We start from the raw sequence: 55,523 nt of genomic DNA, 5'->3' as shown, positions 1-55,523 counted from the left end.
ACACGGTCGTCCTCGAGAACCTGGTGACGCTCCTCGTGCCGTTCGTCGCGTTCCTCGGTGCCGAGGCGATCGGGGCCTCCGGCGTCCTCGCGGTCGTGGCCGCCGGCATCGTGGTGAGCCAGGTCGGTCCGAAGCTCGACCGCGCCGAGACCCGTCAGCAGGTCCGCGCGTTCTGGTCCTTCCTGACGTTCCTGCTGAACGGCGCGCTGTTCGTGCTCGTCGGCATCGAGGCGATGGTCGCCGCCCGTGCGCTGGAGCCCGCCGAGCTCCTGCGCGCCACCGGCGTGATCGCCGCGGTGTCGATCGCCCTCGTGCTCGTGCGGTTCGCGTTCCTCAACGCGGCCGGCGGCACGGTGTGGCTCGTCACCCGACGGTCCGGCGGAGCACCGCGTGAGGGCCACCGGGACCGGCTCGTCAGCGGTTTCGCCGGGTTCCGCGGGGCGGTGTCGCTCGCGATGGCCGTCGCCGTGCCCCGGACCCTCGAGTCCGGCGCGGCCTTCCCCGACCGGGACCTCATCGTCTTCGTCACCGCCGGGGTCGTCGTCGTCACGATCGTCGGGCAGGCCCTGGTGCTGCCGGCCGTCCTCCGCCGGGCCGCGCTGCCCGAGGACGAGTCGGTCGGTGAGGAGCGCCGCTACGCCGAGCGCACCGCGATCGAGGAGGCGCTCGACGCACTCCCCCGCCTGGCCCGCTCGACCGGCGCGGACCGTGCGACCGTGGAGCGGGTGCGGAAGGACTACGAGGCGCACCTCGACGTCATCCAGGCCCGCGAGGATGACGACGACGACCACCCGGCGCTGCAACGGCACGACACCGCGGTCGCCCTCGAGCTCGCGCTGGTCCGGCACAAGGCCGCGACGCTCCTGCGGTTGCGGGACGCCGACGAGATCGACGACCTCGTGCTGCGGCAGGTGCGGTCGGGGTACGACGCGGAGGAGGCGCGGTTGAGCGGGGTCACCACGACCTGACGGTGCGGCTCGCGGATGTCCGGACGGGAGGCGCGGTGCGGGCTGGCACCGCGCCTCCCGTCCGTCACGTCCTACGACTCGTCGGCAGCCGCCGGTTCCGAGGCGAGCGCCTTCCGACGCTGCGCGACCTGGACCGCGATCGCCACCGGGACCGCCGCGAGGGCGAGTCCCCGCAGCCACGGACGGTCGAAGACGTGGCCGGACGCGTGGTCGAGGGACACCGGACCGGGGCCGCCGAGGGCGAACATCGCCGCCGAGAAGCCGAGGAACGCCGGGAACTCGAACCCGCCGTCGGCGTTGAAGAAGCCGTTCGGGGTGTGCACGCTCGACGCGACACCCATGGTCGTCGCCGCGCCCGCACCGGCGATCGGGGTGGCCAGGCCGAGCGCGAGGGCGGCACCGGAGCCGGCCTCGCCGATCCCGGCCAGGACGGCGTTGCGGCGGCCGGGCCGGAAGCCCATCTGGTGCATGCCCTGGGCGGTGCCCTCGATGCCGCCGCCGCCGAACGCGCCGAAGAGCTTCTGGGAGCCGTGCGACACGAGGACGGCGCCGAGGGCGATGCGGAGCAGGGTCTTGGCGGTGACGGAAGCGGTCGTGGTGCGTGCGCTCATGCGTTCTCCCGGTGCGTGGTCGGTGGTGCTGTGCGCCAGACGGTACGCCGCGCGCCGTCACGCCGGTGACGGGTTCGCCACCGAGTGGACGACCGTGGACGCGCCGGGGGTGGCCCAGACCGTGCCGTCGGCGGCGAACGCGAGCACGTCGACGTCGGCGTCGCTCGTGAGCCGCCGGAGGTCGTCCTCGTCGCCGGCGACGACCGCGGTCGCGAGGACGTCCGCCGTGACGATGTCGTCGGCGATGACCGTCGCCTGGACGAACGTCGGGGTCGCCCGGCGCCAGATGTGCTCGCCGCGCTCGGCGGTGCCGGAGGTCGCGACGGCACGACGAGGTGCCTCGAGCCGGACGACGCCGACGACGGTGTCCCGGTGGGCCGGATCGACGACGCCGACGCTCCAGGGGTCGTCGGCGCGGTGGTGGCCGCGGACGAGCACGTCGCCGCCGGCGCTGACCATCCAGTCGCCGCTGCTGCTCGCGGCGTCGAGGACGGCTCCGGCGTCGCGGATCGCGAGCGCCTTCACGACGCCGGAGAGGTCGATCACGCCGTCCGGGCGGTGCGGGGTGAACGCGCCCCCGGTGCGCTCCCGCCAGTCGAGCGCGAGCGCGTAGACGTCACGCACCTCGGACGGGGTGTCCGCGAGCCGGACCGAACCGTCGGCGACGCGGCTGAGGACCGACGACGGGTCGTACAGGCTGTAGCGGTGGTCGTAGCCGGCGAAGACGGCACGCACTTCGGACGCGGCCCCCGGGGTCGCGCCCCGGAGGCTCACGACGGTGCCCATCGTCTCGAAGGTGGTGACGCCGCTCACAGCCCGGCCTTGTCGATCGCGGACTGGAGCGACGTGGTGTAGCCCTCACTGGTGAAGGTCGCGCCGCTGACGGACTGGATCTGCGCGGACTGCGCCTGCAGCGCCTCCTGGCGGAGGATCGGGGCCGCCTGCTGACTGATCTGCACCGACCGCCCGTCGCTGTTCGTGAGCTGCAGCGCGGTGACGTCGGTGATCGTCCCGTTCGCGACCGTGATCTGGACCTGCACCGGACCGTACTGCGTCTGCGTCGTGTCGCCGGCGAAGGTGCCGGAGGCGGACGAACCACCGGTGGTGCCGCCGCTGGTGCTGCCGCTCGTCCCGGTGCTGGTGCCGGTCGTGCCGGAACCCGACGTCGTGCTCTGCTGTGCCGGTGCGGTGACCGCGGGCTGGCCGCCGAGCTGCCACCCGACGACCAGGACCGCGATGGACGAGACGACCCCGCCGGCGATGACGCGTGCTCTCACGACTCGAACCGTTCCTGGTGGATCTGGTGCTCGGGGACGCCCGCGAGCCGTGCTTCGCGGACGACGAGGTCGGACCAGGCACGCGGCCCGCAGACGTACAGGTCCGACTGGAGCAGGTTCGGGAACACCGACCGGAGGGAGACCCCGCGCCGGACGTCCTCCTCGGTCATCCAGCTCTCGCGGGAGCGGGACCGGTGACCGACCATCGTGTACAGCCGGCTGCCCGTCGCCTCGGCGAGGTCCGCGGTCTCGTGCCACAGGTACTGCTGGTCGGCGTCGGTCCCGCGCAGCAGCACGGTGGCCTCACCCGGACGGAGGTCGGTGTCCTCCAGCAGCGACCGCACGGGGGTGATGCCGATGCCGGAGGCGACGAGCGCGAGGTACGGCGCGGTCCGAGCCCGGCTGGTGAACAGGCCGTAGGGGCCCTCGAGGGAGACGAACGCACCCGGTGTGATCCGGCCGAGTCGCGCGGAGCCGGCGCCGAGGTCGCGCACCGTGATCCGGGCACGATCGCGGCCGGGGACGGCGGAGAACGACACCGGGTGGGCGTGCCACCAGGTGCGGGCGGTCCAGAAGCGCCACACCCCGTACTGCCCGCCCTCGGTCCCGAGGCGGTCGAGGTCTCGTCCGGCGAGGTGGATCGACACGACGCCCGGTGCGATGGGCTCGACGCCGACGACACGGATGCGGTGGCGGAGCGTCACGACGAGGGGCAGCGCGAACCGGTACAGGGCGATCAGGCCGAGGGCCAGGACGTAGAGCGCGATCCAGTAGACCCGCTGCCACGTGCCCTGCGCGAGGACGCTGCCGACGCTGAGCATGTGCGGCAGCGCGACGAGTACCGCGGCGTAGCTGAGGAGGTGGATGACGTGCCAGGCCTCGTACGGCAGGCGACGGCGGACCGCGACGAGCGAGGACACCACGACGGCGACGAACAGCCCGAGTCCGAGGTAGGCCAGCGGCATGTCCGGCGTGGAGAAGAGCGCGATCGTCTCGGCGATCGGCCCGGTGCCCGCCGAGGCGCCGTACCCCAGGGTCAGGAGCGCTCCGTGCGCGAGCAGCAGGTACAGCACGGGCTTCCCGAGCGACCGGTGCACCGCGATGGCGTTGTCCTGGCCGAAGGTCCGGTCGATGAGCGGCACGCGCGCGGCGAGCACGAGCATGACGAGCACGAGGTCGGTCGCGACGAGTCCCGCGACGATCCCGGCGTCGGTGAGCCAGCCGCCGATGCCGACGACCGTGTGCGATCCGGGCGACACGAGCCAGAGCATGACGGCCACCGCTGCCGAGACCCAGGCGAGGATCCCGAGCAGGTCGGTGACGGCGTTGCGGCGGCGTCCGGCTCGGCGGCGGCGACGGGCCGCGACCTCGAGGGGTTCGTCGTCTCCGATGGGTCTCGGAACGGGACGAGCAGTGGGGCGAGCGGTGTCGATCATCGGCTCGTTCCTCTCCAGCATGTGATCGGGTGGCTCACAGCATCGGCATCGGAGCTATGGAGGAACCCGGAACGGGACGTGTCCTTCCTCGGAAGCACCTCGCTCGAACACCCGAGGGTGCCGGGGTACCCGCTCAGGGCATCCCACCCGCCCGCCCGGCGCGCGACCATCGGACCGTGACCACCTCGACGCCCCGTGTCGCGCTCCTCCTGGCCTCCCTCGGGTTCTTCCTCATCACGCTCGACATCCTGATCGTGAACGTCGCCCTGACGACGATCGGCCGGGAGCTCGGCGGCAGCACCTCGGGTCTGCAGTGGGTCATCGACTCGTACACGCTGCTCTTCGCGTCCCTGCTGCTGTTCGCCGGCAACCTGTCCGACCGCATCGGTGCGAAGCGTGCCATCGGGTGGGGCATCGCCGGGTTCCTGCTCGCCTCCGTCGCCTGCGCGATCGCTCCGACGCTCGGCACCCTGATCGGAGCGCGCGCCGTCCAGGGCGCTGCGGCAGCGGTCATGCTGCCGGCGTCGATGGCACTCGTCCGCGAGGCGTTCCCGGACGCCCGCGAACGCGCCCACGCCCTCGGCATCTGGGCGGTCGGCGGCGCCGTGGCCGGAGCGGTCGGGCCGGTCCTCGGCGGCGCGCTGACCACGGTCGACTGGCGGCTCGTGTTCGCGATCAACCTGCCGGTGTGCGTCGTCATGCTCGGCATGCTGCTGCGGGTGGCGCCCTCGCCCCGTCGCCCGAGCCGGTTCGACCCCGTGGGCCAGGTGCTGGCGCTGCTCACCCTCGCCGGACTGGTCTTCGGCCTCATCGAGGGCGGCGCGCAGGGCTTCGGCACCGGGGACGTCGTCGCCGCACTCGTGGTCGCCGCTGCATCGCTCGTCGGGTTCCTCGTCGTCCAGGCCCGGGGTCGCTCTCCGATGATGCCGCTCGACCTGTTCCGGTCGAGCGGGATGCGGATCGCGCTCGGAGTCGGGTTCGCGTTCATGGTCGGCAACTTCGGCAGCGTCTTCGTGCTGAGCCTGTACCTGCAGCAGCACCTCGGGCTGTCGCCGCTGCTCGCCGGACTCGTGTTCCTGCCGTCCGCGGCGTGCAGCATCGTCGGCAACGTCGTCAGCGGCACCCTCGCCAACCGCTTCGGCGCCCGCGTCCCGGTCGTCGCCGGACTCACCACGATGATCCTGGGTCTCGCGGTGGTGATCGTGTTCGCACCGCTCGACTCGTGGGTCGCCGTCGCCGTCTGCGCGGTCCTGACCGGCGCGGGCGGATCGGTCGCGATGCCGCCGGCGACGTCCGTCGTCCTCGCCAGCGTCCCCGCGGAACGCTCGGGGACCGCGAGCGCCGTGTTCAACACCTTCCGCCAGGTCGGCGGCGCGGTGGCCATCGCCGTGTTCGGCGCCCTCCTCGCCGACCGGGCGCACTTCGTGACCGGCACCCAGGTCAGCTTCGTCGTCGCGGGAGCCGTCATCCTCGTCGCCGCGGTCGCGGCCACCCGCATCCGCACCACGTGACGGTCGGTCCGGTCGGGCGGGACGCGACCGGTGACGGACGGGAGGCGCGGTGCCGGCTGGCACCGCGCCTCCCGTCCGCTGGGTGGTCGCGTCGCGACCCGGTGTCAGCGGGCCGTCGTCACGCGCGTCCGTCTGCCGCAGCGGGGTCGGCGGCGTTCGCCGCGTCCCGGCGCTCGGTGGCGTCGAGGGATCCGAGCAGGCGGAGCGCGTCCGCCGTCGGCGAGCCCGCCTCGGCCGTGTAGAGCAGGAAGCTCAGCGCCGGGTCGCTCATCAGGCGGGAGCCCTCGAACAGCAGGTCGAGCGCGCCGACGACCGGGTGCACGAAGTGCTTCTCGCCGGTGCCGTGCCGGCGGACGTCGTGCGCGCCCCACCTCGTGCGGAACTCGGGGCTGCGCGTGGAGAGCTCGCCGACGAGGTCCTGCAGCTCCCGGTCGTGCGGGTCGTGCCCCGCGGCTGCCCGGAGGATCGCCACACTCTGGTCGGCGGCGAGGTCCCAGTCCGGGTAGAACGCGTCCGACCACTCGCGGTCGAGGAACGCTGCGCGGGCGAGGTTCGGGCGCTCGGCCTTCCGGAAGAGGTCGGCGTAGAGGGCCCGTCCGAGCGCGTTCGCGCCGAGCACGTCGAGACGGTCGTTGCGGATGAACGCCGGTCCCCCGGTGAAGGCGTCGAGCGCGTACTGCAGGCCGGGCCGCAGCGTCTTCGGGGTCGTGGACCGGCGGCGGGCGGCCCGCACCGGCGAGGCGTTCGCGGCACGGGCGAGGTCGAACAGGTGGTCGCGTTCGGCGTCGTCGAGGAGCAGCGCACCGGCGATCGCGTGCAGGACGCCCTCGGACACCCCGGAGAGACTGCCGCGCTCGAGTCGGGAGTAGTACTCGACGCTCACGTCGGCGAGCATCGCCACCTCGCCACGGCGGAGGCCCGCGACCCGCCGGTTCGCTCCTGCGGGCAGGCCGACCTGCTCGGGGCGGACGCGGGCGCGCCGGCTGACGAGGAAGTCCTTGACGTCGTCGCGGTTCGTGCTCATGGACGGGGACTGATCCGGACGGTCGCCGAGGTCGGTCCGTCCTGCAGCATCGGGGGCAGGTACGGGCTGCCGGCGTACTTCGCCTCATAGGCGGCGTCGATGCGGCTGTTCAGGTCGGGGCCGACGGCCTCGAAGGCGGCCTCGTGCTCGGTCCCGGCGGCGCGGATCCGGCCGGCACCCTGCTCGAGGGCGGCGCGGTACCACCGGGAGCGCCGACCGTTGTAGGCGCGGGCGTACAGCTCGCCGTCGACGACCACGGACCAGATCCACGTCGGCGTGCCGTACGTCGTGCCGTCCCCCCGGAACGGGCTGACGTGGAGGTCGTCGCTCGCGGCGATCGCGGCGATGGTGTCCTCGTCCCAGTTCGTCATCGGGTCACCGGCCCGCGAGGTCGTCGTCGGAGACGTGCTCGAGCCAGGTGGTCGTGGTCGACGGGTCGTCGGCGCTCTCGAGCATCGCGAGGTGTTCCATGAACGTGCCCTCGGCGGAGGCGTGGAAGTGCTCCTCGCCCGGTGAGACGTACACGGTGTCACCGGGACGCGCGGTCACGACCTTCCCGTCGCGGGTCCCGAAGCGCGCCACGCCCTGGGTGACGCGGAGGAACTGGCCGCGGGCGTGGGAGTGCCAGGCGGTGCGGGCACCGGGGGCGAACTTCACGAGCGCGAGCGTCGCGCGCTGGTCGCCGTCCTGCGGGGTGACGATCGGGTCGACCCACACGTCGCCGGCGAACTGCTCCGGCGGGTTCTTGGCGGTGGGCTGCTTCGGCAGGATCTCCTGCGGCATGGGTTCGTCCTCTCTCGGCGGGTGGTCGTGTGCCCGCTGCGTCCGACGCTACGACCGATGGCGGTCGGGAGGGATGTCCTGACAGGGTGACCCTGCCGGTCTAGCGTTGCGGGCATGGGCAGTGACGCACCACGGACGACCGATCGCGGCGACTCGACGCAGCACCTGTTCCTCCGCCGCAACCGCGCCCGACTGCAGTCCCTCGTCGACCGGGTCGTGCCCGCCGACGAGTACCCGTCGGCGTCCGAGGCCGGCGCGCTCGAGTTCCTGGCGTCGGTCCTCGACGAGCGTCCGGACTGGCTCGACCGGATCCGTGCGGTCGTGGACGGCCACGACCAGGACGACGACCCCGACTGGGCGTGGTTCGCGGGGATCGTCGCCGCCGGCTACTACGCCGACGCGGGCAACGGCGGCAACGCCGGCGAACGCTCGTGGGAGATGGTCGGCTGGCAGCCCGGGCCGCCGGCGGGGTGGAGCGTCCCGGTGCCGGTGGCCACCGCGCAGCCGGTGGTGATGCGCCCGTCCGAGTTGGCCGAGCGGTACGACGCGATCGTCATCGGTTCGGGTGCCGGTGGGGGTGTCGCGGCGTGCGGGCTCGCCGAGTCCGGGCGCCGGGTCCTCGTGGTCGAGGCCGGGTCCTGGCCGGGCACCGCCGACCTCGCGCAGGACCACATCCGCAATCCCCGGTCGACGTGGGGGCTCGCACCGCGGTCCGGTCCCGTCGACCTCGGCAACCCGCGCGTGATCGCCTCGCAGGAGGGAGACCGGGTCGCCCGGCCGTCCGACTGGGACTGGCACAACAACGCCTTCACGGCTGGCGGTGGCACGAGGGTCTACGGCGCGCAGGCATGGCGGTTCGCCCCGAGGGACTTCACGATGGCCACCGACCACGGTGTGCCGGACGGCAGTGCCCTGGCGGACTGGCCGATCGGCTACGCGGACCTCGAGCCCTGGTACGAGCGGGCGGAGTGGGAGCTCGGCGTGAGCGGCGACGGCGACGGTCCGTGGGCCGGTCCCCGCACCCGGGCGCTGCCGATGCCGGCTGTGGCGGCGGGGCCAGCGCGGGAGCGGTTGGCGCGGGCCGCGACCGAGCTCGGCTGGTCGACGGTGCACGTTCCGCTGCTCGTCAACTCGGTCCCCTTCCTCGGGCGGGGAGCGTGCGAGCAGTGCGGGATGTGCGTCGGGTTCGCCTGCCCCGTCGACGCGAAGAACGGCAGCCAGAACACGATGCTCCCCCGGGCCGTCGCCACCGGCAACGCGTCCGTCCTCCTCGAGACCCGGGCCGCGCGGATCCGGACGGACCGGTCCGGCCGCGTCGTCGGGGTGACGCTCGTCGGGACGGTCGACGGCATCGACTGGCGTTCGGACGTCGACGCGGCGGAGGTCGTCGTCGCGGCGGGGGCGGTGGAGTCCGCTCGGCTCCTCCTCAACAGCCGCAGCGAGCAGGAGCCGAACGGGCTCGGCAACGGCCGGGACCAGGTCGGACGGCACCTGCAGGGGCACCGGTACGGCGGCGCGATGGGCATCTTCGACGACGTCGTCGAGGGCGGCCTCGGGCCCGGGCCGTCCATCGCCACGACCGACTTCCGGCACGGCGTCCCCGGGCAGATCGGCGGCGGGATCATCGCGGACGAGTTCGTCGCGACGCCGTCGAACACCTACGCGTACCTCACCGGGTTCGGGCTCCTCCCCCGTGCGGGCATCGACAGCAAGCACGGGATGCGCGACCTCGCCCGCCGGAGCATGCGGCTGATGGGGCCGATCCAGGAGGTCACGTCCGCCGACTCCCGCGTCCGCGTCGACCCCGCCGTCACCGACCGGTGGGGCGTCCCGGTCGCACGGTTCAGCGGTGGCCCGCACCCGGAGGACACCCGTGCCCGGGACCACACCAGTGCGCGGAGCGGGGACTGGCTCCGGGCCGCGGGTGCGACGCGGGTCGCCGAGATGCACGGGGAGCTGACCGGGACGAGTGGTGGCCAGCACCAGGCCGGGACCCTCCGCATGGGCGACGACCCGCGCACGTCGGTCGTCGATCCGTTCGGTCGGGTGTGGGGACACGACAACCTGCGCGTCGCCGACGGGTCGGTGCACGTCACGAACGGCGGGGTGAACCCGGTGCTGACGATCTTCGCGACGGCGATGCGGACGATCGACGACATGGTCCGGTGACGTCGGGCGCCGCGGACGCTACCCGCGGCGACGGGTGCGGGGGCCCGTCGGGTCCGGCGGGTCCGTCGGGTCCGTCGGGTCGGTCGGCTCCGTCGGCTCCGTCGGCTGACCGAGGACGGTCCGACCGGCGAGGACGGCCAGCGCGACCTCGGTGACCGGGAGCCGGTTCCGCCGCGCGTGGTCGCGCAGCAGCGAGAACGCGGTCGCGGGGTCCACGCCGTTCCGGTTGGCGAGCCACCCCTTCGCCTGTTCGATGACCGTCCGGCTCTCGAGTGCCGCCTGCAGCTGCGCCTGTGTCGTCACGGCGTCGTCGATGGTCCGCTGCTGCACGACCGAGATCGCGGCGATGTCCGCCAGCGCACGCGCGGCGACGACGTCGTCCTCGTTGAACGCGCCCGTGGACTCGCCGAACAGGTTGAGCGACCCGATGACCGTCGCCCGGAGCCGCAGCGGGATCGAGTGGACGGCGCGGTACCCGGCGTCCGCAGCGGCCCGGGAGAAGTGCGGCCATCGAGACTCGGCGGCCACGACGTCGGGGATCGAGACCACGGTCCCCGTCCGGGCGGCCTTGAGGCAGGGCCCGTCGCCGACCTCGAGCTGCAGGAGTTCGAGCAGTCCGCTGTGGTGCCCCACCGAGGCGGCGATGTGCAACCGGTCGTCCGACCCGAACAGCATCAGCCCGGCGGCCTGCACGTCGAACAACGCCGCCGACTCGTCCACGAGGAGCTGCAGGCGGCCCGCGAGGTCCCGTGGACCGGTGGCACCGCCGACCAGTTCGATGATCGTGTCGAGCAGTCGTCGTTCGCGGTCGTCACCCAAGGGGTCACTCCAGATTCGGTGATCAGAAGTGGCCGGTCGTGCGCTGCTCCAGCGGTCGGGGACCGCGTGTTCCCACCGTACGGCCCGCAGATGCGAGCGGCCCGGGCGTCCGACGTGCCTGACCGGCGCACGACGGAAGGCACCGCGAACCGCGGTTCCCCGTGGTTCGCGGTGCCTTCCGTGGTGCACAAGCACCCCGCACCGCGGGGCGCCGCCGCGCGCGGCCGCGGCCCCGCGCTACCGCTTCAGGTTCGTCAGCTCCTGCAGTACCTCGTCCGAGGTCGTGATGATGCGCGCGTTCGCCTGGAACCCGCGCTGCGCCACGATGAGGTTCGTGAACTCCTGCGACAGGTCGACGTTCGACATCTCGAGCGTGCCCGACGCAAGCTGCCCGACACCGGGCGACCCCGGCGCGCCGACCGTGGCGTTGCCGGAGTTGGCCGTGGCGCGGTAGCCCGACGCACCGGTCTTCTCGAGGCCGGCCGGGTTCGCGAACGTCGCGAGGGCGATCCGACCGATGGCGAGCGACGCACCGTTCGAGAACGTCCCGACGACCGTGCCGTCCTTCGAGATCGAGTAGCCCTGGAGCGACCCGGCCTCGTGGCCGTTCTGCGACGAGATCGACGCGGTGTTGAGCGAGGCGAAGCCCGTGAGCTGCCGCATGTCGACGGCGATGCCCCCGACGGCGAGCGTGCCACCGGCCGTGAGCTTGCCGTCGGTCCCGAACGTGAGCGACGTCGTCGCCTGGGTGCCCTGGCCGTCGGTCGCGGTGACGTCCCAGCCGGCGGCGGTGCGCTCGTAGGCGATCGACATGGTGTGCTTCGCACCGGACGCGTCGTAGACGGTGGCGTCGCGGGTGATGACCGCGCCCACGGCGGTCTCGGACGGCAGGTTGCCGGTCACACCAGCGGTGGAGGTGCGGACGGCGGGCGCGGCGGCGTCGAGCGGCAGGACGATGTCCGACAGGGCGCCGTTCTCGTTCACGACGCCGTTCGTGGCCGGGTAGCCCTGCACGATCTTCCCGTCGGCGCTGACGAGGCGGCCGTCGGCGTCGAAGTCGAACGCACCGGCGCGGCTGTACACGGTGTCGTTGCCGAGGCGCGTGACGAAGAAGCCGTCGCCCGAGATCATCAGGTCGGTGGCCTTGCCGGTGGCCTGGGCGGAGCCCTGGGCGAAGTTCGTGGAGACGCCGGCGACCTGCACGCCGAGGCCGATCTGGGCGGGGTTCGTGCCACCGATGCCGGTCTGCGGTCCGCCGGCACCCTGGGTCATCTGCGACAGGGTGTCCTGGAAGACCGTCGACGACGACTTGAATCCGACGGTGTTGACGTTGGCGATGTTGTTGCCCGTGACGTCCAGCATCTGCTGGTGCGAACGGAGGCCGGAGATCCCGGAGTAGAGCGAGCGGAGCATGGTGCGTCCTTTCGTGGAGGTACCGAAGAAGAAGAAGAGGAGGGAGTCAGGAGGTCGTCTTGATGCCGGAGATCACGTCGAGGTTGACCTCCTTCCCGTTCACCGTCACGGTCGGCACGCTCTGGGCGTACGACACCGCGGTCGCCGTCCCCGTGATCGGTGTGCCGGACGTGGCGTCGGTGTAGCTGACCTGCTTCCCGACGAGGTTCGCGGCGGCGATCCGCATCTGCAGCGAGAAGTTCTCGTTCGCCGTCGTGGTCTGGTTGGTGATCTGCTCCATCATCGCGAGCTGCGTCTGCTGGCTGATCATCTGGTTCGTGTCCATCGGCGAAGACGGGTCCTGGTTCTGCAGCTGCGTGACGAGGAGCTTCATGAACACCTCGGAGTCCATCGTCTGCGACCGCGAGCTGGTCTGGTTCGCGGCGAGGGCCGCGGCCTGGGCGGCCTGGTCCACGGTGCCGGTGATGCCGTCGATCGGCATGGTCGTTCCCTTCGGTTCTGCCTGTGCTGGCGGTCGTCGCTCAGGCGAGGACGTCGAGTCCGACGGTGCGGACGGTGGGCGTGTGGGCGGTGCCGGGTGCGCGCGGGGTGCGCCGCGCCTCCTGGCCGGTGTCGACGCGTGGACCCGTCTGGGCGGGCCGTTCGTCGTGCCCGGAGCGGGTGTCCGGGTGGTTCTGCGAGGACAGGTCGAGCGTGGTCGACAGTCCGGAGCCGGCGGCGTCGCGGCGGAGGTCCGGCATGACCTGCCGGACCGCGTCGCGCCCCGCGTCGGAGGCGGCGAAGAGCTCGACGTGCATCCCGTGCGCGGTGACGTGCACGCGGACGGTGACCGGGCCGAGCGTGTCCGGCGTCACCTGGACGGTGACGACGTGCTCCCCCGGGCCTGCTTGTGCGAGCGTGAACACCGGGCGGGCCAGCTGCTGGGCGAGGGGGGCCGGGGCGTTCGCGGTGGCTGCGCCGGACGTCGGTGTGGCCGGCGCGGCGGGCGCGGTCGGCGAGGTGGTCGGGACCGCGACGGCGCTCTCTCCACCGCGGGGCGTGGTGACGGCCTGGAGGCGCGGATCGCCCTGGTCGGGCGCGCCGCTGTCCGCCTCGTGGCCGGTCTGGGCACTGCTGCCCGGCGCTCCCGTCGCCGTGGCAGTCGCCGGGGCGGTGGCCGTGGCGACGACGGGCTGTCCGGCGTCGGCGGGGTCGGCGCCGGTGCCGGTGCCGGTCGTGGCGGCCCGGGCGCCCTGAGCGTTCTGGCTGCCCTGGGCGCTCTGGGCGACCGGCGTGCTCGCTGGTGCCGGAGCCGTCGGTGCGGCCGCTGCCCCCGGGACGGCGGACGGCTGCGTCGCTGCCGTCCGGTCGGCCTGGAGCGAGTGTCCCGCCGGGAGGGCCGGGCCGGGCGCACCGAGCGGGGCGGCCGGGGTCGTCGCCGCGGCAGCTGTCGTCCCGGCCGGGGCTCCGGCGGCGGTCTCCGCTGCGGTGCGGCCGAGCGACCCGACCGCGGGGGTCGCGGCAGCGGTCGCCGCGGTCGGGTGTGCGCTGCTCGCGGCGTCGGCGTGCATCGTCGGGTCTGCGGGGTCGGGCGTCGGGGTCGCCCCGCTGCTCGGCACGGGTGCGTCGAGCGACGCCACGGGCGAGCTGGCTGCTGCGGGAGTCGCGAGCGGCTGGGCGGCGGCGGTCGGCGTGGCGGGGACCGGCTGGACCAGGGCAGCGACGATCGACGCCGTGTCGACGGTCGGCGCCGTCCCCGTGGCGGCGGGACCGGCGGCGGTGCCGTCGCTGGAGGTGCCGTCGGCGGAGGTGTCATCGGCGGAGGTGTCGTCGGCGGCACGGGTCCCACCGTCCGTCGTGCCGTCCGTCGTCGTCGCTTCCGTCGCCGAGCGGCGGTCCCGTCCTGCTGCCGAGGACGTGGGCTGCGCACCGCGGTCCGCTCCGGGCGCCGGGGTGCGGCGGTCGTCGGACGGCCCCGTCGGCGTGCGTCGGTCCCGGGCGTCGGCAGCCGAGGCAGCGGACGCGGAGGATCCGGTGGCCCCGGCCGAACCCGCGTTCCCCGCGGCGGCCATCGCGGCGCCGAACGAGTCCGCGGACGCCGGCGCACCCGACGAGGACGCGGCCCGCGCCGGTGCCGGGGTGGCGGCGGACGTGGTGATGGTCAGGCTCATGCTGCGCTCCCCGCGTTCATGAGGGACAGCAGCGCCGCCGTCTGCAGGTCCGTCGCACCCGAGGCCGCGGTCGTCGCCGTCGTGGCGGACGCCTGCGCGGGCACGATGCGTCGGATCGTGGCGATGTCCGAGTCCTTGTACCAGTTGTCGACGATCCGGACGTCCTTGCCCGGGCGCGGCGCGTGCAGGACCTTGCCGTCGCCGACGTAGATGACGACGTGTCCCTCGCCCTTCGGGATGATGAGGTCGCCGGGCTGCGCGTCCTTGAGGGACCCCACCTCGACGCCCATCTTCGCCTGGTCCGGCACGACCCGGGGCATGGTCACCCCGAGGTCCTTGAAGACCGTCTGCACCAGCCCCGAGCAGTCCATGCCGCTCGTGGTGGTGCCGCCGAAGACGTACGGCACGCCGAGGTACTTCTTCGCGTCCGCGACGACGTCGGCACCCGTGGCGCCGCTGCCCGTCGCGAGGGTCCCGGCCCCGGCGTCGACGGACGTGGCGGCGGCCGCGGGCGTCACGGCCGAGGTCGTGCCGGTACCGGTCGCGCCGGTCCCGCTCCCGGTCGCGGTCGCCAGGGCGTCGGCGAACGCGGTCGACGTGGCGGCACCCGACGCGGCCGAGGTGGCCGCCGTCGCGGTGGTCCCGCTGCGCAGGGCATCGATCTGGGTCCGGATCTCGGAGATCCGGGAGAGCACGGCGTCCACGCTCATCGGGCACCACCTTCCGCGCGGCTGCGTGCCGCGATCTCGTCGAGGGCGTTCTGTTCGGTGCGGAGGTCCTCGGCGGCCTGCTGCTCGTCGTGCTGGACCTCGAGCTTCTCGAGCCCGAGGGCGGACCGGCGGGCGGCGTTGTAGTCGTCCTGTGCCCGGTCGGCGTCGGCGCGGCGGGTCCGGGCGACGGCGTCGAGCTCCTCGAGCATCCCGCGGGTGGCGGCACGCGCCGCGGCGACCGCGCTGAGGGTCGCGGCGTCCTGGATCGGCTGCGACCCCTCGGTGTCGGCGAGGTTCCGACGCGCCGCGATCCGGGCGTCGGCGGCGTCGCGCACACGCTCGTTGGCGGTCGCGAGGGCGGCTGCGGCACGGTCCTGTTCGGCGTGCCGGAGCCGGAGGAGCCCGGCGAGCGGGAACCGGCGGGCCATCAGGCACCACCCCCGGTGCCGAGCGTGCTGACGAGTGCGTCGAGGGAGCGCCACGACGCAGCCGCGGTCGCACGCTCGTCCATGCCCTGCCGCAGGAAGCCGTCGATCGCGTCCTGGTGGTCGACGGCGGCGTCCACCAAGGGGTTCGTCCCGCGCTGGTACGCCCCGACGTCGAGCAGGTCCTGCGCCGCCTTGCCCGCGGCCATGACCTTCCGCAGGGCCGTCGCCGCACCGCGCTGCCCGGGCGTGGTGACCTTCGAGGCCACGCGCGACACCGAGCCGAGCGCGTCGACCGACGGGAAGTGCCCGGTGATCGCCAGCTTCCGGTCGAGCACGACGTGTCCGTCGAGGATGCTCCGGGCGGCGTCGGCGATCGGTTCGTTGTGGTCGTCGCCGTCGACGAGGACCGTGTACAGCCCCGTGACGCTGCCGACCCGGTCGGTCCCGGCGCGTTCGAGCAGTCCGGCGAGGACGGAGAACGTCGACGGCGGGTAGCCCCGGGTGGCCGGCGGCTCCCCCACGGACAGCCCGATCTCGCGCTGCGCCATCGCGACGCGGGTGAGCGAGTCCATCATCAGCACGACGTCCTGGCCGGCGTCGCGGAAGGACTCGGCGATGCGGGTGGCGACGAACGCGGCACGCAGGCGCATGAGCGCCGGCTCGTCCGAGGTCGACACGACGACGATCGAGCGGGCGAGGCCCTCCGGACCGAGGTCGTCCTCGAGGAACTCGCGCACCTCGCGGCCGCGCTCACCGACGAGGGCGATGACGTTGACGGCGGCGTCGCTCCCCCGGGCGATCATCGACAGCAGCGAGGACTTGCCGACGCCGGAGCCCGCGAACAGGCCCATGCGCTGCCCGCGTCCGACCGTGGTGAGGGTGTCGAGCACGCGGACGCCGAGCTGCATCGGGGTGTCGATGCGCGTCCGGGCCATGGCGTTCGGCGTCTCGTGGTCGAGCGGCACCCACGCGACCGGCTCGCCACCGGCGCCGACGAGCGGACCGCGGTCGTCGATCGGGCGTCCGAGTCCGTCGAGCACGCGTCCGAACAGTCCCGCGCCGGTGGGCACGAGCACCGGTCGCCCGGTGGGCCGTGCGGGCGTGCCGGCGGTGACACCGGTCAGGCGCCCGAGCGGCATGCAGCGGACGCCGGTGACGTCGGTCGCGACGACCTCGACGAGGGTCTGCGGCGCACGCTCGGCACCGACGGCGACGACCTCGCCGACGTGCGCGTCGAGTCCGGCGATCGTGAGGCCGAGTCCGACCGCGCTCGTCACGACACCGACCCGCTGCGGAGCGGCCTGTCGGAGCGCTTCGTCGAGCCCACGGGGGCGGAGGAGCGTCGTGGTCACGGGGTCACCCCCAGCGCCGTGCGGGCACGGTCCAGGGCGGTGGCGATCCGCGCGTCGAGCAGCCCGTCGGGCAGGTCGACGACGGCGTCCCCGTCGCGCAGCGACGGGTCGGCGACGACCGGGACCGGCAGGTCGAGGTCAGCGACGCGCGCGGCGTCCGCGACGCTCAGCCGGACGGCCACGGCGACGGTGCGGTCGATGGACGCGAGCGCCCGCTCGACGGTCGCCTGCGCACCGGGGACGACCCGCGCCTCCCGTCCGTCATCGGCGGTGTCCGCGGTTCGGGAGGCGCGGATCGCGTACCCGACGACGGCTTCCGCCAGGTCGACGGCCGCGACCGCGACCGACTGCTCGGCCTGGTCGAGGACCGGTGCGACGTGCGACAGCATCGCGTTCGTCGCGGCGTCGAGGACCGCGATGCGGCGCGCGGTGTCGGCCTGCATCGAGGCGGTGCGGGCCGCGTGCTCGGACTCGAGCCGGGCGCGCAGCGCGTCGGTCTCGGCCTGCGCCTGCCGGAGCCCCGCGGCGTACCCGGCGGCGTGCCCGCGCACGTCGGCGCTGGCGGCGCGCGCGTTCCCGGACGCGTCCCCGATGACGGGGAACGCGACGCGCTGGACCACGGACTCAGTCAACGAGCTCGTCCTCCTCGGCGCGGTGGACCGTGATGACGCCCTGCGCCTCGAGTTCGCGGACGGAGCGGACGACCTCGGCGCGGGCCTCCTCGACCTGCGAGACCCGGACCGGGCCCATGGCCTGCAGCTCGTCGTCGAGGAGCTCGCGGTTGCGCTCGGAGACGTTCGCCCGGATCGTCTCGACGACCGGCGCGGCGGCACCCTTCATGGCGGTCGCGAGGAGCTTCGAGTCGATCCCGCGCAGGACCTGCTGGATGTCGCGGGACTCGAGCTTGACGATGTCCTCGAACGTGAGCATCCGGGAGCGGATGTCCTCGGCGAGTTCGGGGTCGCGCGCCTCGAGCCCGTCGAGCACGGCCTTCTCGGTGGCGACGTCCGAGCGGTTGATGATGTCGACGAGCGGGGCGATGCCGCCGACGACCTCGACGCTCTCGCGCGGCGACACGACGGCACCGGCGCGCTGGCGGAGGACGCCGGCGACGATCCCGACGGCTTCCGGGGTCGCGCTCCCCATGGTCGCGAACGCCTGGGCGACGTCGGTGCGGGCGCGCTCGTCCACCCCGGCCAGCACGGCGCTGGCCTGCGCCGGCTTCAGGTGTGCGAGCACGAGGGCGATGGTCTGCGGGAGTTCGCCCTCGAGGAGCGTGACGACCTGGCCGGGCTCGGCGTCGTCGAGGAAGTCGAACGACTGCCCGGCGAGGTTCGAGGCGAGCCGGTCCATGACGCCGGCGGCGCGTTCGGCACCGAAGGACGCCTCGAGCAGGCCGAGCGCGGTCTCCTTGCCGCCGCGCTTCTGCGTGCGGCCGCTCAGCGTCATCCGGTGGAACTCGGTCAGGGTCTTGTCGACGACGGTGTCCTCGACGCGGCGCATCCGGACGATCTCGGCGGAGATCTCCTCGGCCTCGATCTCGGTGAACTGCTTCATCACCTCGGCGGCGCGCTCGGTCTCCATCTGCATGAGGATGAGCGCGACCTTCTGCGCACCGGTCAGCGCACGGTCTCCAGCGCCGGTCCCGCCGGCGCTCGGCACCAGGGCGCTCACACCGGTGCCCGGTCGTCGAGGAGTCCGCGGAGGAGCTCGGCCGTGCGCTTCGGGTCCCGCTCGGCGAGGGCGGAGATGTCCTGGCGACGACGCTCCGCGGTGATCTCCTCGGTGGTGAGGACCTCGGTGGGGGCGTCGTCGTGCGGGACGGTGGGCAGCGCGACGGTCGGGGCGTCACCGGCCTGCAGGGTGCTCCGGTCCGCGGCGCCGTCGACGGCGAGCGGGAGCTGGAAGGTCTCGCCGGAGAACGCGTCGAGCTCCCCGAGGTCGACCGCCTCGCGCTCCTGCTTCCGGCTGCGGCGGGCGAGGAAGACGATGATCGCGATGAGGGCGAGCAGCGCGCCGACGACGATCCCGGCGGTGCGGATCGACGACCACAGCGCCTCCTGCTGGTCCGCCTTCTGCTGGGCCTCGAGCGCCTTCGTCGCCTTGTCGGCGGCGCTGGTGTCGAAGTCCATCATCGCCACGCGGACCTGGTCGCCGCGGGTCTGGTCGACACCGGCGGCCGCGGCCACGAGGTCGTTGATGCTCTGCAGGTTCGCGTTCTGCACCGCGGCCGCCTTGGAGTTCAGCGCGACCGAGATCGTCTGACGGGAGAGCCCACCGGCCGGCAGCTGCGTGGTCTCGGTGGTGTGGTCGACGGCGTTGTTCTTCGTCGCGGACTCGTTCTTGTACCCGTCGTCGGCGCCGCTCGTCGCGGTGCCGTTCGGCACGGCGATGTTGTCCGGGCCGAGGACGCCGGTCGCCCCGGCACCGCCGGCACCGGACCCCGCGCCGTACTGCTCGGTGGTGGACGACTCGTTGAGCGCGACCGGGCCGGTCGTCGGCGTCGTGTAGGACTCCGACGTGCGGGTGCCCGAGTTCTGGTTCATCGTGGCGGACACCACGACGCTGGCGTTCCCGGTGCCGAGGGTCGTGTCGAGCAGGTCCTGGATCTTCTTGCTCGTCGAGGCGTCGTAGTCGGCCGCCTGGTCCGCCCCGCTGCCGGTCGCGCCGGTGCCGACGGCGGAGAGCGTCTGGCCCTTCGCGTCGACGACGGAGACGTCGGTCGGCTGCATGCCCTCGACGGCGGCGCTCGTCAGGTGCACGATCGCCTGGACCTGGTCGGTGCTCAGCTCGCTGCCGTTCTTCGTGGCGATGAACACCGACGCGGTCGGGTCCTTCTCCTCGGAGACGAACACGGTCTTCTCGGGGATCGCGAGCTGCACGGTGGCGGTCTGGACGCCGTCCATCGCGCCGATGGTCTTCGCGAGCTCGCCCTCCATCGCGCGCTTGTACGTGACGTCCTGCTGGAACTCGGAGCTCGTCACGCCCATCTTGTCGAGCAGCGAGTAGCCGCCCTCGTTCGATGCAGGGAGCCCGTTCGACGCGGCCTTGAGCCGCTCCGAGTACACCGACCCCTGCGGGACGAGGATCGTGGCACCGCCGTCGGTGAGCTGGTACGGCACACCGTCGGTGGTGAGCTGGTCGGTGACGCTCGCCGCGTCGGCCGCCGCCAGTCCGGTGAACAGCGGGGCGTAGGACGCCTTGCCGAGCCAGCTCGCGAGCGCGATGCCGCCAAGCACGAGCGCGGCGATGACGAGGATCGCGATGGTCCGCTGGGCAGCGCTGAAGCCCTTGACGTAGGCGGCGAGACGACCGAAGAGGTCCTTGACGGCGACGGGCATCAGGCCTGCATCCTCATGATCTCGTTGAAGGCGTCGACGCCCTTGTTGCGGACGGCGGAGACGAGCTCGAGCGTGACCTGGGCGCGGGTGGCGGCGATGGTCGCGTCGTGGATGTCGTCGAGGTTGCCGGTGACGGCCTTGAGCGCGAGGGTCTTCGAGTCGCTCTGCAGCTGCTGGAGCCCGTCGACCGCGTTCCCGAGCGATGCGGCGAACCCGCTGCCGTCGGACGTCGCGCCGGCGGCCGCGACTCCGCTCGTCGCGCTCGTGCCGACGTCGCTGGACGTGCCGCTCAGGCTCGTCATCGCGTTCGTCATCGCGTTGGTGGTCACACCGTTCACGGCGTCGATGGGCATCAGTTCTTCCCGATCTGCAGGGCCGCCTCGTAGGCGGTCTTCGCGCGGTCGACCACGGCGGCGTTCGCCTGGTAGCCCCGCTGGGCCATGATGAGGTCCGCCATCTGCGTGCCGAGGTCGATGTCCGGCATGCGGACGTAGCCCTCCGCGTTCGCGAGCGGGTTGTCCGGGTCGTACGTGACCCGGCCGGCGGCGCTGCCGAACGCGGCGCCCTTGACGTAGGCGCCGGAGACGCCGTTGCCCTCCTGGACCTCGACGTAGCGGGCCTGGAAGGCGGAGTCGTCCATCGACTTCACCGTGTTGACGTTCGCGATGTTGTCCGACACGGCGTCGAGCCACTTGCGGTGCACCGTCATGCCGGTGCTCGCGATGCCGATCGCGTCGAACGTGGTCACGAGGTGGTCCGCATCGCCGCGCGGACACTGGTGAGCTCGGAGTTCATCGCCTGCGTGGCGAACTGGTACCGGAGCACGGTGTCGATGTTCGAGAGCGTCTCCTCGTCGAGGTTGACGTTGTTGCCGTTCGTGTTCGTCGGCTCGAGGCTCCGCGCGACGGTCGGGGTCGTGCCGCCGTCCCCGTCGACGATCGACTTCGCCAGGGCGTCCTCGAACTGGACCTTCTCGGCGTGGTAGTTCGGCGTGTTGATGTTCGCGATGTTGTTCGCGATGACCTTCTGTCGCATCGACAGGCCGTCGAGCGCACTCTGCAGTGCGACGCTCGTCACGGAATCGAACACTGGTGGACCGTCCCCTCGCTGACGACGTCCCCTGTTGACGTCGCCTGATGGCGGTGGCCGATCCGTGGCCGAACTGGTGAGCGATCCGTGCTCAGGGGGCGCTGTCGGCCGGGCCGTGGGGCGCGTTAGGGGTCGCCCCGAACGGGGGGCGGGGGCGGCTCACGTGTGCACACTTCGACATTCCGCCGGTCGATCGACGCGTGCTTCGTCGCACGATGCACACGCATCCGGTGCGTGTGCATGCTCCGACGTTCCGCCGGTCGATCGACGCGTGCTTCGTCGCACGATGCACACGCATCCGGTGCGTGTGCATGCTCCGACGTTCCGCCAGTCGATCGACGCGTGCTTCGTCGCACGATGCACACGCATCCGCGCGGCCGCCGCCCGCGCCGCGGCCCCCGCGCCCGCGCCGCGCCCCGCGTCAGGCGGACGCGTCGAGGTACACCGAACCGCGCGGCTCCCGCGTCGCGTCCACCGCCCGGAGCGCCCCGAGGTGGTCGAGCGTCGCCCGACGGTCCCCCTCGAGCGCCGCGATCCGGTCCCGCTGCGCGGCGAGCAGCCGGGAGGCACGCCCCACCAGCTCCCGCGGCACCGGCCCCAGCCCGGTCGGCTCGGACCACCGCACGTCGCCGCCCGCCGTCAGGTCGGCTTCGAGCGCCTCGAGCACGGCCTCCCACGCGGCACGGCGATCCGCGTCAGGCGACACCGAGTGCCCCGCCGGTCGGGTGCTGCACCGTGGTCGCCGCCGGGATCGACGCGGCGGCCTCGTGCCACGACTGCCGCAGCGGCTCGAGGATCCGGATGCAGTCTCGGGTGGCCTGGACGTCCCGGTGCACGTTCGCGGTGATGAGCGACGTCGACGCGTAGTTGTAGATCGCCAGCAGTCCCTCGCCGCCGTCCCACACGTCGATCTTCAGCGTCGAGGACAGCTCGCCGACGATGGCCTGCGCGTGCAGGAGCTGCTCGCGGGCCGCGTCCCAGTCGGCGGTCGTCTGTGCGGCCTCGGCGCGGTGCAGGTCGAGGAGCAGCCGATCGTAGAGCATCGTGACGAGCTGCGCCGGCGTCGCCGAGAGCACGGCTTCGTTCGTGTACTGGGCACGGCGCTGGTCCGTGACGGTGCGGGGCTGCGCGGCCTGTCGGAAGGCGGCGGACTGGAGGTCGAAGGCGTTCATCGGTGTTCCTGTCAGCTCGTCGTCGACGCCAGCTGGCTCGCGAGCCAGCTGGACTGGGACTGGAGCTTGCTGAGGCTGGTCTCGAGGCTCGCGTACATCGTCTGCAACGCTGCGCGACGCGAGGTGAGCCGGTCGGTCCAGCTGTCGATCTGGATGTTGAGGTCCTTCGCGACGGCCTGCTGTCCGGTGATCGCGGTGGTGATGGACCCGTCGTACTTGTCGGAGGCCGAGGTGGCAGCGGCGCCGACGTTCGCCGCGACGCCCGAGAGCATCGCCTGCGTGCCCTCCGGATCGGTCGCGAGGGCCTTCTGGAAGACGTCGGCGTCGAAGGTGAAGTCGCCGTCCTTCGTGATCGAGATCCCGATCGACGACGGGGACTTCCCGCCCACCGGCGCGGACATCGTGCTCGCGAGCCGCTGGACGACGTCACGCGTGGTGCCGTCGCCGGAGAGCACGCCGGCCGTCGTCGTGGTGGTGCCGGTCGTCGGGCTGGTCGTGCTCGTGACGGCGGTGTTCGAGCTGTAGTACGCGGCCACGGCGTTCATCGCATCGACGAGGCCGGACGCGACGGTCTGCGCCTTCGTCGTGTCCTGCGCGATGGTCAGCGTCACCGGGTCGGTGGTGGGCCGCGTCACCGTGACGCTGACCCCGGGGACGAGGTCGGTGAAGGTGTTCGTCGTGCTCGTCACCGTCTGCGCCGCCGCGGTACCGGCCCACAGGGTCACGCTGGCGTCCTTCGCCTGCGTGACGACCGCGGCACCGACCTGGGTGAGGACGTTCGTCGCGGTGCCGGCGGTGACCTCGTCGGCCGTGCCGCGGTACACCTCGAACGCTCCGGCGGCCCCGGTCTTCGCCGAGGTGAGCTGCAGGCGGTAGAGCTTCGTGCCGTCGGCGTCGGTCCCGGCAGCGACCCGCGTCGCCGTGACGCCGGCGCCCGACTTGTTGATCGCGGACACGGTGTCGTCGAGGGACCCGGAGGCCGGTGTGACGGTCGTCTTCGTGCCGTCGGCGCCGACGAGCGTGATCGGCTCGGCCGCGGAGGACCACGTCGCCATCGCCGCGGTGACGCCGACCTGCGCCGACGCGGTGGACCCGACCGTGAAGCTCAGCGACCCGGCGCTGGCGTTTGCCCCGGTGACCGCGGTGACGCCCGGCGACGAACTCGTGGCCGTGAAGAGGTCGAGCGAGGTCACCTTCGCCGCGTCCTTCGCCTTCGTCGCGAGGGTCTGCACGAGCCCGTTGATCGTCTGCAGTGACGAGATGAACGAGTTGGTGCTGGTGAGCTTGTTCTTGAGGAGCGTCTGCGGGACCCCCTCGACGCTCATCAGCGAGTTGATGAGGTCGGTGGTCTTGAGACCGCTGACGAGACCGTCGATCGCGAGACTGCTCGCCGAAGACACGGACGACATCGATGGCTCCTGCCGCTACGAGGGGAAAGGGTGCGGGTGACGCCGCCGCCCGGGGTACCTGAACGATCCCGGACGGCGGCGTCAGCGCTGCTAGCGCAGGAGCGAGAGCACACCCTGCGTGCTCTGGTTGGCCTGCGCGAGCATCGAGGTGCCGGCCTGGCTGAGGATGTTGTCGCGCGTGTACTTGACCATCTCCTCCGCCATGTCGACGTCGGTGATGCGCGAACCGGCAGCGGTGAGGTTCTCCTTGGCCACGTTCGTCACGTTGATGGCGTGGTCGAAGCGGTTCTGGATGGCACCGATGTTCGAACGTGCCGTCGACACGCTCTTGATCTGCGCGTCGATCGTGGTGATCGCGGTCTGCGCACCGGTGGCGGTCGTGAAGTCGAGACCGGTGACGGCGGTCGCCACGGTCGAGACGTTCGCGCCCGACAGGTCGACGTCGATCTGGCTCGCCGCGTCGCCGTTGGCGCCGACCTGGAACTTCAGGACGCCTGCGGTGCCGGCGGAGCCGTCGAGCAGGTTGATGCCGTTGAAGTTGGTCGACTGGGAGATGCGGGTGAGCTCCTTGGACAGCTCGCCGACCTCGGTGGAGATCGCCGTGCGGGAGTCCGCGTTGTTCGAGTCGTTGCCGGCCTGCACGGCGAGGTCGCGCATGCGCTGGAGGATCGAGTGGGTCTCGGTGAGGCCACCTTCAGCGGTCTGCACGACGGAGATGCCGTCCTGTGCGTTGCGGGCGGCGACCGTGAGGCCACCGACCTGGGACTTCAGCCCCTCGGAGATCGACAGACCGGCCGCGTCGTCGGCAGCACGGTTGATGCGGAGGCCCGACGAGAGCTTCTCGAGGGACTTCGACAGGTCGTTCTGCGTCGAGTTCAGGTTCCGGTACGTGTTGAGTGCCGAGAGGTTGGTGTTGATGGACATACCCATGGTGGTTTCCTCCGTGAAATCTGGGTCGTACGTCTGCCCGTCCGTGGGCTGACAGGGGTGACTCTCGACCGGTTGGCCGGAGCCGTTAGGGAATCGGCGGAATTCGTCGTGCGACGAGACCGCCGAGGGCTAGCTCACCGCGACGACGGGGGCGGTCGTGGCCGTCGTGGCGTCCTGCACGGCCCGCGCCACGCCGGCTGCGGCGTTCGCGGCGACCCGTGCCAGGTACGCACTGCGGCGCGCGGCGGTGGTCTTCGAGGCCGGCTCCACGGTGACGCCGTCGTCCCCGTAGTGCGCGGCGAGTCCGTCGCGGAGCAGGCGCATCGCCTCGGAGCGCTGCTGCGACACGGCGGAGTGGGTGATCCCGAGCTCGGCGGCGACCTCGGTCACCGACCGGTCGCCGAAGTACACGTTCTCGACCACGAAGCGCATCCGCTCCGGCAGCGCCTCGACGGCGGCACGGAGGTAGCGGCGCTTCTCCGCTTCGAGCAGGTCCTCACCCGGCAGCGGCAGGTCCGCGGCGAGGGTGTCGTGCACGGTCTCGTCGATCGGCGAGACGGTCCGGGCCGCGTCGCTCATGGCGTCGGCGGCGGTCTGGCGGTCGACGCCCATCGCGTCCGCGATCTCCTGCACGCCGACGCTCCGCCCGAGCCGGGCCGACAGCGCCTCCTGCGTGGCGAGGGTCTCGCGGATCCGCTTCCGGGTGCCGCGGGACGCCCAGTCGGCGGAGCGCATGTCGTCGGCGATCGCGCCGGTGATGCGGGTGCGGGCGTACGCGCCGAAGGGGACGCCGAGGTCGGGGTCGAAGGCCTCGGCCGCGGCGACGAGGGCCAGCGACCCGACGGCGGCGAGGTCATCACGGTCGAGGTGCGTGGCACGCGCCCGCACGTCGGCGACGATGTAGCCCACGAGCGGGAGGTGCTCCACGATCATCGCGTTGCGGTCGTTCCGGTCCATGCTGATCCCCTGGTCGCCTGACATGCCTGACCCGTCCGTGGGCGCGGCGGACGCCGGCCTCGGATGGCCGGTGCGTACGCCGAAGACCCACCCGGGTCCCTCCGGGTGGTGCACCGTGCGTCCCTGCGACGCGGTGCGGGGTGTCCCCCGCGGTGCGCTTCGAATGTATCGGCTGGCAAAGCCCTGAGTGGGTGCACAACCGTCCCCAAAGCGGGGGTGAGGGGCAGTTTTCCCGGTCGGCATTTGGGGGGACCCCGGCTCGGGAACGCGCGTTCTTGTCCCCCGATGGGGTGCTTGCCAGGAGGCGCGGCTCGTGTCCGGCAGGCGCACTCGCCCGGTCGGTGCTTACGCCCGGCACCCGCGACCCGATAGGTCCCGGTGTCCGCAGGATGACCGACACACCCCACCGGGAGGAGCTGATGAGCGTGAACGAACTGTCCGCCGTGCTCTGGCGCGAACGCGAACTGCTCGAGCTGCTCACCTTCAAGCTCGAGGAGGAACAGCTGCTCCTCGCGGCCGGTCGCTCCCGCTGGGTCTCGCACGCCAGCCGCGAGGTCGAGCAGGTCCTCGAGCGCCTCCGCAGCACCGGTCTCGAGCGCGCCGCGTCGAGTGCCGAGGTCGCCGAGGAGTGGGGCGTCGCCGCCGACGCTCCCCTGCGCGAGGTCGTCGCCGCTGCGCCGAACGGCCCCTGGGGCGAGATCCTCGCCGCCCACCTCACCGCGATGGTGGAGCTCACCACGCAGATCGGGGCGCTCCGCGACGAGAACGACCGCTTCCTCCGTGCCGCCGCGCAGGCGACCGAGGAGACGCTCGCCGGGTCCGTCACGGGTGCCGCCACCTACGACGCCAGTGGTACCTCGGGTACGGGCACGGACGGCGCACGACTCTTCGAGGGGACCCTGTAGCACCGTGGTCAGCACCTTCGGCTCCCTCGCCACCGCCTACTCCGGCCTCGCCGCGGCCCGTGCCGGCATCGACGTCACCGGGCAGAACATCGCCAACGCCGGCACCGCCGGGTACACCCGCCAGCGCGTCTCGCAGTCCTCGATCCCCGCCGCCCAGACCGGGTTCATGCGCGGGACCGCAGCGCTCGCGGGACAGGGCGTGTCCGTCGACGGCATCGCCCGCCTGGCGTCCCTCACGCTCGACGCCGGCGTGCGGGTGGCCTCCGGCTCCTCGGCCTACGCCGACGCCCGCGCCACCGCACTCGCCGCGCTCGAGAACGGGCTGAACGAACCCGGTGACGACGGGCTCGCCAGCAAGCTCGACGCGTTCTGGTCCTCGTGGAGCGAGCTCTCCAGCCACCCGGACGACCCCGGTGCCGCCAGCGCCGTCATCGGCGCCGCGAAGACCGTCGCCAACGCGCTCGCCAGCGGCTCGAAGGCGATCGACGCACAGTGGACGAGCGTCCGTGGCACCGTCGACGGCCAGGTGCAGCAGCTCAACGTCGCCGCGTCGCAGGTCGCCGACCTGAACGGTCGGATCCGCACCGCGCTGGCGTCCGGCGGGAACGCGAACGAGCTGCTGGACCAGCGCGACCAGCTCACCCAGCAGATCGCCTCGCTGGCCGGCGGCACGGTCCGACCGAACACCGACGGCACCGTCGACGTGCTCATCGGCGGCAACGCCATCGTGCAGGGCACCGATGCCCGCTCCGTGGCGCTCGGCGGCGGGCAGCGCATGGCCGACGGTGCCGCGGTCACCCTCACCTGGACCTCGGGCACGGCCGGCGCGGTCGCCCTGTCCGGCGGCTCGATCGGCGGGAACCTCTCACTGCTCGCCCCCGCGACGGCGAACGGCACCGGCGGAGCACTCGCCGAGGCGTCCGCGTCCTACGACCAGGTCGCGACGAAGCTCGCCACCGCGGTCAACGCCGTGCACGCCACGGGGACGACACCGACCGGTGCCACCGGGTCCCCGTTCTTCTCCCTCGCGGCCGGCGTCCCGGCTGCCCAGGGCCTCTCGGTCGTCCCGACCGACGGCAGCGGCCTGGCGACGCGGAACGCGGCGGGGGAACTCGACGACTCGTTCACCGACGCGCTCTCGCGACTCGGCGCGGCCTCCGACGGTGCCGACCGCTCCTGGGCGACGTTCGTGGCGGGGGTGGGCAGCGCCTCCAGGTCCGCCGCGTCGGAATCGACGCTCACCGGACTCGCGCTGACCAACGCGCGCACGCAGCAGCAGTCGAGCGCCGGTGTGGACCTCGACGAGGAGAACGTCAACCTGCTGAGCTACCAGCACGCGTACCAGGGCGCCGCGCGGGTCCTGACCGCCGTCGACGAGATGCTCGACACCATCATCAACCGCGTCGGACTCGTCGGGAGGGGCTGACCGTGATCACCCGTGTGACCACCCAGATGTCGATGACGGCCGCGAGCGCCAGGCTGCAGGCCGGCGCCGCGAAGCTCGCGCAGCTCACCGACCAGGCGACGACGCTGAAGAACATCCAGCGGCCGTCCGACGATCCCGTCGGGACCGCCTCGTCGATGCAGGTGCGCAAGGAGCAGGCGGCCGCCGCGCAGTACACGCGCAACGCGAACGACGCGGCCGGCTGGCTCGCCACGACCGACAGCGCCCTGTCGAGCGTGTACTCCGTGCTCAACAACGTGCGCGACCTCACCGTGCAGGCGGCGAACAGCGGCACCATGAGCGACACCGACCGCGACGCGTTCATCACGCAGTTCCAGTCCCTCAAGTCCGAGCTCGAGTCCCGGGCGAACACGACCTACGGCACGCGATCGGTGTTCGCCGGATCGTCCACCGCCGCCACCGCGTACGACCCGGCGACCGGGTGGGCGTCCTCCGGCACCGACGTCACCCGACGCATCGGCGACGGCACCACCGTGCGGGTCGACACCGCCGGCACCGCGGTGTTCGGCTCGGGGAACTCGTCCGTCTTCGCCATGATCGACTCGATCGTCGGCGACCTGCAGAACGGCGTGAACGTGAACCCCCGCATCAACGACGTCGACGCCGCGATCAGCACCGTCCGCGGCATCCAGGCCGACGTGGGCGTCCGGCACGCCGCGGCCCTCTCCGCGCAGGACTCCCTGAAGAGCGCGACCGTCTCGCTCGAGAACCGGCGCGCCGGCATCGAGGACAAGGACCTCGCGAAGGCCGTCCTCGACCTGCAGGTGCAGCAGACCAACTACCAGGCAGCCCTCGCCGTCACCGCGAAGGTCCTGCAGCCGACCCTGATGGACTACCTCCGATGAGCATCGACCTGACCTTCGCCGTCCCGCCGTTCGGCCTGGCGCCCGCCCCCGTCTTCACGCTGACGCCCGTGGACGGCGCCGACGGGCTCTTCACGCTCGTGGGCGACGACGCGCGCTTGTTCGTGCTCGACGCCGCGGTGCACCTGCCGTCGTACGCGCCGGAGCTCACGGACGAGCAGGCGGCCGGGCTCGGGCTGACCGCACCAGAGGACGCGATGCTGCTCGTCGTCGCGAACCCGGGCGGCGCCGACGGCGGGACCACGGTGAACCTGCTCGCGCCGATCGTCGTGAACGCCCGGACGTCGGTCGGAGCGCAGCTCATCCTCGAGGAGCAGGACCTGCCGCTGCGCGCGGAGCTCGCCGCGCGCTGAGCGCTGGCCGGGTTCCGCGCGTGTTTCGACATCGCGCGAGTCGATCGACGCGTGCTTCGTCGGAACCTGCACACGCATGAGATGCACGTGCATGGAGCGACATCACGCCCGACGATCGACGAGTGTCTTGTCGGTCGATGTACACGCACGGATCACCCTCGGTCCTCCACAAGCTGCTCGATGACCGGAGGTGTCCACGGATCCGGCGGCACGGACGCCCGGGGCCGACGCGGGCGCGACCCTGGGGCGGTGAGCAGAGCAGACGACATCGAGATCATCCGCACGACCGGGCTCCCGAGTGCGGAACGGCGGCACCTCGAACGAGCCGTCCTCCGTGGGCAGCTGGTCCGGATCCGGCCCGGCGTGCTCGTGCAGCAGGGTGCGCTGGACGATCTCCTGCCCGAGCATCGGCACCACGTGCTCGTGCGGGCTTCGATCCACCGCGCACGCCCGAGCGACCTGGTCTCGCACGAGTCCGCGTGCGCCGTGCTCGGACTGCCGTTCGTGGGGCCGTGGCCACCGAAGGTGCACGTGTGCGATCCGACCTCCCCGAACACCCGCGTCACGGCGTGGTTCGTCCGACACGGTTCCGAACACCGACCACCGTTGGGTCGCACCCGGGCGAACGAGATCGCCGCGACCGATGCGGCCCGGACGGCGGTGGACCTGGCGGCGTCACGACCGCTGATCCACTCGCTCCCCGTCATCGACCACGTGCTCGGCCGTGGCCTCGCGACCACGACGGAGCTCGAGCGCGAGGCGGGCTCGCTGCGCAAGGGACGGACGAAGGCGGGGGTCGCGATCGGGATGGGGTCGGGGCTGTCCGGGTCGCCGGCGGAGTCGGTGTGCCGGGTCCGGTTCCGGCAGCTCGGCGTCCCGCAGCCCGTACAGCAGCACACGTTCCGACGGCCCGGGGAACGCACGGCGATCGTCGACTTCTGGTTCCCCGAGGCCGGCGTGGTGGTCGAGGTGGACGGCCGCGGGAAGTACGAGGACCCGGCGATGCTGCGCGGCTCCACCACCGCTGACGCCCACTGGCAGGAGAAGCAGCGCGAGGACTTCGTGCGCTCCTTCCCCGAGGTCCGCGCCGTCGTCCGGCTGACCTGGGCGGACCTGATGGATCCCGAGCGGGTCCGGGCGAAGCTGCGACGGGCGGGGATCACGTGCCGGTGAACCGCGGAGCGTCCGGGTGGTGGGCTCGTTGGCGTTCGACACCGGAGACCGTGGCACGGCCGACGACCACGTCGCCCGCTCCGAGTCGGACGCCGTGGACCCGCCCCGTGCCCTTGACGACGGCACCGCGCCGGTCCGGGTCCGGGTCGTGGCGGTCGGCCCCGGCGCCGAGGACGACGTCACGGACCGCAACCGTCCCGATCACCTGCGCACCGGCGCCGATCGTCGCCGGTCCCTCGACGAGACAGCCACCGGACAGCCGTGCACCCGCGCCGATCTCCACGTCGGCACTCCCGGAACCGGACGAGGCCGCACCGACCGCGACGACCGTGACCGGACCGGGCCCGAGCTCCGCCCGACCGATCTCGACGCGCGCCCCGTCCGCGAGGACCGTCACCGGCCCAGGCCCCAACCGCGCCTCCGCGCGGACGACGACGGTCCCGATCCCCCGGCTCTCGAGGACGGCACCCGGGTACAGCACGACGCCCGGCTCGATGACCACCGAACGACCGACCAGCACGGACGCCGGGTCCAGGACCAGCACGTTCGGCGCCAGTGCAGCGACCTCGTCCGGCGTCAGGAATCCGGCAGCGCGCCGTGCTGCATCGAGTGCGTGTGCAGGGGTCATCCGACGAGCCTCCCATGCGTCCGGCGTACCGTCGTCTCCATGGCCCGAGAGCAGAAGGACCAGGCGATCGTGCCCTTGCCGGCAGCGCCTGTGGCCTCCACCCCCACCGATCCGAACGCGCGCACCCCCGAGCAGACCCAGCCGGCCGGCTGGGTCAAGATGCTCGACCGGGTGCTGAGCGTGCAACGCCCCGTCGTGGTGGCCCACGTGCGGGCACTCCGCCGTCGGCACCCCGACTCGACCCCGGCCGAGATCATCCAGATCCTCGAGCGGCAGTACCTCGCGGCGGTGACCACGGGCGGTGCAGCCGTCGGCGCGAGCGCGGTGATCCCGGGCGTCGGCATGGCGGCGGCCCTCGGGTTGAGCGGCGCCGAGACCGTCGGCTTCCTCGAGACCACGGCCCTGTTCGCGCAGTCCGTGACCGAGGTGCACGGCATCGCGCTCGACGATCCCGAGCGCGCACGCATGCTCGTGATGGCGATGATCCTCGGCTCGCCGGGCACCCAGCTCATCAACCAGCTCGCGGGCCAGATCGCCGGTGGACAGGTCCGCACCGCGTTCTGGGGCGAGATGGTGACGTCGTCCCTCCCGAAGCAGGTCGTGAACGGCATCGGCGGACAGGTGCGTGACCAGTTCATCAAGCGCTTCGCCGCGCGGCAGGGCACGACGATCGTCGGTCGAGCCCTCCCGTTCGGGATCGGTGCGGCGGTCGGTGGCCTCGGGAACCACGCGCTCGGGCGGAAGGTGATCCAGGCCTCGCGGACGGGGTTCGGGCTGCCCCCGGCACAGTTCCCGATCGTGCTGGAACCGAAGTCGGGCAAGGAACCGAAGCCGGCCAAGGACTCGAAGGCGCCCAAGGAACCCAAGCAGGCCAAGGCGCCGAAGGAACGGCGGGCGATCGGTCGCCGGAAGGGTCGCGAGGACCTCTGGGCCGACACCCCGGACCGCACCGGCGACTGACGGGCGCGATCGCCGACCGACCGGACGCAACCCACCGACCGGACGCAAACCGCCGACCGGACGCGAACCACCAGCCGGACGCAAACCACCGACCAGACGCAAACCACCAGCCGGACGCAAACCGCCGACCAGACGCAAACCACCAGCCGGACGCAAACCGCCGACCAGACGCGAACCACCAGCCGGACGCAAACCACCGGCCGGACGTGAACCAGCGATCGGACGCAAGCCACCGATCGGCCGGGCGCAACCGCCGACCGGCCGAACGCAACCGACAGACGGACGGGAGGCGCGGCGCCAGCCGGCACCGCGCCTCCCGTCCGTCCTGACGCAAGCCCGCCTCAGCGCCCCCGCACCGGCGTCGTCACCACCTGCCCAGCGTGCGCGAACCCACCGCCGAACCCGAAGAGCAGCGCCGGCACCCCCTCGGGGAGGTCCCCTCGGGCCCACGCCTTCGACAGCCCGAGCGGCACGCTCGCCGCCGACGTGTTCCCCGACTCGACGACGTCCCGCACCACGAACTTCGACTCCCCGCCGAGAGCGTGCACGAGCGGCTCGATGATCCGCAGGTTCGCCTGGTGGAACGCGAACACCCCGATGTCGTCCATCGTGAGCCCCGCAGCGGCGACGGCTGCCCGGGCGTGGTCGGCGGCGTCGGTGATGGCCCAACGGTAGATGGAGCGACCCTCCTGGCTGAAGCGCTCGGGGTCGCCGGAGACGAGCACGGCCTCCTCGAGGTGCGGCACGCTCCCCCACGACACCGGGCCGATCTGGGCCTCGTCGGACACACCCAGCACGGCGGCACCGGCACCGTCCCCGACGAGCACGCACGTGGATCGGTCGGTCCAGTCGACGATGCCGGACAGCACCTCCGAGCCGACGACGACCGCGATGTCCGTCGACCCGACGCGGATCGCCTGGTCGGCCAGCGCGACGCCGTACTCGAAGCCGCTGCAGGCGGTGTTGATGTCGATGGGTGCGGCGGCGGGCGACAGGCCGAGCGCCGCGGCGACCCGACCGGCGGTGTAGGGCGCCCGGTCGCGGTGGGTGGTGGACGCGACGATGACCAGTCCGACGTCGGAGGGCGCGACGCCGGCGTCGGCGAGGGCGTTCCGCGCTGCCTCGATCGCCATGGAGGTCACGGTGTCCGACGGTCCGGCGATGTGCCGGGTCTCGATCCCGGTCCTCGTGCGGATCCACTCGTCGTTCGTGTCGACCATGGTCGAGAGCTCGTCGTTGGTCAGGACGCGTGCTGGCTGGTGGTGGCCGAACCCGAGGATCCGGCTGCCACGGAGTGCTGGGGTGTTCACGAGACCGCACGCTACTCCCCTGCGCGACCCGCTCATGCCCGGCGCGGCATGGAGCGCACCCTCCGAGGCGGGTACCCACAGGGCCTGCCTGCGGAGACCGGGACCGCGTAGACCTGGACCATGGACTACACACACCTCGGCCGCACAGGGTTGTCGGTCTCACGAGCCGTGCTCGGGACCATGAACTTCGGCCCGGAGACCAGCGAGGACGACTCGCACGCCATCATGGACCGGGCCCACGAGCTCGGCGTCAACTTCTTCGACACCGCCAACGGCTACGGCGGCTCGGTGGGCAAGGGCGCCACCGAGGAGATCATCGGCCGCTGGTTCGCCAAGGGGGGCGGGCGGCGTGAGAAGACCGTCCTCGCGACGAAGGTCTACGGCGACATGATCGACTGGCCGAACGGCGGGAAGCTCAGCGCGTACAACATCCGCCAGGCCCTCGACGCGAGCCTGCAGCGCCTCCAGACGGACCACATCGACCTCTACCAGTTCCACCACGTCGACCGTGCTACCCCGTGGGACGAGATCTGGCAGGCGCTCGACGTCGCCGTGCAGCAGGGCAAGGTGCTCTACGTCGGCTCGTCGAACTTCGCCGGGTGGCACATCGCCCAGGCCCAGGAGGCCGCCGCGCGCCGGAACACCCTCGGCCTCGTCAGCGAGCAGTCGATCTACAACCTCGTCGTGCGCGACATCGAGCGCGAGGTCCTCCCGGCCGCCCGTGAGTACGGCCTCGGCGTGATCCCGTGGTCACCGCTGCAGGGCGGCCTCCTCGGTGGCGTCATCGAGAAGACCGAGAACGGCTCGCGTCGCCTCTCGGGCCGCAGTGCCGAGTACGTCGAGGGCCACCGCGACCAGCTCACCGCCTACGAGTCGTTCGCGAAGGAGCTCGGGCACACCCCGGGCGAGCTCGCCCTGGCGTGGCTCCTGCACCAGCCCGGCGTCACGGCACCGATCACCGGCCCGCGCACGATGGAGCAGTGGGAGTCCGCGGTCCGCGCCGTCGACATCCGCCTCGACCAGCGTGCACTCGACCGGCTCGACGAGATCTTCCCGGGGCACAAGACCTCGCCGGAGGACTACGCCTGGTGACGCGCTGACGCCACCACGTCGCTGACGCGACCCATGACGGGAGGCGCGGTGCGGGTCCGACCCGCACCGCGCCTCCCGTCCGTCCGCACGTCCAGAGCCGGACCCGCGTCGCGCGCGCAGCCACCGGTCAGAGCGCGGCGATCTCGTCGTCCCGCAGCCCGATGCTGCGGAGGTACCCGTCCACCGAGCCCCACCGCCGCTCGACGCGCTCGATGACCGTCGTCATGATCTCCGGCACGCAGCGGTGGCCGATCGCCGTCGCCACGGGGTCCGTGCTGGCGGCGCGCTCGGCGGCGAACCGCTCGACGAGCCCGGCGGCGCTGGCCGCGTAGTCGGCACCGACGGCGTCGAGGTCGGCGCCCCAGTGCCGGGCGAGCAGCGCGCTCACGATGCCGGTGCGGTCCTTGCCGGCGGCGCAGCAGACGAGCACGTCGCCGTCCGCGGTGGCGATCGTCCGCAGCGCCGCGGCGATGCCGGAGCGGTGCCGGTCGAGCCAGTCGGTATACTGGTCCTCGAGCTGGACGGCCTCGGCGGCGGACTCGATCGCCGAGGCCGGGTCGAAGAGCGGCACGGAGCGGTAGGCGGGCGTGGCGGCGAGCGGGTGCGGCACCGCGTCCGTCTCGTCCACGCGGCGCAGGTCGACCACGGCGGCGAGGCCCGCCGGGTACGCGGCGGGGGCGACCGGGTCGGTGTTCGCCCGGTACACCGTGCGTCGGCGGCCGTGCTGGAGGCCGGGTCCCCCGACCTCGCGGAGGTTCGTGAGCGTGTTCGACGTCGTCGTCATGGCTCCACTCTGCCGGACGCGGGGCGCCGGGCGCGTCCGTCGGCCGCGCGCCCGCCGTCGTGCCGCGTGCCCGGGCGGCCGGGCGGCCGGGCGTCTGCCGCGCCGCACAACCAAAGCCACCCCGAACCACGCGGTCGCACGGCTCGGGGTGACTTCCGTTGTGCGAACCCGCGCCGCACCACCGGCGCGCCCCGCCCCGGCGCCGCGCCCCGCGCCGCCCCGCCCGCCCGGCGCCCCCCGCGCCCCGCACACGACGACGGGCCCCGCGCTGCTGCGTGCGCGGGGCCCGTCGTGACGGTGTGGCAGCGAACTACCGGACGGAGACCGGGGTCTCGTCGCGCTCCTCGTAGAGGACGTAGCCCTCTTCGCCGTGGACCGCGGTGTCGATGCCGGCGACCTCGTCCTCGGTCTTCACACGGAAGCCCATCGTCTTCTCGATGATCCAGCCGATGACGAAGGCGAGGACGAACGAGTAGAGACCGACCACGCCGGCAGCGGCGGCCTGCTTGCCGAGCTGCGTGAACGAGCCCGAGTAGATCAGGCCGGTGTCGTTCGCGAAGAAGCCGAGGTACAGCGTGCCGACGATGCCGCCGACCAGGTGGACGCCGACGACGTCGAGCGAGTCGTCGAAGCCGAGACGGTACTTCCAGTCGATCGCGAAGCAGCAGATGATGCCCGCGAGGAAGCCGAGCAGGATGCCCCAGCCCGGGGTGAGCGCGGCGCACGCCGGGGTGATGGCGACGAGGCCGGTGACGGCTCCCGACGCGGCACCGATCGAGGTGGCCTTGCCGTCCTTGAGCTTCTCGACGAGCAGCCAACCGAGGATCGCGGCGGCCGGGGCGGCGAGGGTGTTGACCCAGGCGATCGCGGCGATGCCGTCCGCGGCGCCCTCGGAGCCGGCGTTGAAGCCGAACCAGCCGAACCACAGGATCGCGGCACCGAGGAGCACGAAGGGCGGGTTGTGCGGCTTGTGCGCGCCCTTGGCGAAGCCGACGCGCTTGCCGAGGACGATCGCCAGCGCGAGACCCGCGGCACCGGCGTTGATGTGGACCGCGGTGCCACCGGCGAAGTCGATGACGCCCCAGGTCGCTGCCCAGCCGGACGTGAGGTTGAAGACCCACGAGGCGACCGGGAAGTAGACGACCGTGACCCAGACGCCGGCGAAGACCATCCACGCGCCGAACTTGGCACGGTCGGCGATCGCACCGGAGATGAGCGCGACCGTGATGATCGCGAAGGTCGCCTGGAAGCCGACGAACGCCATCGAGGGGTACGCGGCGTTGATCGTCGAGGCCTTGGCCTCCTCGAACGCCTGCCCGAGGCCGATCTGGTTCCAGTCGATGCTGAAGAAGCCGACGACACCGGACACCGCCGTGCCGTCACCGTGGTTCGCGAAGGCGATGGCGTAGCCGTAGACGACCCAGAGGACGCTCACGAGCGCGATCGCTCCGAAGGACATCATCATCATGCTGATGACGGACTTGGCCTTCACCAGACCGCCGTAGAAGAAGGCCAGGCCGGGTGTCATGAACAACACCAGCGCCGCCATGACCAACACGAACGTCGTGTTGCCCTGATCAAGCATCTGTTCACCTCTCGATTGCACCAGCGGCTCTTGGTCCGCGTCGGGTGTCACCGAGTCTGGCGAGGCGAGGTTTCACGAGGGAGCACGAAGTGTTTCGCGGATGTAACGCGACGGCCCGGTGTGTAAACGTCGTGTTTCGTCCCCCGGGCAGTCCCCTGGACGGGGGCCACGAGTTCTCCCGGTCCGTCCGGACGGTGTCCGACAGCCGTCGCGGAACGGGGCCTGGAGGCGCGGCGCAGCGGGGCACCGGCTCCTCACGACCGGCAGGCGGCTCAGTCCACGGCGCGGGTCAGCGCCACGACGCGGCTCGCCGCACGCAGGTACTTCTTGCGGTACCCGCCGTCGAGCATCGACTCGGGGTACACCTGGTCGAGCGGGGTGCCCGACGCCACGATCCGCACCTGCGCGTCGTACAGCCGGTCCACCAGCGCGACCCACCGGAGCGCATCGGTCTGGTCGGTGAAGGGCTGTACGTCGGTGAGGCCGACGGCGTCGAGGTCCTCGACCATCGCGACGTACTTCGACGGGTGCACGGACGCGAGGTGCCCGACCACCGCCCGGAAGTCGTCGAGCGTGACGCGTCCGCCGGGGAGTGCCGCGGCGACGTCGGCCACCACGCCCGCCGACTCGTCGACGGCACGCCGGCGGAAGTCGAGCCCGTCGATGCGCATGGTGTCGAACCGGTCGGACATCGCCTGGATCTCGCGCAGGAAGTCCTGCGCAGCGAACCGTCCCTCGCCGAGCGCACCCGGCGGCGTGTTCGAGGTGGCGGCGAACCGGGTGCCCGTCTCGGTGAGCTCCTTGATGAGGCGCGTCATCACCATCGTGTCACCGGGGTCGTCGAGCTCGAACTCGTCGATGCACACCAGCGCCGTCCCGCGCAGCAGGTCGACGGTGCCCTGGAACCCGAGGGCCCCGACGAGCGCCGTGTACTCGATGAAGGTGCCGAACGTCTTCCGGCCGGTGGCGGCGTGGTAGGCGGCGGCGAGCAGGTGGGTCTTGCCGACGCCGAACCCGCCGTCGAGGTAGACGCCCGACTTCACGGTCGACTCCGCCACGGGCTTCCGGCGACCGAACAGCCCCCGGCGAGGCTGGTCGGCGGGACCGGCGGCGACGAAGGCCTCCACCGCGTCGCGGACCGCCGCCTGCGACGGGTACTCCGCGTCGGGCCGGTAGGAGGCGAACGACGCGTCGGCGAACTGCGGCGGCGGGACGAGCGCGGCAGCCATCTGCTGCGGGGTCACCTGCGGGTCGCGGTCGACGAGGTGTTCAGGCGCGGTGTTCGCTGACAATCGGGGCAGTCCTTCGGGAAGCATGTCGTGGGGTGTCACGTTGCGTCAGGAGCACGGCACGCCCGCGTACCGTTGCCCACAGGCACCGACGACCGATCCTAGTCCGGTGCCGGATGACCACCTGGAGGTAGCCCACCATGACCGCACCGGTCGACACGTCCGAGAAGTTCACCGCCTACGCCCACCCGGAGCGGCTCGTCTCCACCGAGTGGCTGCAGGAGCACCTGGACGCCGGCACCCCGGACCTGGTCGTCGTCGAGTCCGACGAGGACGTCCTGCTCTACGAGACGGGCCACGTCCCCGGTGCCGTGAAGATCGACTGGCACACCGACCTCAACGACCCGGTGCTCCGCGACTACATCGACGGCGAGGCCTTCGCCGAACTGCTCGGCAGCAAGGGCATCGGCCGCGAGACCACCGTGGTGATCTACGGCGACAAGAACAACTGGTGGGCCGCCTACGCCCTCTGGGTCTTCTCGCTGTTCGGCCACGAGGACGTCCGTCTCCTCGACGGCGGCCGGGCGAAGTGGATCGCCGAGGACCGCGCGCTCACCACCGACCAGACCGTGGTCACGCCGGTCGAGTACCCCGTCGTCGACCGGATCGACACCGAGATCCGCGCCTACAAGGACGACGTGCTCGCCCACCTCGGCAAGCCGCTGATCGACGTCCGCAGCGCCCCGGAGTACGCCGGCGACCGCACCACCGCGCCGGACTACCCGGAGGAGGGCGCCCTCCGCGCCGGCCACGTCCCCACCGCCGTGAACATCCCGTGGGCCACCGCCGCGGCACCGGACGGCACCTTCAAGACCCGCGAGGAGCTCGACGCGATCTACCGCGACGGCGCGGGCATCGGCGACGCGGACGAGGTCATCGCCTACTGCCGCATCGGCGAGCGGTCGAGCCACACCTGGTTCGTCCTGCAGCACCTGCTCGGGTACGAGAACGTCCGCAACTACGACGGCTCGTGGACCGAGTGGGGCAGCGCGGTCCGCGTCCCGATCGCCGTCGGCACCGAACCGGGTACGATCACCGACCGATGACCGACGCACTCCCCCAGTCCCTCGCCGAGATCCGCGACGACTTCCTCGAACTCTCCCAGCAGGACCGCCTGCAGCTGCTCCTCGAGTTCTCGAACGAGCTCCCGGCGCTTCCAGAGCGCCTGCAGGGGCACGAGGACGAGCTCGAACGCGTCGAGGAGTGCCAGTCCCCCGTCTTCATCACGGTCACCGTGGGTGCGGACGGCGACGCGCCCGGCATCGTCCGGATGCACGCCACGGCGCCGCGCGAGGCACCGACCACGCGGGGCTTCGCGTCGATCCTCGCGCAGGGGCTGTCCGGCCTGACCGCCGAGCAGGTGCTCGCCGTGCCGGCGGACTACCCGCTGACGATCGGGCTGAGCGAGGCGGTCAGCCCGCTGCGGATCCGCGGCATGGTCGGGATGCTGGGTCGGGTGCAGCGGCAGGTGCAGGCGCAGGCCGCGGTCGCGTAGACGTCACCACACGCTGACGGGAGGCGGGGGGGGGGGGGGGGCCCCCCCCCCCCCCCCCGGGGGGGGGGGGGGTGCCCCCCCGGGGGGCGGCCCCGCCCCCGGGCCCCCCCGGCGCCCCCCCCCCGGGGGGGGGGGGGGCGGGCGAAGCGCCCCGCCGCTGGCCCGCCGGCGCGGTCTCCGGACGTATCGACATCCCGCCAGCCCCCCCCCCCCCCACCGGGGGGGGGGGGGGGGCCGGGGGCCCCCCCGCCTCCCGTCCGTGAAGGGGATGCGTCTCAGACGCAGCTCACGTTGTAGTCCTGGTTCCCCACGACGTACTGGGCCATCCGCACCTGGCTGCCCGCGGTGAGGCCGCCGGCCGAGCACGCCTTCTGCGCCGCCGCGACGCCGTCGTTGCCCACCGCGATCCAGCTCGGCAGCCCGCGGAGCGTCGAGGTCGACGGGACGGTCCCCACGATCTGCCCGAACTGGTACCCCGTCGAGTAGATGCCGATCGTCGAGACGCCTGCGGCCTTGAGCGCGGCGACCATGCCCTCGATGTCGGCGCGGTTCTGCGTCTGGTAGTCCTTCGCGTCGGTGGCCCCGAGCCACGAGAGGCCCGTCTCGACGTCGATCCACCAGCGGTACGAGGTCGGCGAGGAGACGCCGCGGGAGTACACGTCGTCATAGGCGCGTGCGTACCCGTACATGTAGGAGCATGCGGCCGTGTAGGCATTCGGCGCGCACGTCCCGTACGGGTTGACGACCTTGGTCCCGGCCGGGTAGGAGTTCGACGACGGCCAGACCGAGGCGGCCTTGCCGGGGTTCGCGGCGAGGGCGTAGAGCTGCGCCTTCGGCTGCGACGTGCCGCCGGCCGACCCCGCGGCCCACGCCAGCTGCGGGGCGAGGGACTCGTTGGTCTGGTTCGGCAGCGAGCCGTTCACGCCGACGACGCCGAACGCCTGGTTCGACGGGTAGTTCGACGAAGACCCGCCCTGCGGCCACGAGACGTCGGCCCCGAAGCCCGAGCCGCTCGACCCGTCGAGGAAGTACCCCGCGACGTCGAGGTGCAGCTGTGCGGAGCCCTTCGACACCTTCGCCTGCACCCGGCGGTCGACGCTCGACCCGGTGACCTTCGCGACGACGAGGTTCGCGACCGAGGTGCCGGCGTCGAACACCTGCGTCGCGACCTGGGGGTCCTGGCCCGCGGGCGTGACGCGGAGGTACGCGGCCGCGGTGGGCTTCGTCGTCTCGGCGTTCGCGACGACGGCCGTGGCGGTCCCGGGGACGCCCGCGACGCCGGACAGTCGGATGGTCCCCGCGGTGGCGGACACCGAACCGGCGAACGCACGGGTGGTGTCGATCGGGACGAACACCGAGCCGGTGGACGAGTTCGAGTAGTAGCCGGCGACGTCCATGTAGACCGTGCCCGAGCCCTTCGAGAGCTTCACCTGGGCGGCACCGTCGTCGGAGAGCTTCACGATCGCGAGGTTCGACAGCGCCTGACCAGCCGAGTAGAGCTGCGTCACGACGGAGGGGTCCTGCCCGGCCGTGGTGACGCGGACGTACCCGGCGACCGTCGGGTTGCTGACCTGCACGTTCACGGCGACGGCGGTCGCGTCGGCGGGGATCCCGGCGCGGCCGGCGAGGGGCACCTGTGTCGGCGTGGTGCCCACCGTGGCGCCGAACACCCGCGCGGCGTCGAGCGGGGTGTAGGTGGCACCGGAGCCGTCGGCGTAGTACCCGGCGACGTCGAAGTACCCGCTCGCCGTGCCCTTCGAGAGCTTCGCCTGGATCGAGCCGTTCACGAGCCGCACGGTGACGAGGTTCGCGATCGTCTGCCCGGCGGCGAAGTCCTGGGTCGCGACGGTGGCGTCCTTGCCCGCGGGGGTGACGCGGACGTAGCCGGCCGCGGTGGGCTTGGCGACCTCGACGTTGACGACGACGGCCGTGGCGTTCGCGGGGACCCCCGCGTTCCCGGCGACCTTCACCACCTTCGGCGACGTCGTCAGGGCGCCCGACCAGACGCGGGTCGTGTCGATCGGCGTGTACCGGCCGGTCGTCGGCGCCGCGGCCTGCGCGGTCGAGACCGGTGCGACGACGGCGACGGCGGTGGCGACGAGCGCGGTGGTCAGGGCGAGTGCGAGGCGTCGGTGCAGGCGCATGTGGTTCTTCCCCAGGTTCGTGGACCGCCCCCTGACGGTCTCCGGCAGTCTAGGTGCACGATGCAACGGACAGGGGATCGCGGAGCACACCTGTGCACTCCGACACAGTCGCTCAGCCGCGCGGCAGGTGCCGCCGCCACGACCGCCGCCGCGCGGCGATCACGAGCACGGCGACGAACACCATCAGCCCGGCCCCGTGCAGCAGGTAGCTCTCCGCCGCACTCGTGACGCCCAGCAGCACCAGCACCGCCGCCGGCCACACGTAGGCGACCCCCGGGAACGTCGTCGCCGTGACCCACGCCCGCGCGAACGCGAGCAGCGCCGTCACCGCGAGGATGATCGTGCCGGCGAGCCCGATCTGCAGCCACGCGTCGACGAACGCGTTGAGGCCGGACGTGAACCGCTGCCCGGCCGGGTCGATGAACGTCACGTAGGGCACCACGGCCTCGTGCGGCCACGTGCCGACCCAACCCCAGCCCTGGATCGGGAACTGACTCACGAACACGCGGATCTGCGCCCAGAGGTCCACCCGGGTCGCCGTGCCCCCGGCCGCACCGATCTCGGCGAGGACCCGGTGCCGGGCGACGATGCCGAGGCCGATCATGAGCAGGACCGCCCCGCCGAGCACGCCGTTCACCACCGGTCGGGTCGTCGGTCGGGCGTGCCGGAGCGACCACAGCGCGAGGGCGGTCACGGCCAGGGCGATCATCGCGAGCCCGGTGATGGGGGACTGCACGAGCATGAGGGCGATGACGGCGAGGGTGGTCGAGCCGATCGCACGCCACATCGTCACCGAGCGGGTGAGGAACTCCACCACGAACGTCACCAGCGCCATCGCGGCGATGAACCCCATGAAGTTGCGGGTCCCGCCGATGCCCTGGATCGGGCCGCCGTACGCGATGTTGCCCTGGATGCCGAACGCCGGGATCGGGGTGTCGAGGACGAGGCCGGACAGGACCTCGAGGCCGAGCGCGACCACCAGCAGGATCCGGAAGGCGTCGCCGGACGCCCGGATGACCTGCACCAGGTCGCGGCCGAGCGCGAGGTAGAGCCCGAGCCCGATGAAGCAGACGGTGCCGACCAGCCCCCGGAGCGCCACCCACGAGTACTCGCTCCAGAGGACGCTCAACGCGCAGTACCCGACGAACGCCAGGAGCGAGAGGGGGAGCACCCCGTGCCACTCGATCCGGTACCGCTGCCCGAGCAGGCTCAGGCCGGCGAGGACGAACAGCGTGACGAGCACGGCCCACACACCGGCACGACCGACGAGCGCGGTCACCGTGGGCTGCGCGAACGCGAAGAGCACGATCACGGTCGCGAGTGCCTGGCTGAACCGGCCGCCCGCGGAGAACCCGATCCACGCCGACAGGTACCGTCGCGCGAGCACGCGTCTGGTCACCCGGCCGTCCGTCACCTCACCATCTTGGCCCATCCGGCCTCGTCGGCAGGTGGACGCCCCGGCGTCGTGCCCGGCGGCGGCCTCGATCGGCGTGCCCCGGACGACCGCGACACGACGGGTGCACCCCCGCGCGGATATCCACGATCCGCGATGTCGGCGGTACGATCGCCGCACCATGGCGCGCGGGTGGCGGCTGTACGGCGCACCGACGGTCGCTGCGGTCGTCGGTGGGTCCGCCACGGCCGTTGCCTGGTGGCGGCTCGGCCCGGTTACCCGCGGGACGGTGTGGGCCGAGGACGGCGGGGTGTTCCTCCGCGAGCGGCTCGCACTCGGCCCCGGCGCCGTCCTGGAGCCCTACGCCGGGTACCGCCACCTCGTCCCGCGCATCGTCGTCGACCTCGCCTGGCTCCTGCCCGTCGAGCGGTACGCGGTCGCGGTGTCGGGCCTGGCCTGCCTGGTCGTCGGGGTCGTCTGCGCGCTCGTGTTCCTGCTCTCCGGCGACGTCGTCCGGCCGTGGCCGCTCCGGGTCCTGCTCGCCGCGGTCCCCGTCGTCCTGCCGCTCGCCCCCGTCGAGATCAGCGGCACCGCGGCGAACCTGCACTGGTACGTGCTCGTCCTGGTGCCGTGGCTGTTCACGCACCGTCCCCGGACGTGGTGGGGAGCGGTGGCGCTCGCCGTGGTCACGGCCCTCGGCGTGCTCAGCGAGGTCCAGGCGACGCTGTTCCTCCCGCTCCTGCTGGTCGCCTGGCTGCCGCTGCGACGCACGGCGACCGGACGGGTGGACCTCCGCCCGCTGCCGGGCACCCTGGCGGCGGTGCTGGGCAGTGGGGTGCAGGTCGCGACGGCGCTCACGGACCCGCGAACGTCCCGCCCGGGCGAGCCGCGCGCCTCCGACTCGCTCGCCGGGTACCTGCTGCAGCCGCTCGGGGGAGCGTGGGACCGTCGGGTCGGTGTGGTGGCGGAGACGGTGCACGCGCACGGGTGGGGCGTGGTCGTCCTGCCGACCGTGCTGCTGGTGGTCGTGCTCGTGACGGCCGTGGTGCTCGGCCGGGGGCGTGCGCGGTGGGTCGTGGTCGCCCTCGCCGGGGGCTCCCTCGTGGTGTGGTGGGCAGCGCTGGTGGCGAACGGCTCGGCGGTGCAGGACTGGGTGGCACTCGGGCCGGCCGCGCTGGCGGCGGGGCCGCAGCGGTACGCGGCAGCGTCCGGGCTGCTGCTCGTGTCGGGAGCGGTGGTGGCGGCGTCCGTGGTCATCGAGGCGGTGGGAGTGCCAGGAGGCGCGGGTCGGCCCGGTGCGGGTCGATCCGGTCCGGCAGTCGGCCGGTCGGCGGCCGCGGGCCGGCTGGTCGCGGTCGTGCTCGCGTGGTGCGTGGTCGCCGCGGTGGTCGTCGCCGCCGTCTGGAGCGCCGCTCCGGGGACGACCCGGCGGAGCGCCGGCCCGGTCTGGTCCGCGCAGGTCCCCGCGGCCGCCGAGGCCTGTCGCGCCGACCCGACGCTGCCGTCCGTCGTGCTCCGGACCGCGCCGTGGCGGGCCGCGGTGCCGTGCGACCGCCTGGTCGAGCGGCCGTGACGACGGGACCGGTGTCGGGGGCCGGGGCGGGCTCTGGTCAGCGGCGCGCGGGCGTCCGGAACTCGCGGCGGGCCGGGGGCGTGCGGGGACCGTCACCGGCGGACACGGGCTCCTCGCCGACGAGCACGATCCGGGTCTTGATCGCGATGAGGGCGAACAGGACCCAGTTGCCCTGGTAGAGCAGTCGTGACTCGGCGACCGACTGCACGAGCAGCGCCACGACGACGAGCAGCGGCAGCAGCGACACCGGGTCGAACGGACGGGGGGAGAGCGACGCGTCGTAGCCGATCCGGGTGGCCGAGGCCCACGACCGGCTGAGGGTCGTGACCACGTAGACCACGAAGACCGCCAGTCCGACGACACCGGTCTGCATCCACACGTCGAGGTAGGCGTCGTGCGCCTGCAGGTAGGTCACGCCCTTGCGGTGCGCGAGGTCCGCGAGGGTCGGGATGCCCGGCCACCAGTAGCCGATCCACCCCCAGCCGACGACGGTGTGCTCCTGGATGAGCCCGATGACCCGCTCCCAGATCACGCCGCGGCCGGTGGCGTCCGAACCCTTGCCGAGCAGCTCGGACACCTGGCCGCGGGCGAGGAACCCGAGCACGGCGACGACCACGGCCCCGACGGCGACGGCGAGGTAGCGCGGGGTCCGTCGTTCGGTCGGGACCCGGCGGATCCAGAGCGCGACGGCGAGCGCGACGAGGACGACGAGCCCGGCGGCCAGCACGGTCGAGGAGCGGGTGAGTGCGAGGACGACGAGAGCCACGACGGTCCAGCCGATCGCGCGGTTGCGCCGGAGTCGCCCGTCGGCGTACTGGACCGCGACGGCGATCACGGCGAGGAGCGCGACCATCGCGAGCAGGTTCGCGTTGCCGGGGAGGCCCTGGATGCGCCCGCCGGTGAAGAGCTCGGCGCGTGAGAAGTAGAAGGCGTCCGGGATCTTCCGGTCGCCGTAGTCCGTCCACGCCGGTGCGATCGGGTGCCGGAGGACGACCGCGACGAAGGCCTCGAAGAGCAGCGACCCCATCAGGACCCAGCGCAGCGCGAGGCTCAGCGCATCGGTGATCCGCCGCCACGTGAGGGTCGAGGCGATCGCGAAGGCCGCGCCCGCGCAGATGACCTGGACCGCGAGGCTCGAGATCGTCGCGAACCGCCAGTGCGACCACACGACGGACACCAGGCACCAGGCGAGGAAGAGCCAGAGCGCACGCGGTGTCCGGGTGAGCGGCGGGCGGGCCCGGACGATGATCGTCGTGGCCCAGACCCCGGCGGCCGCCCAGAGCAGTCCCGCCCCGACCCACGTGAGCGTGTTCGGCACGGCGTCGCCGGCGAAGAGCACGAACAGGATCGTCGCGCCGAATGCGAACGCCTCGCGCTCGGGCACGGATCCGCGCGCCAACGGCCAGGTGTTCGTCACGACGCCAGGGTACCCGGGGAGCGCACGTCGACCGCCGATAGGCTCGTGCGCATGTTCCTCGGCATCACGAACACGCCCCGCGACTACGCCTGGGGATCCGTCACGGCCATCCCCGAGCTCCTCGGCCGGACCGTCACCGGCGCACCGCAGGCCGAACTCTGGCTCGGCGCGCACCCGGGCAGCCCGAGCGTCGTCGTGAACCCGGCGATGGTCGGCGGCGCGGACACGCTGCTCGACTGGATCACCGCGGAGCCCCGGGACGCCCTCGGACCGGACCGCACGGGGCTCCCGTTCCTGCTGAAGGTCCTCGCGGCCGCCGCCCCGCTCTCGCTGCAGGCGCACCCGACACCCGAGCAGGCGCGCGAGGGGTTCGAGCGTGAGGAAGCGGCGGGTGTCCCGATCGACGACCCGGCCCGCAACTACAAGGACCCGTTCCCGAAGCCCGAGCTCGTCGTGGCGCTCAGCGAGCGCTTCGAGGCGCTGAGCGGCTTCCGCCCGGTGGCCGAGACGCTCGCCGACGTCGAGACGCTCGACGCCGGCTCCGGTCGGCTCGGCCCCCTGGTCGTGCACCTGCAGCACGGGCTCGAGGACACGGTGCGGTGGCTCGAGACCGGAGACTCCTCGGCGCAGGCCGTCGTGCAGGCCGTGAGCGACCTCGCCGCCGCGCTCCCCGACGACGCCGTCACCCCGAACACCGCGACCGTGCGCGACCTCGGCACGAGCTACCCGGGCGACCCCGGCATCGTGGTGTCCCTGCTCATGCACCGCGTGACGCTCGCCGCGGGTGAGGCGATGTACCTGCCCGCCGGCAACATCCACGCCTACCTCGACGGGCTCGGCATCGAGCTCATGGCCCCCTCCGACAACGTCCTGCGCGGCGGGCTCACGCCGAAGCACGTCGACGTCCCGGAGCTGCTGCACGTCCTCGACTTCACCGCGTACCCGGCACCCGTCCTGACCCCCGAGCCGGTCGCCGCCGGCGTCGAGCGCTTCGCGCCGGACGGCGTCGGGTTCGCGCTGCTCCGCGTCACGGGGGACGGACGCCCGGTCGGCCTGGCCTCCGGCGGGGTCGCGCCGCTGCACGGCCCCTCCATCGCGATCTGCACCGCGGGCGCGGTGACGCTCGTCGGCGCGCAGTCCGCGACGCTGCTGCGCCAGGGGGAGTCCTGCTACATCACCCCCGACGAGGGCGACGTCACGGTCGAGGCCGACAACGGCAGCGGCCTGGCGTCCACGGTCTTCATCGCGACGGGTGCGTGAACCCGCAGCGCGTGGCGGTCTGACGCCGCGCCGGTTCCGCTAGCGTGGCCAGCATGAGTTGGCTGGTCACCGGCGGCGCCGGGTACATCGGGTCCCACGTCGTCCGAGCACTGCGTGCGGCGGGCATCGACACCGTCGCGTTCGACGACCTCTCGAGCGGCTTCCGGGCGTTCGTGCCCGAGGACGTGCCGTTCGTCGAGGGCACGATCCTCGACGGTGCGCTGGTGGCCCGGACGCTGCGCGAGCACGCCGTCACCGGTGTGGTGCACGTCGCGGGCTTCAAGTACGCGGGGGTGTCGGTCGAGCGACCGCTGCACACCTACGAGCAAAACGTCACCGGCATGGCGACGCTCCTCCGGGCGATGGCGGAGAACGGCGTCACCAAGGCGGTGTTCTCGTCGAGCGCCGCCGTCTACGGCACGCCGGACGTCGACACCGTGGTCGAGGACACCCCGAAGGCGCCCGAGTCGCCCTACGGCGAGTCGAAGCTCATCGGCGAGTGGCTGCTGCGCGACATGGAGGTCGCCGCGGGCTTCACCACGACGTCGCTGCGCTACTTCAACGTCGTCGGGTCGGGGGAGCCGGACCTGTACGACGCCAGCCCGCACAACCTCTTCCCGCTCGTCTTCGACGCCCTGCTCGCCGGTCGCACGCCGCGGATCAACGGCGACGACTACGCCACGCCCGACGGCACCTGCGTGCGGGACTACATCCACGTCGCCGACCTCGCGCACTCGCACGCGGTCGCCGCGCAGAAGCTCGAGGCGGGCCAGACCCTCGAGCGCGCGTACAACCTCGGCAGCGGCGACGGGGTCAGCGTCCGGCAGATCATGGACGCCATGGCGAAGGGCACCGGCATCGCGTTCGAGCCCGAGATCGCGCCGCGACGCGCCGGTGACCCCGCGCGGATCGTCGCGACGGGCGAAGCGGCTGCGCGTGACCTCGACTGGGCGATGCGCCACACGCTCGACGAGATGGTCACGAGCGCCTGGGAAGCCCGGCGCCGCATCGGCTGACGGGCCGTCGCGGCCGGCTGAGGGGGCGTCAGTTGTCCCCCGAAACCCCGACAGACCGGCCGCGACACGCCCGTACGGGGGACATGACACGCCGGAACCGTCAGTGCCTTCTATGATCCGCGACTTGACTCTCGCGAATGACACCGCTGTAATTACAGGCAACGACAGCGATCGTTGTGGTCCCGTTATCGAGACGTCAGGGGTGATCAGGGTGAACGGTTCCGACTTCCACGCCGGAGTACCGGAGGACTGGCACGTCGACCCCGTGTCGCTCGGCGTCCCGGGTGTCCGGCGTCCGGAGACCGACGACGAGGAGAACCCGCTCGCCTGGCAGGTGGACTCGCTCTGCGCGCAGACCGACCCCGAGGCGTTCTTCCCCGAGAAGGGCGGCTCGACGCGCGAGGCCAAGAAGATCTGCACCTCGTGCGAGGTCCGGGCGCAGTGCCTCGAGTACGCGCTCGAGAACGACGAGCGCTTCGGCATCTGGGGCGGCCTGTCCGAGCGCGAGCGCCGCAAGCTGCGAAAGCGCGCCTGAGCGCGCACCTGGCCGGTCCAGGAGGCACGGTGCGCGTCCGACGCGCACCGGTCGTTGATGGCTCCCACAGGTTCACGGCGCGCCGCCGTCCGCAGGCCGAGCCGCGCCTCCAGACCGTAGAGTGACGCCCGTCATGCAGCCCAGAGTCACCGCGATCCTCGTCGCCGCCAACGGGGCGGACCACCTCGACCGGACCCTGGACGCGCTCGCCGCCCAGACCCGTCACCCCGAGAACCTCGTCGTCGTCGACCTCGGGTCGACCGACGGCTCGACCACCGACCTGTCGTTCGGCGGCTCCGCCGAACTCCTGCGCCTGCCCGCCGGTCGCCCCTTCGGCGAGGCGGTCGCCCGCGGCGAACGCGAGGCCCCGCCCGCGGTCGCGGACGAACCCGTCGACGAGTGGCTCTGGCTGCTCGGCCACGACAACGCGCCGGCGCCCACCGCCCTCGCCGACCTCCTGTCCGCGGTCGAGATCGCGCCGAGCGTGGTCGTCGCGGGGCCGAAGCTCGTCGACGTCGACGACCCGTCGCGGCTCCGGGCGTTCGGCGAGAGCATGACCCGCTTCGGTCGGTCGATCGTCCTCGTGCAGGACGAGCTCGACCAGGGCCAGCACGACCGGAACACCGACGTGATGGCGGTCGCCGCCGGCGGGATGCTCGTCCGACGCTCGGTGTGGAACGAACTCGGCGGCTTCGACCCCGCCCTGCCGAACGTGGACGCCGCGCTCGACTTCTGCGTGCGCGTGCGCCTCGCCGGACACCGGGTCGCCGTCGTCCCCGAGGCCCGCGTGACGAGCGCCGGACCCATCGAGGAGTTCGGGCGCAAGCGGGTCTCCGAGGGGCGGCGCGTCCGGATGCACCGGCAGGCGCAGCTGCACCGCCGGATGACCTACGCGTCCGCCGGGGTCCTCTGGATCCACTGGCTCACGCTCGTGCCGTTCGCGATCGGCCGCGCGATCGGGCACCTCGTCGCCAAGCACCCGGCCGCGGTCGGGGCCGAGCTCGCCGCGGCGTTCTCGGTCGCCTTCGGCGGCGGGACCGGACGCTCGCGCCGGGTCCTCGCACGCGGCAAGAAGCTCGGGTGGGCGGCGGTCGAGCCGCTCCGCGTCAGCTGGCGCCGGGTGCACGAGCGGCGGACCACGTCGCGCGACGTCGAGCTCGCCCGGGTCGAGGACGCACCGATCGCCCGGGCGTCGTTCCTCGGCGACGGCGGCATCTGGGTCGTCCTCGCCGCGGCGGTCCTGAGCGTCGTGACCCTGTACCCGTTGCTCGGCTCCCCGGCGTTGACCGGTGGCGGGCTCCTGCCGCTGAGCACCGACGTCGCCCGGCTGTGGCAGAACGTCGGCTACGGCTGGCACTCGATCGGCACCGGGTTCACGGGGCCGAGCGACCCGTTCGCCGCGGTCGTCGCCGTGCTCGGCTCGATCACGTTCTGGTCGCCGTCGACCTCGGTCGTGCTCGTGATGCTCGTCGCGTTCCCGCTCGCCGCACTCGGCGCCTGGTTCGCGGTGCGGAAGCTGACGACCCGCACCTGGGTCCCGGTGATCGGCGCGGCGCTGTACACGATCGCCCCGACGCTCGTCGGTGCCGTCACGAGCGGGCACCTCGGCGCCGTGATCGCGCACGTCCTCCTGCCCTGGCTGTTCCTCGCCGTGCTCGAGGCGCACCGCTCGTGGGCCTGGGCCTCGGGTGCGTCCCTGCTCTTCGCCGTCATCGCGGCCTCGGCGCCGTCGCTGCTGCCGGTGCTGCTGCTCGGCTGGCTCGTGTCGCTCGCCGTCGGGTGGCGTCGTGCGCACCGTCGGGTGTTCATCCCGGTGCCGGCAGCCGTGCTCTTCCTGCCGCTCGTGCTCGCGCAGGTCGCCCGCGGCAACGTGCTCGCCGTCTTCGCGGACCCGGGCGTGCCCTCGGCCACCCGCGCACCCTCGGCCTTCCAGCTCGCCATCGGCCAGCCGGTGCCGGACTGGAGCGGCTGGCTGCCCACCACGTCCGGGCTCGCGCTCGCCGCCTGGATCCTGCCGGTCCTCATGGCGGTGCTCGCGCTCCCGGTTGCCGTCGCCGCCATCGGCGCGATGCTCGGCCACCGCTGGGCCGTCGCGGGAGCCACGCTCCTCATCGCGCTGGCCGGCTTCGCCACCGCGTTCGCCGCCACCCACGTCACCGTCACCGGGGTCGGGTCCACGACCACGATCATCTGGCCGGGCAGCGGGCTGAGCGTGTACTGGTTCGGCATCGTCGCCGCCGCCTGCATCGGGATCGACGTGCTGCCGCGGATCGCCCCGGTCGCGGGACTCGTGACGGCCGTGGTCGCCGCCGTCACCGTGGCACCGGCGTTCGGGGCGTTCTACCTCGGCAACGCGGTGATCCAGCCGACCTCCGGCCGGGTGCTCAGCGCCTACGTGAACGCCGAGGCGCAGGCCAACCCCGACGTCGGCACGCTCGTCGTCGACCCGCAGGACGACGGCTCGCTCGCGGTGTCGCTCGAACGCGGTCAGGGTTCGACGCTCGACGACCAGACCACCCTCGACTCGACGGCGCTCACGCTCAGCCGTTCCGGTGCGCAGCTCGCGACCCTCGCCGGCAACCTGGCGAGCCGGAGCGGGTACGACCCCGAGCCCGCACTGCGGCAGCTCGGCGTGAGCTTCGTCCTGCTCGACGACGCCCCCGACGGTTCCTCCGCGCAGGAGGTCCACGACCGTGCAGCCGGGGCGATCGGCCAGAACGCGCTGTTCACGAGCATCGGTGAGACGACGAGCGGCCAGCTGTTCCACTACGAGGGCGACGTCGACCGCCCGTCCACCGGGTCGGCCGGGGCACAGGCGACGCACGTGCTCTACCTCGTGGTCCTCGGGGTCGTGTTCGGCGCCGCGGCGCTGCTGGCGGTGCCCACCGCGCCCCGTCGACGCCGTGCCACCTCGAACGTCATCGAGGCCGAGGAACCCGCCACCACCTTCGACGAGGAGCGCGACGAATGAGCCGTACCCCCGCCTCCGTCCGCCGCTGGGTCGTCCGCGGCACGGCGACCGCGATCGCCGTCGTGGTCGCCGCCGGAGCCGTCACCGCGGCGCACGCCCTCGGCACCGACACCGACCCGGGTCGTCCCGCGGGCAAGACGGTGACACCCGTCCCGGCCGACGCCGAGCGCGTCTGCGCCGGCAACGCGCTCCGGCTCTCCGACGACGCCGGCAACGACGCGACGAAGGCGAGCACCGTCGGCTCGGCCACCGTCGCCACCGCGACCACCGGGTCGAGCGTCGAGCGCTCCGGCCTCGACGACTCCGCGACCGGCGGGAGCAAGCCGCGCCTCCTGACCGCTCCGGCGGGGGACACCACCCCGCAGGTCGCCGGCAGCAGCTACCAGAGCGTCGCGAGCGGAGACGTCGTCGGCGTCGGTGCCGCGTCGTGCGACGACCCGAGCCAGTCCACCTGGCTGGTCGGCGGGTCCACCGAGACCGGCCGCACGAGCCTCGTCACGCTGTCGAACCCGACCGACGTGAACGCGACCGTCGACCTGTCGATCTACGACGGTTCGGGCACGGTCAGCGCTCCCGGCACGACCGGCATCGTCGTCGCGCCGAACACCCAGAAGGTCGTCCCGCTGTCCGGGTTCGTCTCCGACCAGGGCTCGACCGTCGTGCACGTCGAGTCCTCCGGCGGCCAGATCGTCGCCCACATGCAGGAGTCCATCGTCCGCACCCTCACCCCCGGTGGGTTCGACATCATCTCCGGCGGTGCGGCGCCGTCGACGTCGCAGATCATCCCGGGTGTGGTCCTCGACGGTGCCCAAGAGGCCCAGCGCGGCGACGACACGGCCGACGCCGCGCCGATCGTCCGGCTGTTCGTGCCCGGCACGAAGGCGGCCCGCGTGACCCTCGGCATCACCACCGCCGACGGGGGCGGGTCCACCGTGAACGCCACCGCCGAGCCCGGTGTCGTCACCGACGTCACGCTCGACGACTTCCCGGACGGTCGCTACGCCTTCACCGTCACGTCGACCGAGCCGCTCGTCGCCGGCGCCCGCACGACCACGCCCACCTACGACGGACGCACGGACGTCGGGTGGTTCGCCTCCGCCGACCCGCTCGGCGAGTCCACCATCACGGCGGTCGCGCCCGGTGAGAACCAGCGCCTCACGCTCGTCAACCCGACGCGCTCCGACGCCGACGTCACGATCCGCTCCGGCGACGAGACGCAGGACGTGCAGGTCGTCGCCGGTGGTGTGCGCACCGTGGTCGTCCCGGTCGCGAAGCAGCTCGAGCTGCAGGGGACCGAGGGGCTCGTCGCCGGGGTGACCTACATGGGCGACGACGGCATCGCCGGGTTCCCGGTGCGGGCCGCGACCGAGGTCTCGACGCCGGTCCGGGTCTACCCCTGAGCCGTGGCGCGCTGCGTCACCAGTGGCGGTAGCGGTCCGGCGCCAGGTCCCACGGGTCCTTGTCGATCAGCTCGCCCACGGCGCGGAACACGGCGGTCTCGATGATGATGCGCTTGTCGGCGTCGTCCTTCTCGGGACTCCGGGTGACCCGCTCCACCGGGACGCGGAACACGGTCACGCGGCGCTGCTCGCGGTCCACCCGCCACCGGGGCATGTGGTCCGGCAGGGTCGAGTCCGTCGGCATGTCCGCGACCTGGAACACGACGCCCTCGAGCTCGGCCGGCCAGAGCCCGAGCAGGTAGTGCGCGGTGTCGCCGACGATGCGGTCGAACGTCTCGGCGCGGGTGATGATCGGCGCGAGGTCCGGACCGGTCACGCTGGACCGTCCGCCGCGTCCGTGCCGGGACCGACCGCGGCCCCGGTCGACGGGTGTGACGAGACGAGTCCTGCGACGCATCCCCACATCGTACGCGGCGCGGGCGGTGCCGCCCTGCTCCGATAGGGTCGGTGGCGGTATGGACGTGAGGATCTGCAGCAAGGTCGCCTGTGGCGCGAGCGCCTCGGCGACCCTGACGTACGACTACGGGGACTCCATGGTCGTCGTCGGCCCCCTCTCCACCCGCGTCGAACCCCACGGCTACGACCTCTGCGCCCGCCACGCGGCGCAGCTGCGCGTCCCGCGCGGGTGGCAGGTGGTGCGGCGCGAGCCGCTCCGTCGCGACGCGGACTGACGCGGTCGGGTCCGGTCCTCCACAGGGGGATCCCTGGAGGCGCGGCTCACGGCACCGACGTCGGCTGACGACCCGCGCCTCCCGGCGTGGAAGACTGGGCCGCATGCCCACCGAAGCCCGTACTGCAGCACCGTTCCGCGTCGCCGACCTCGCCCTCGCCGAGGCGGGGCGCCACCAGATCCGCCTCGCCGAGAACGAGATGCCGGGGCTCATGTCCCTGCGCGAGGAGTTCGGCGCGTCGCAGCCGCTCGCCGGCGCGCGCATCGCGGGCTCGCTGCACATGACGGTGCAGACGGCCGTCCTCATCGAGACGCTCGTCGCGCTCGGTGCGCAGGTCCGGTGGGCGAGCTGCAACATCTTCTCCACGCAGGACGAAGCCGCCGCGGCCATCGCCGTCGGCCCGACCGGCACGCCTGGGTCGCCGGCCGGCGTCCCCGTGTTCGCGTGGAAGGGCGAGACGCTCGAGGAGTACTGGTGGTGCACCAGCCGGATCTTCGACTGGTCGGCCGAGGCCGCAGCCGCCGGCGCCGACTGGATCGGCCCGAACCTCATCCTCGACGACGGCGGCGACGCCACGATGCTCGTGCACACCGGCGCCGATGCCGAAGCCGCCGGCCGTGTGCCCGATGCCGGGGCTGATGCGAGCACCGAGTGGAAGATCGTCCTCGACACCGTCGCCGCCTCACTGCAGGAGTCGTCGGACCGCTGGACCCGCATCGCGGCCGACATCGAGGGCGTGACCGAGGAGACCACCACCGGCGTGCACCGCCTCTACGAGCTGTCGCGCACCGGCGAGCTGAAGTTCCCGGCGATCAACGTCAACGACTCCGTCACGAAGTCGAAGTTCGACAACAAGTACGGCATCCGGCACTCGCTGCCCGACGGGCTCAACCGGGCGACCGACGTGCTGATCGGCGGCAAGGTCGCGTTCGTCGTGGGTTACGGCGACGTCGGCAAGGGTGCGGCCGAGGCGCTCCGCGGGCAGGGCGCCCGCGTGATCGTGTCCGAGGTCGACCCGATCTGCGCGCTCCAGGCCGCGATGGACGGGTACCAGGTGGCGCGCCTCGCGGACGTCGCCGACCAGGTCGACATGGTCGTCACGTGCACGGGCAACCTCGGCGTCGTCGGTGTCGACGAGATGCTGGCACTGAAGCACCTCGCGATCGTCGCGAACGTGGGGCACTTCGACAACGAGATCGACATGGCGGGCCTCGAGTCCCTGCAGGGGGTCGAGAAGGTCGAGATCAAGCCGCAGGTGCACGAGTGGCGTCTGCCCACGGGCCGGTCGATCCTCGTGCTCTCCGAGGGGCGGCTCATGAACCTCGGCAACGCCACGGGGCACCCGTCCTTCGTGATGAGCAACTCCTTCACGAACCAGGTGCTCGCCCAGATCGAGCTGCACACCCGCCGCGCCGAGTACCCGACGGGGGTGTACGTGCTGCCGAAGCACCTCGACGAGAAGGTGGCGCGGCTGCACCTCGATGCGCTCGGGGTCGCGCTGACCGAGCTCCGGCCGGAGCAGGCGGCGTACATCGGGGTCCCGGTCGAGGGCCCTTACAAGCCCGAGCACTACCGGTACTGACGCGGCGCGGCGCGGCGCGGGCGCGCGCCGCGGCGCGGGGCGCGCTGCCG

General features: G+C 72.7%; 54 protein-coding genes (1 of these 54 running past the window's edge). 20 read left to right on the top strand and 34 right to left on the bottom strand.

Annotated elements, in window-relative coordinates:
• On the top strand, positions 1 to 968 hold the 3' portion of the coding sequence (locus tag ACIPEP_RS14050; protein WP_402717592.1) for a Na+/H+ antiporter. Its footprint begins 613 nt before the window's first position; only the last 968 of its 1,581 coding nucleotides appear in the window; the start codon falls outside the window, past its left edge; its stop codon occupies positions 966 to 968.
• 71 nt (positions 969 to 1,039) lie between these two features.
• Here ACIPEP_RS14050 and ACIPEP_RS14045 read toward each other — a convergent pair whose 3' ends face one another.
• From ACIPEP_RS14045 to ACIPEP_RS14030, 4 genes are read right to left on the bottom strand one after another with little or no spacing between them, the layout of a single operon-like run.
• Positions 1,040 to 1,579, bottom strand: a complete 540-nt coding sequence (locus ACIPEP_RS14045) for a DoxX family protein (RefSeq protein ID WP_092387250.1) — start codon at positions 1,577 to 1,579, stop codon at positions 1,040 to 1,042.
• Positions 1,580 to 1,636: 57 nt separating this feature from the next.
• A complete protein-coding gene (locus ACIPEP_RS14040; protein ID WP_402717591.1) occupies positions 1,637 to 2,392 on the bottom strand; it encodes an FAD:protein FMN transferase in 756 nt (251 codons plus the stop codon).
• Positions 2,389 to 2,856: an FMN-binding protein gene (locus ACIPEP_RS14035; RefSeq protein WP_402717590.1), complete on the bottom strand. Its 468-nt coding sequence runs from the start codon at positions 2,854 to 2,856 to the stop codon at positions 2,389 to 2,391. The genes ACIPEP_RS14040 and ACIPEP_RS14035 overlap by 4 nt, the downstream gene beginning before the upstream one ends.
• Complete coding sequence (locus ACIPEP_RS14030; protein ID WP_336698761.1) at positions 2,853 to 4,292, bottom strand: ferredoxin reductase family protein; 1,440 nt, start codon at positions 4,290 to 4,292, stop codon at positions 2,853 to 2,855. The genes ACIPEP_RS14035 and ACIPEP_RS14030 overlap by 4 nt, the downstream gene beginning before the upstream one ends.
• 176 nt (positions 4,293 to 4,468) lie before the next feature.
• Between ACIPEP_RS14030 and ACIPEP_RS14025 the strand changes: the two genes are divergently transcribed.
• The gene (locus ACIPEP_RS14025; RefSeq protein ID WP_402717589.1) at positions 4,469 to 5,803 is read left to right on the top strand and encodes an MFS transporter; all 1,335 of its coding nucleotides are present in this window, start codon (positions 4,469 to 4,471) and stop codon (positions 5,801 to 5,803) included.
• Between the two features lie 118 nt (positions 5,804 to 5,921).
• On the opposite strand, the gene ACIPEP_RS14020 is transcribed toward ACIPEP_RS14025, so the two are convergent.
• From ACIPEP_RS14020 to ACIPEP_RS14010, 3 genes are read right to left on the bottom strand one after another with little or no spacing between them, the layout of a single operon-like run.
• The gene (locus ACIPEP_RS14020; RefSeq protein WP_402717588.1) at positions 5,922 to 6,827 is read right to left on the bottom strand and encodes a helix-turn-helix transcriptional regulator; all 906 of its coding nucleotides are present in this window, start codon (positions 6,825 to 6,827) and stop codon (positions 5,922 to 5,924) included.
• Entirely contained in the window at positions 6,824 to 7,198 is a 375-nt protein-coding gene (locus tag ACIPEP_RS14015) for a DUF2255 family protein (protein WP_402717587.1), read from the bottom strand. The genes ACIPEP_RS14020 and ACIPEP_RS14015 overlap by 4 nt, the downstream gene beginning before the upstream one ends.
• A gap of 4 nt (positions 7,199 to 7,202) precedes the next feature.
• Positions 7,203 to 7,610 carry a cupin domain-containing protein gene (locus ACIPEP_RS14010; protein WP_402717586.1) on the bottom strand — a complete coding sequence of 136 codons (408 nt, stop codon included), beginning with the start codon at positions 7,608 to 7,610 and terminating at the stop codon, positions 7,203 to 7,205.
• Between the two features lie 114 nt (positions 7,611 to 7,724).
• On the opposite strand from ACIPEP_RS14010, the gene ACIPEP_RS14005 reads away from it, so the two are divergent.
• A complete protein-coding gene (locus ACIPEP_RS14005) occupies positions 7,725 to 9,779 on the top strand; it encodes a GMC oxidoreductase (protein ID WP_402717585.1) in 2,055 nt (684 codons plus the stop codon).
• Between the two features lie 18 nt (positions 9,780 to 9,797).
• Here ACIPEP_RS14005 and ACIPEP_RS14000 read toward each other — a convergent pair whose 3' ends face one another.
• From ACIPEP_RS14000 to ACIPEP_RS13915, 18 genes are all read right to left on the bottom strand, one after another.
• Positions 9,798 to 10,598, bottom strand: coding sequence for an ANTAR domain-containing protein (locus ACIPEP_RS14000; RefSeq protein ID WP_402717584.1), 801 nt, complete (start codon positions 10,596 to 10,598; stop codon positions 9,798 to 9,800).
• 237 nt (positions 10,599 to 10,835) lie between these two features.
• Positions 10,836 to 12,011: a flagellar hook protein FlgE gene (locus tag ACIPEP_RS13995; protein WP_070418840.1), complete on the bottom strand. Its 1,176-nt coding sequence runs from the start codon at positions 12,009 to 12,011 to the stop codon at positions 10,836 to 10,838.
• A gap of 46 nt (positions 12,012 to 12,057) precedes the next feature.
• Positions 12,058 to 12,492 carry a flagellar hook assembly protein FlgD gene (locus ACIPEP_RS13990; RefSeq protein ID WP_070418839.1) on the bottom strand — a complete coding sequence of 145 codons (435 nt, stop codon included), beginning with the start codon at positions 12,490 to 12,492 and terminating at the stop codon, positions 12,058 to 12,060.
• Positions 12,493 to 12,532: 40 nt separating this feature from the next.
• Positions 12,533 to 14,161 carry a flagellar hook-length control protein FliK gene (locus tag ACIPEP_RS13985; protein WP_402717583.1) on the bottom strand — a complete coding sequence of 543 codons (1,629 nt, stop codon included), beginning with the start codon at positions 14,159 to 14,161 and terminating at the stop codon, positions 12,533 to 12,535.
• Entirely contained in the window at positions 14,158 to 14,871 is a 714-nt protein-coding gene (locus tag ACIPEP_RS13980) for a C40 family peptidase (protein WP_083403302.1), read from the bottom strand. Before ACIPEP_RS13980 ends, ACIPEP_RS13985 begins: the two co-directional genes overlap by 4 nt.
• Positions 14,868 to 15,299: a hypothetical protein gene (locus ACIPEP_RS13975; RefSeq protein WP_071295367.1), complete on the bottom strand. Its 432-nt coding sequence runs from the start codon at positions 15,297 to 15,299 to the stop codon at positions 14,868 to 14,870. The genes ACIPEP_RS13980 and ACIPEP_RS13975 overlap by 4 nt, the downstream gene beginning before the upstream one ends.
• Positions 15,299 to 16,651 (bottom strand): FliI/YscN family ATPase, encoded by a 1,353-nt coding sequence (locus ACIPEP_RS13970; protein WP_402717582.1) that lies wholly within the window; start codon positions 16,649 to 16,651, stop codon positions 15,299 to 15,301. The genes ACIPEP_RS13975 and ACIPEP_RS13970 overlap by 1 nt, the downstream gene beginning before the upstream one ends.
• Complete coding sequence (locus ACIPEP_RS13965) at positions 16,648 to 17,283, bottom strand: hypothetical protein (protein WP_402717581.1); 636 nt, start codon at positions 17,281 to 17,283, stop codon at positions 16,648 to 16,650. The genes ACIPEP_RS13970 and ACIPEP_RS13965 overlap by 4 nt, the downstream gene beginning before the upstream one ends.
• A complete protein-coding gene (fliG, locus tag ACIPEP_RS13960) occupies positions 17,276 to 18,325 on the bottom strand; it encodes a flagellar motor switch protein FliG (RefSeq protein WP_083295340.1) in 1,050 nt (349 codons plus the stop codon). The genes ACIPEP_RS13965 and fliG overlap by 8 nt, the downstream gene beginning before the upstream one ends.
• Positions 18,322 to 19,992 carry a flagellar basal-body MS-ring/collar protein FliF gene (gene fliF / locus ACIPEP_RS13955; RefSeq protein WP_336698779.1) on the bottom strand — a complete coding sequence of 557 codons (1,671 nt, stop codon included), beginning with the start codon at positions 19,990 to 19,992 and terminating at the stop codon, positions 18,322 to 18,324. The genes fliG and fliF overlap by 4 nt, the downstream gene beginning before the upstream one ends.
• Positions 19,992 to 20,345 carry a flagellar hook-basal body complex protein FliE gene (fliE, locus tag ACIPEP_RS13950; protein WP_083403303.1) on the bottom strand — a complete coding sequence of 118 codons (354 nt, stop codon included), beginning with the start codon at positions 20,343 to 20,345 and terminating at the stop codon, positions 19,992 to 19,994. Before fliE ends, fliF begins: the two co-directional genes overlap by 1 nt.
• Positions 20,345 to 20,740: a flagellar basal body rod protein FlgC gene (locus ACIPEP_RS13945; RefSeq protein WP_070418832.1), complete on the bottom strand. Its 396-nt coding sequence runs from the start codon at positions 20,738 to 20,740 to the stop codon at positions 20,345 to 20,347. The genes fliE and ACIPEP_RS13945 overlap by 1 nt, the downstream gene beginning before the upstream one ends.
• Positions 20,737 to 21,081, bottom strand: coding sequence for a flagellar basal body protein (locus ACIPEP_RS13940; RefSeq protein WP_070418831.1), 345 nt, complete (start codon positions 21,079 to 21,081; stop codon positions 20,737 to 20,739). Before ACIPEP_RS13940 ends, ACIPEP_RS13945 begins: the two co-directional genes overlap by 4 nt.
• Before the next feature lie 421 nt (positions 21,082 to 21,502).
• Entirely contained in the window at positions 21,503 to 21,787 is a 285-nt protein-coding gene (locus tag ACIPEP_RS13935; protein ID WP_402717580.1) for a hypothetical protein, read from the bottom strand.
• A complete protein-coding gene (gene fliS / locus ACIPEP_RS13930) occupies positions 21,777 to 22,253 on the bottom strand; it encodes a flagellar export chaperone FliS (protein WP_092387390.1) in 477 nt (158 codons plus the stop codon). The genes ACIPEP_RS13935 and fliS overlap by 11 nt, the downstream gene beginning before the upstream one ends.
• An 11-nt stretch (positions 22,254 to 22,264) precedes the next feature.
• Positions 22,265 to 23,662, bottom strand: coding sequence for a flagellar filament capping protein FliD (fliD, locus tag ACIPEP_RS13925; RefSeq protein WP_402717579.1), 1,398 nt, complete (start codon positions 23,660 to 23,662; stop codon positions 22,265 to 22,267).
• Between the two features lie 90 nt (positions 23,663 to 23,752).
• On the bottom strand, positions 23,753 to 24,592 hold the full coding sequence (locus tag ACIPEP_RS13920) for a flagellin (RefSeq protein WP_071295373.1): 840 nt from the start codon (positions 24,590 to 24,592) through the stop codon (positions 23,753 to 23,755).
• 129 nt (positions 24,593 to 24,721) lie between these two features.
• Entirely contained in the window at positions 24,722 to 25,573 is an 852-nt protein-coding gene (locus ACIPEP_RS13915) for a sigma-70 family RNA polymerase sigma factor (protein ID WP_309779464.1), read from the bottom strand.
• Positions 25,574 to 25,968: 395 nt separating this feature from the next.
• On the opposite strand from ACIPEP_RS13915, the gene ACIPEP_RS13910 reads away from it, so the two are divergent.
• From ACIPEP_RS13910 to ACIPEP_RS13890, 5 genes are all read left to right on the top strand, one after another.
• Positions 25,969 to 26,454, top strand: a complete 486-nt coding sequence (locus tag ACIPEP_RS13910) for a flagellar protein FlgN (protein WP_070419569.1) — start codon at positions 25,969 to 25,971, stop codon at positions 26,452 to 26,454.
• Between the two features lie 4 nt (positions 26,455 to 26,458).
• Entirely contained in the window at positions 26,459 to 27,880 is a 1,422-nt protein-coding gene (gene flgK, locus ACIPEP_RS13905) for a flagellar hook-associated protein FlgK (protein WP_402717578.1), read from the top strand.
• A 2-nt stretch (positions 27,881 to 27,882) separates the two neighbouring features.
• Positions 27,883 to 28,764: a flagellar hook-associated protein FlgL gene (flgL, locus tag ACIPEP_RS13900; RefSeq protein WP_070418825.1), complete on the top strand. Its 882-nt coding sequence runs from the start codon at positions 27,883 to 27,885 to the stop codon at positions 28,762 to 28,764.
• Positions 28,761 to 29,135, top strand: a complete 375-nt coding sequence (gene fliW / locus ACIPEP_RS13895; RefSeq protein WP_070418824.1) for a flagellar assembly protein FliW — start codon at positions 28,761 to 28,763, stop codon at positions 29,133 to 29,135. Before flgL ends, fliW begins: the two co-directional genes overlap by 4 nt.
• Before the next feature lie 249 nt (positions 29,136 to 29,384).
• Positions 29,385 to 30,308: a hypothetical protein gene (locus ACIPEP_RS13890; protein WP_402717577.1), complete on the top strand. Its 924-nt coding sequence runs from the start codon at positions 29,385 to 29,387 to the stop codon at positions 30,306 to 30,308.
• Here the strand turns inward: ACIPEP_RS13890 and ACIPEP_RS13885 are convergent.
• On the bottom strand, positions 30,295 to 30,936 hold the full coding sequence (locus ACIPEP_RS13885; RefSeq protein ID WP_402717576.1) for a hypothetical protein: 642 nt from the start codon (positions 30,934 to 30,936) through the stop codon (positions 30,295 to 30,297). The two genes, ACIPEP_RS13890 and ACIPEP_RS13885, sit on opposite strands and share 14 nt — an antisense overlap.
• Before the next feature lie 39 nt (positions 30,937 to 30,975).
• On the opposite strand from ACIPEP_RS13885, the gene ACIPEP_RS13880 reads away from it, so the two are divergent.
• A complete protein-coding gene (locus ACIPEP_RS13880; protein ID WP_402717575.1) occupies positions 30,976 to 31,896 on the top strand; it encodes a hypothetical protein in 921 nt (306 codons plus the stop codon).
• A 341-nt stretch (positions 31,897 to 32,237) separates the two neighbouring features.
• On the opposite strand, the gene ACIPEP_RS13875 is transcribed toward ACIPEP_RS13880, so the two are convergent.
• Positions 32,238 to 33,206: a beta-ketoacyl-ACP synthase 3 gene (locus ACIPEP_RS13875; protein ID WP_402717574.1), complete on the bottom strand. Its 969-nt coding sequence runs from the start codon at positions 33,204 to 33,206 to the stop codon at positions 32,238 to 32,240.
• Positions 33,207 to 33,326: 120 nt separating this feature from the next.
• Here ACIPEP_RS13875 and ACIPEP_RS13870 point away from each other — a divergent pair, with 120 nt between their 5' ends.
• Positions 33,327 to 34,298: an aldo/keto reductase gene (locus tag ACIPEP_RS13870; RefSeq protein ID WP_402717573.1), complete on the top strand. Its 972-nt coding sequence runs from the start codon at positions 33,327 to 33,329 to the stop codon at positions 34,296 to 34,298.
• A 127-nt stretch (positions 34,299 to 34,425) separates the two neighbouring features.
• On the opposite strand, the gene ACIPEP_RS13865 is transcribed toward ACIPEP_RS13870, so the two are convergent.
• The 3 genes from ACIPEP_RS13865 to zapE all read right to left on the bottom strand — a co-directional run bounded on the left by ACIPEP_RS13865 (position 34,426) and on the right by zapE (position 37,983).
• The gene (locus tag ACIPEP_RS13865; RefSeq protein WP_402717572.1) at positions 34,426 to 35,082 is read right to left on the bottom strand and encodes a tyrosine-protein phosphatase; all 657 of its coding nucleotides are present in this window, start codon (positions 35,080 to 35,082) and stop codon (positions 34,426 to 34,428) included.
• A gap of 310 nt (positions 35,083 to 35,392) precedes the next feature.
• The gene (locus ACIPEP_RS13860; protein ID WP_402717571.1) at positions 35,393 to 36,667 is read right to left on the bottom strand and encodes an ammonium transporter; all 1,275 of its coding nucleotides are present in this window, start codon (positions 36,665 to 36,667) and stop codon (positions 35,393 to 35,395) included.
• Positions 36,668 to 36,939: 272 nt separating this feature from the next.
• Positions 36,940 to 37,983, bottom strand: coding sequence for a cell division protein ZapE (gene zapE / locus ACIPEP_RS13855; protein ID WP_402717570.1), 1,044 nt, complete (start codon positions 37,981 to 37,983; stop codon positions 36,940 to 36,942).
• A gap of 113 nt (positions 37,984 to 38,096) precedes the next feature.
• Here zapE and ACIPEP_RS13850 point away from each other — a divergent pair, with 113 nt between their 5' ends.
• A complete protein-coding gene (locus ACIPEP_RS13850; RefSeq protein ID WP_071295260.1) occupies positions 38,097 to 39,002 on the top strand; it encodes a sulfurtransferase in 906 nt (301 codons plus the stop codon).
• Entirely contained in the window at positions 38,999 to 39,451 is a 453-nt protein-coding gene (locus ACIPEP_RS13845) for a SufE family protein (protein WP_071295259.1), read from the top strand. The genes ACIPEP_RS13850 and ACIPEP_RS13845 overlap by 4 nt, the downstream gene beginning before the upstream one ends.
• A gap of 275 nt (positions 39,452 to 39,726) precedes the next feature.
• On the opposite strand, the gene ACIPEP_RS13840 is transcribed toward ACIPEP_RS13845, so the two are convergent.
• Positions 39,727 to 41,595, bottom strand: coding sequence for a hypothetical protein (locus ACIPEP_RS13840; RefSeq protein WP_402717569.1), 1,869 nt, complete (start codon positions 41,593 to 41,595; stop codon positions 39,727 to 39,729).
• Positions 41,596 to 41,707: 112 nt separating this feature from the next.
• On the bottom strand, positions 41,708 to 42,994 hold the full coding sequence (locus tag ACIPEP_RS13835; RefSeq protein WP_139202026.1) for an O-antigen ligase family protein: 1,287 nt from the start codon (positions 42,992 to 42,994) through the stop codon (positions 41,708 to 41,710).
• A 175-nt stretch (positions 42,995 to 43,169) separates the two neighbouring features.
• On the opposite strand from ACIPEP_RS13835, the gene ACIPEP_RS13830 reads away from it, so the two are divergent.
• Positions 43,170 to 44,561, top strand: coding sequence for a hypothetical protein (locus ACIPEP_RS13830; RefSeq protein ID WP_402717568.1), 1,392 nt, complete (start codon positions 43,170 to 43,172; stop codon positions 44,559 to 44,561).
• A gap of 37 nt (positions 44,562 to 44,598) precedes the next feature.
• On the opposite strand, the gene ACIPEP_RS13825 is transcribed toward ACIPEP_RS13830, so the two are convergent.
• Positions 44,599 to 45,978: an O-antigen ligase family protein gene (locus ACIPEP_RS13825; RefSeq protein ID WP_402717567.1), complete on the bottom strand. Its 1,380-nt coding sequence runs from the start codon at positions 45,976 to 45,978 to the stop codon at positions 44,599 to 44,601.
• Positions 45,979 to 46,029: 51 nt separating this feature from the next.
• Here ACIPEP_RS13825 and manA point away from each other — a divergent pair, with 51 nt between their 5' ends.
• The 5 genes from manA (at position 46,030) to ACIPEP_RS13800 (ending at position 53,160) form a co-directional block, all read left to right on the top strand.
• Positions 46,030 to 47,238, top strand: a complete 1,209-nt coding sequence (gene manA, locus ACIPEP_RS13820; protein WP_402717566.1) for a mannose-6-phosphate isomerase, class I — start codon at positions 46,030 to 46,032, stop codon at positions 47,236 to 47,238.
• A 53-nt stretch (positions 47,239 to 47,291) separates the two neighbouring features.
• Positions 47,292 to 48,254, top strand: a complete 963-nt coding sequence (gene galE / locus ACIPEP_RS13815) for a UDP-glucose 4-epimerase GalE (protein ID WP_309779913.1) — start codon at positions 47,292 to 47,294, stop codon at positions 48,252 to 48,254.
• A 202-nt stretch (positions 48,255 to 48,456) separates the two neighbouring features.
• Entirely contained in the window at positions 48,457 to 48,789 is a 333-nt protein-coding gene (locus ACIPEP_RS13810; protein WP_083295294.1) for a WhiB family transcriptional regulator, read from the top strand.
• A 133-nt stretch (positions 48,790 to 48,922) separates the two neighbouring features.
• On the top strand, positions 48,923 to 51,760 hold the full coding sequence (locus ACIPEP_RS13805) for a glycosyltransferase (protein WP_402717565.1): 2,838 nt from the start codon (positions 48,923 to 48,925) through the stop codon (positions 51,758 to 51,760).
• Positions 51,757 to 53,160 carry a DUF5719 family protein gene (locus ACIPEP_RS13800; protein ID WP_070418492.1) on the top strand — a complete coding sequence of 468 codons (1,404 nt, stop codon included), beginning with the start codon at positions 51,757 to 51,759 and terminating at the stop codon, positions 53,158 to 53,160. Before ACIPEP_RS13805 ends, ACIPEP_RS13800 begins: the two co-directional genes overlap by 4 nt.
• Before the next feature lie 16 nt (positions 53,161 to 53,176).
• On the opposite strand, the gene ACIPEP_RS13795 is transcribed toward ACIPEP_RS13800, so the two are convergent.
• Positions 53,177 to 53,536 carry a metallopeptidase family protein gene (locus tag ACIPEP_RS13795; RefSeq protein ID WP_402717564.1) on the bottom strand — a complete coding sequence of 120 codons (360 nt, stop codon included), beginning with the start codon at positions 53,534 to 53,536 and terminating at the stop codon, positions 53,177 to 53,179.
• Positions 53,537 to 53,675: 139 nt separating this feature from the next.
• Between ACIPEP_RS13795 and ACIPEP_RS13790 the strand changes: the two genes are divergently transcribed.
• The gene (locus ACIPEP_RS13790) at positions 53,676 to 53,891 is read left to right on the top strand and encodes a DUF3499 family protein (RefSeq protein WP_070418494.1); all 216 of its coding nucleotides are present in this window, start codon (positions 53,676 to 53,678) and stop codon (positions 53,889 to 53,891) included.
• Between the two features lie 103 nt (positions 53,892 to 53,994).
• Positions 53,995 to 55,473 (top strand): adenosylhomocysteinase, encoded by a 1,479-nt coding sequence (gene ahcY / locus ACIPEP_RS13785; RefSeq protein ID WP_402717563.1) that lies wholly within the window; start codon positions 53,995 to 53,997, stop codon positions 55,471 to 55,473.
• The last annotated feature ends 50 nt before the right edge of the window (positions 55,474 to 55,523 follow it).

Source organism: Curtobacterium sp. NPDC087082 (assembly GCF_044745045.1).
Lineage (GTDB): Bacteria > Actinomycetota > Actinomycetes > Actinomycetales > Microbacteriaceae > Curtobacterium.
The sequence above is the reverse complement of the archived record's forward strand: the minus strand, read 5'-3'. Positions and strand labels throughout refer to the sequence as shown.

What these genes read in the sequence shown, in the direction of transcription:
- ACIPEP_RS13885 (WP_402717576.1), bottom strand. Translation starts at nt 30,936, where the DNA reads ATGACCCCTGCACACGCACTCGATGCAGCACGGCGCGCTGCCGGATTC.
- fliD (WP_402717579.1), bottom strand. Translation starts at nt 23,662, where the DNA reads ATGTCGTCCGTGTCTTCGGCGAGCAGTCTCGCGATCGACGGTCTCGTC.
- ACIPEP_RS13845 (WP_071295259.1), top strand. Translation starts at nt 38,999, where the DNA reads ATGACCGACGCACTCCCCCAGTCCCTCGCCGAGATCCGCGACGACTTC.
- ACIPEP_RS14045 (WP_092387250.1), bottom strand. Translation starts at nt 1,579, where the DNA reads ATGAGCGCACGCACCACGACCGCTTCCGTCACCGCCAAGACCCTGCTC.
- ACIPEP_RS13985 (WP_402717583.1), bottom strand. Translation starts at nt 14,161, where the DNA reads ATGAGCCTGACCATCACCACGTCCGCCGCCACCCCGGCACCGGCGCGG.
- ACIPEP_RS13805 (WP_402717565.1), top strand. Translation starts at nt 48,923, where the DNA reads ATGCAGCCCAGAGTCACCGCGATCCTCGTCGCCGCCAACGGGGCGGAC.
- ACIPEP_RS14010 (WP_402717586.1), bottom strand. Translation starts at nt 7,610, where the DNA reads ATGCCGCAGGAGATCCTGCCGAAGCAGCCCACCGCCAAGAACCCGCCG.
- ACIPEP_RS14005 (WP_402717585.1), top strand. Translation starts at nt 7,725, where the DNA reads ATGGGCAGTGACGCACCACGGACGACCGATCGCGGCGACTCGACGCAG.
- ahcY (WP_402717563.1), top strand. Translation starts at nt 53,995, where the DNA reads ATGCCCACCGAAGCCCGTACTGCAGCACCGTTCCGCGTCGCCGACCTC.
- ACIPEP_RS13880 (WP_402717575.1), top strand. Translation starts at nt 30,976, where the DNA reads ATGGCCCGAGAGCAGAAGGACCAGGCGATCGTGCCCTTGCCGGCAGCG.
- ACIPEP_RS13860 (WP_402717571.1), bottom strand. Translation starts at nt 36,667, where the DNA reads ATGCTTGATCAGGGCAACACGACGTTCGTGTTGGTCATGGCGGCGCTG.
- ACIPEP_RS14020 (WP_402717588.1), bottom strand. Translation starts at nt 6,827, where the DNA reads ATGAGCACGAACCGCGACGACGTCAAGGACTTCCTCGTCAGCCGGCGC.
- ACIPEP_RS13910 (WP_070419569.1), top strand. Translation starts at nt 25,969, where the DNA reads ATGAGCGTGAACGAACTGTCCGCCGTGCTCTGGCGCGAACGCGAACTG.
- ACIPEP_RS13830 (WP_402717568.1), top strand. Translation starts at nt 43,170, where the DNA reads ATGGCGCGCGGGTGGCGGCTGTACGGCGCACCGACGGTCGCTGCGGTC.
- zapE (WP_402717570.1), bottom strand. Translation starts at nt 37,983, where the DNA reads ATGCTTCCCGAAGGACTGCCCCGATTGTCAGCGAACACCGCGCCTGAA.
- ACIPEP_RS13790 (WP_070418494.1), top strand. Translation starts at nt 53,676, where the DNA reads ATGGACGTGAGGATCTGCAGCAAGGTCGCCTGTGGCGCGAGCGCCTCG.
- ACIPEP_RS13990 (WP_070418839.1), bottom strand. Translation starts at nt 12,492, where the DNA reads ATGCCGATCGACGGCATCACCGGCACCGTGGACCAGGCCGCCCAGGCC.
- ACIPEP_RS13915 (WP_309779464.1), bottom strand. Translation starts at nt 25,573, where the DNA reads ATGTCAGGCGACCAGGGGATCAGCATGGACCGGAACGACCGCAACGCG.
- ACIPEP_RS13800 (WP_070418492.1), top strand. Translation starts at nt 51,757, where the DNA reads ATGAGCCGTACCCCCGCCTCCGTCCGCCGCTGGGTCGTCCGCGGCACG.
- fliF (WP_336698779.1), bottom strand. Translation starts at nt 19,992, where the DNA reads ATGCCCGTCGCCGTCAAGGACCTCTTCGGTCGTCTCGCCGCCTACGTC.
- ACIPEP_RS13995 (WP_070418840.1), bottom strand. Translation starts at nt 12,011, where the DNA reads ATGCTCCGCTCGCTCTACTCCGGGATCTCCGGCCTCCGTTCGCACCAG.
- ACIPEP_RS13975 (WP_071295367.1), bottom strand. Translation starts at nt 15,299, where the DNA reads ATGGCCCGCCGGTTCCCGCTCGCCGGGCTCCTCCGGCTCCGGCACGCC.
- fliS (WP_092387390.1), bottom strand. Translation starts at nt 22,253, where the DNA reads ATGAACGCCTTCGACCTCCAGTCCGCCGCCTTCCGACAGGCCGCGCAG.
- ACIPEP_RS13840 (WP_402717569.1), bottom strand. Translation starts at nt 41,595, where the DNA reads ATGCGCCTGCACCGACGCCTCGCACTCGCCCTGACCACCGCGCTCGTC.
- galE (WP_309779913.1), top strand. Translation starts at nt 47,292, where the DNA reads ATGAGTTGGCTGGTCACCGGCGGCGCCGGGTACATCGGGTCCCACGTC.
- ACIPEP_RS14015 (WP_402717587.1), bottom strand. Translation starts at nt 7,198, where the DNA reads ATGACGAACTGGGACGAGGACACCATCGCCGCGATCGCCGCGAGCGAC.
- ACIPEP_RS13920 (WP_071295373.1), bottom strand. Translation starts at nt 24,592, where the DNA reads ATGGGTATGTCCATCAACACCAACCTCTCGGCACTCAACACGTACCGG.
- ACIPEP_RS13865 (WP_402717572.1), bottom strand. Translation starts at nt 35,082, where the DNA reads ATGACGACGACGTCGAACACGCTCACGAACCTCCGCGAGGTCGGGGGA.
- fliE (WP_083403303.1), bottom strand. Translation starts at nt 20,345, where the DNA reads ATGCCCATCGACGCCGTGAACGGTGTGACCACCAACGCGATGACGAAC.
- ACIPEP_RS13850 (WP_071295260.1), top strand. Translation starts at nt 38,097, where the DNA reads ATGACCGCACCGGTCGACACGTCCGAGAAGTTCACCGCCTACGCCCAC.
- manA (WP_402717566.1), top strand. Translation starts at nt 46,030, where the DNA reads ATGTTCCTCGGCATCACGAACACGCCCCGCGACTACGCCTGGGGATCC.
- ACIPEP_RS13870 (WP_402717573.1), top strand. Translation starts at nt 33,327, where the DNA reads ATGGACTACACACACCTCGGCCGCACAGGGTTGTCGGTCTCACGAGCC.
- ACIPEP_RS14030 (WP_336698761.1), bottom strand. Translation starts at nt 4,292, where the DNA reads ATGATCGACACCGCTCGCCCCACTGCTCGTCCCGTTCCGAGACCCATC.
- ACIPEP_RS13980 (WP_083403302.1), bottom strand. Translation starts at nt 14,871, where the DNA reads ATGAGCGTGGACGCCGTGCTCTCCCGGATCTCCGAGATCCGGACCCAG.
- fliW (WP_070418824.1), top strand. Translation starts at nt 28,761, where the DNA reads ATGAGCATCGACCTGACCTTCGCCGTCCCGCCGTTCGGCCTGGCGCCC.